The 42,796-nt window shown below is 62.8% G+C and carries 33 protein-coding genes; 15 read left to right on the top strand and 18 right to left on the bottom strand.

The genetic code is table 11. The features are described 5' to 3' along the window. Positions 1 to 457: 457 nt before the first annotated feature. Together EKH80_RS21395 and EKH80_RS21390 are read left to right on the top strand one after the other, a co-directional pair. The gene (locus EKH80_RS21395; protein WP_126686833.1) at positions 458 to 2,383 is read left to right on the top strand and encodes a glycosyltransferase family protein; all 1,926 of its coding nucleotides are present in this window, start codon (positions 458 to 460) and stop codon (positions 2,381 to 2,383) included. Between the two features lie 25 nt (positions 2,384 to 2,408). Next, entirely contained in the window at positions 2,409 to 3,233 is an 825-nt protein-coding gene (locus EKH80_RS21390) for a CHAD domain-containing protein (protein WP_126686832.1), read from the top strand. Between the two features lie 10 nt (positions 3,234 to 3,243). On the opposite strand, the gene EKH80_RS21385 is transcribed toward EKH80_RS21390, so the two are convergent. Continuing rightward, entirely contained in the window at positions 3,244 to 3,741 is a 498-nt protein-coding gene (locus tag EKH80_RS21385; RefSeq protein WP_230473869.1) for a universal stress protein, read from the bottom strand. Between the two features lie 163 nt (positions 3,742 to 3,904). Here EKH80_RS21385 and EKH80_RS21380 point away from each other — a divergent pair, with 163 nt between their 5' ends. After that, positions 3,905 to 4,735, top strand: a complete 831-nt coding sequence (locus EKH80_RS21380) for an NAD-dependent protein deacetylase (RefSeq protein ID WP_126686831.1) — start codon at positions 3,905 to 3,907, stop codon at positions 4,733 to 4,735. Between the two features lie 77 nt (positions 4,736 to 4,812). Here EKH80_RS21380 and tadA read toward each other — a convergent pair whose 3' ends face one another. The 15 genes from tadA to ndk form a co-directional block, all read right to left on the bottom strand. Then, on the bottom strand, positions 4,813 to 5,307 hold the full coding sequence (tadA, locus tag EKH80_RS21375; protein WP_126686830.1) for a tRNA adenosine(34) deaminase TadA: 495 nt from the start codon (positions 5,305 to 5,307) through the stop codon (positions 4,813 to 4,815). A 75-nt stretch (positions 5,308 to 5,382) separates the two neighbouring features. Continuing rightward, a complete protein-coding gene (locus EKH80_RS21370; protein WP_126686829.1) occupies positions 5,383 to 5,778 on the bottom strand; it encodes a type II toxin-antitoxin system VapC family toxin in 396 nt (131 codons plus the stop codon). Beyond that, entirely contained in the window at positions 5,775 to 6,020 is a 246-nt protein-coding gene (locus tag EKH80_RS21365) for an AbrB/MazE/SpoVT family DNA-binding domain-containing protein (protein ID WP_126686828.1), read from the bottom strand. Before EKH80_RS21365 ends, EKH80_RS21370 begins: the two co-directional genes overlap by 4 nt. 83 nt (positions 6,021 to 6,103) lie before the next feature. Beyond that, the gene (locus tag EKH80_RS21360) at positions 6,104 to 6,886 is read right to left on the bottom strand and encodes a DUF899 domain-containing protein (RefSeq protein WP_230473868.1); all 783 of its coding nucleotides are present in this window, start codon (positions 6,884 to 6,886) and stop codon (positions 6,104 to 6,106) included. Positions 6,887 to 7,072: 186 nt separating this feature from the next. Continuing rightward, positions 7,073 to 8,653: a glutamine-hydrolyzing GMP synthase gene (gene guaA / locus EKH80_RS21355; RefSeq protein ID WP_126686827.1), complete on the bottom strand. Its 1,581-nt coding sequence runs from the start codon at positions 8,651 to 8,653 to the stop codon at positions 7,073 to 7,075. 168 nt (positions 8,654 to 8,821) lie between these two features. Beyond that, complete coding sequence (gene guaB, locus EKH80_RS21350; protein ID WP_126686826.1) at positions 8,822 to 10,279, bottom strand: IMP dehydrogenase; 1,458 nt, start codon at positions 10,277 to 10,279, stop codon at positions 8,822 to 8,824. A gap of 248 nt (positions 10,280 to 10,527) precedes the next feature. Continuing rightward, entirely contained in the window at positions 10,528 to 11,382 is an 855-nt protein-coding gene (folD, locus tag EKH80_RS21345) for a bifunctional methylenetetrahydrofolate dehydrogenase/methenyltetrahydrofolate cyclohydrolase FolD (RefSeq protein ID WP_126686825.1), read from the bottom strand. Positions 11,383 to 11,451: 69 nt separating this feature from the next. Further along, the gene (moeB, locus tag EKH80_RS21340; protein WP_126686824.1) at positions 11,452 to 12,615 is read right to left on the bottom strand and encodes a molybdopterin-synthase adenylyltransferase MoeB; all 1,164 of its coding nucleotides are present in this window, start codon (positions 12,613 to 12,615) and stop codon (positions 11,452 to 11,454) included. Between the two features lie 123 nt (positions 12,616 to 12,738). Beyond that, complete coding sequence (gene der / locus EKH80_RS21335) at positions 12,739 to 14,136, bottom strand: ribosome biogenesis GTPase Der (RefSeq protein WP_126686823.1); 1,398 nt, start codon at positions 14,134 to 14,136, stop codon at positions 12,739 to 12,741. Between the two features lie 18 nt (positions 14,137 to 14,154). After that, positions 14,155 to 15,354, bottom strand: a complete 1,200-nt coding sequence (bamB, locus tag EKH80_RS21330; RefSeq protein WP_126686822.1) for an outer membrane protein assembly factor BamB — start codon at positions 15,352 to 15,354, stop codon at positions 14,155 to 14,157. After that, positions 15,351 to 16,001 (bottom strand): YfgM family protein, encoded by a 651-nt coding sequence (locus EKH80_RS21325; RefSeq protein ID WP_126686821.1) that lies wholly within the window; start codon positions 15,999 to 16,001, stop codon positions 15,351 to 15,353. Before EKH80_RS21325 ends, bamB begins: the two co-directional genes overlap by 4 nt. A gap of 176 nt (positions 16,002 to 16,177) precedes the next feature. Next, positions 16,178 to 17,152, bottom strand: coding sequence for a helix-turn-helix domain-containing protein (locus EKH80_RS21320; RefSeq protein WP_126686820.1), 975 nt, complete (start codon positions 17,150 to 17,152; stop codon positions 16,178 to 16,180). 71 nt (positions 17,153 to 17,223) lie between these two features. After that, positions 17,224 to 18,018, bottom strand: coding sequence for a type IV pilus biogenesis/stability protein PilW (pilW, locus tag EKH80_RS21315; protein WP_126686819.1), 795 nt, complete (start codon positions 18,016 to 18,018; stop codon positions 17,224 to 17,226). Next, positions 18,008 to 19,126: a dual-specificity RNA methyltransferase RlmN gene (rlmN, locus tag EKH80_RS21310; protein ID WP_126686818.1), complete on the bottom strand. Its 1,119-nt coding sequence runs from the start codon at positions 19,124 to 19,126 to the stop codon at positions 18,008 to 18,010. Before rlmN ends, pilW begins: the two co-directional genes overlap by 11 nt. A gap of 14 nt (positions 19,127 to 19,140) precedes the next feature. Next, the gene (gene ndk / locus EKH80_RS21305) at positions 19,141 to 19,566 is read right to left on the bottom strand and encodes a nucleoside-diphosphate kinase (RefSeq protein WP_126686817.1); all 426 of its coding nucleotides are present in this window, start codon (positions 19,564 to 19,566) and stop codon (positions 19,141 to 19,143) included. A gap of 233 nt (positions 19,567 to 19,799) precedes the next feature. On the opposite strand from ndk, the gene EKH80_RS21300 reads away from it, so the two are divergent. The 6 genes from EKH80_RS21300 (at position 19,800) to EKH80_RS21275 (ending at position 28,189) form a co-directional block, all read left to right on the top strand. Continuing rightward, positions 19,800 to 20,414: a TetR/AcrR family transcriptional regulator gene (locus EKH80_RS21300; protein WP_126686816.1), complete on the top strand. Its 615-nt coding sequence runs from the start codon at positions 19,800 to 19,802 to the stop codon at positions 20,412 to 20,414. Positions 20,415 to 20,497: 83 nt separating this feature from the next. Continuing rightward, positions 20,498 to 22,885, top strand: coding sequence for a 3-hydroxyacyl-CoA dehydrogenase/enoyl-CoA hydratase family protein (locus EKH80_RS21295; RefSeq protein ID WP_126686815.1), 2,388 nt, complete (start codon positions 20,498 to 20,500; stop codon positions 22,883 to 22,885). A 78-nt stretch (positions 22,886 to 22,963) separates the two neighbouring features. Continuing rightward, the gene (locus EKH80_RS21290; RefSeq protein WP_126686814.1) at positions 22,964 to 24,169 is read left to right on the top strand and encodes an acetyl-CoA C-acyltransferase; all 1,206 of its coding nucleotides are present in this window, start codon (positions 22,964 to 22,966) and stop codon (positions 24,167 to 24,169) included. Between the two features lie 359 nt (positions 24,170 to 24,528). Further along, complete coding sequence (locus EKH80_RS21285) at positions 24,529 to 25,971, top strand: MDR family MFS transporter (protein WP_425481169.1); 1,443 nt, start codon at positions 24,529 to 24,531, stop codon at positions 25,969 to 25,971. Positions 25,972 to 26,059: 88 nt separating this feature from the next. Continuing rightward, a complete protein-coding gene (locus EKH80_RS21280; protein ID WP_126686813.1) occupies positions 26,060 to 26,761 on the top strand; it encodes a pirin family protein in 702 nt (233 codons plus the stop codon). A gap of 429 nt (positions 26,762 to 27,190) precedes the next feature. After that, complete coding sequence (locus EKH80_RS21275; RefSeq protein ID WP_126686836.1) at positions 27,191 to 28,189, top strand: NAD(P)H-quinone oxidoreductase; 999 nt, start codon at positions 27,191 to 27,193, stop codon at positions 28,187 to 28,189. 153 nt (positions 28,190 to 28,342) lie between these two features. On the opposite strand, the gene epmA is transcribed toward EKH80_RS21275, so the two are convergent. Both epmA and ligA read right to left on the bottom strand, forming a co-directional pair. Further along, entirely contained in the window at positions 28,343 to 29,317 is a 975-nt protein-coding gene (epmA, locus tag EKH80_RS21270) for an EF-P lysine aminoacylase EpmA (RefSeq protein ID WP_126686835.1), read from the bottom strand. 5 nt (positions 29,318 to 29,322) lie between these two features. Continuing rightward, entirely contained in the window at positions 29,323 to 31,710 is a 2,388-nt protein-coding gene (gene ligA / locus EKH80_RS21265) for an NAD-dependent DNA ligase LigA (RefSeq protein WP_126686834.1), read from the bottom strand. A gap of 160 nt (positions 31,711 to 31,870) precedes the next feature. Between ligA and EKH80_RS21260 the strand changes: the two genes are divergently transcribed. The 6 genes from EKH80_RS21260 to EKH80_RS21235 all read left to right on the top strand — a co-directional run bounded on the left by EKH80_RS21260 (position 31,871) and on the right by EKH80_RS21235 (position 42,514). Further along, positions 31,871 to 33,316 (top strand): MFS transporter, encoded by a 1,446-nt coding sequence (locus tag EKH80_RS21260; protein WP_126686812.1) that lies wholly within the window; start codon positions 31,871 to 31,873, stop codon positions 33,314 to 33,316. A gap of 164 nt (positions 33,317 to 33,480) precedes the next feature. Beyond that, positions 33,481 to 34,683, top strand: a complete 1,203-nt coding sequence (locus EKH80_RS21255) for a cation:proton antiporter (protein WP_126686811.1) — start codon at positions 33,481 to 33,483, stop codon at positions 34,681 to 34,683. Between the two features lie 330 nt (positions 34,684 to 35,013). Then, positions 35,014 to 36,615 carry a PAS domain S-box protein gene (locus EKH80_RS21250; protein WP_158628915.1) on the top strand — a complete coding sequence of 534 codons (1,602 nt, stop codon included), beginning with the start codon at positions 35,014 to 35,016 and terminating at the stop codon, positions 36,613 to 36,615. A 236-nt stretch (positions 36,616 to 36,851) separates the two neighbouring features. Beyond that, positions 36,852 to 38,720: a PAS domain S-box protein gene (locus tag EKH80_RS21245; RefSeq protein WP_126686809.1), complete on the top strand. Its 1,869-nt coding sequence runs from the start codon at positions 36,852 to 36,854 to the stop codon at positions 38,718 to 38,720. A 22-nt stretch (positions 38,721 to 38,742) separates the two neighbouring features. After that, positions 38,743 to 39,144, top strand: coding sequence for a response regulator (locus EKH80_RS21240; protein ID WP_126686808.1), 402 nt, complete (start codon positions 38,743 to 38,745; stop codon positions 39,142 to 39,144). A 13-nt stretch (positions 39,145 to 39,157) separates the two neighbouring features. Next, on the top strand, positions 39,158 to 42,514 hold the full coding sequence (locus EKH80_RS21235; protein ID WP_126686807.1) for an EAL domain-containing protein: 3,357 nt from the start codon (positions 39,158 to 39,160) through the stop codon (positions 42,512 to 42,514). The last annotated feature ends 282 nt before the right edge of the window (positions 42,515 to 42,796 follow it).

The following is a 42,796-nucleotide window of genomic DNA, read 5'->3' as shown; positions in this document are numbered from 1 at the left end:
CGCAGACCTGGCTGCCGGCTTACTCCGATCCCGCCCCTTGCCGGAGCGGGATCTACGAAACCCTACTGAGACTCGACGCTAATCAAGTGCTTGGCAGGGGAGGGTTGGGGTGGGGTTGTACGAGCTTGCCGTCGCGTTTGAGCTTGCCGCGAGGTTGCTTCACCCCACCCCAACCCTCCCCTACTACACGTAGGGGAGGGAGCAGATACCTGCCAGCTGAGACATAGCTAATCAGATCACCAGCCGAACCGACCAAGGCTTCTTGCTCAAGAAACGCCCACTCCAGGAATTTATGCCAAAATCCGGAGCCAGCATCGGCGTGCGATAGCCTTGCCGCCGAACAGGGGATCCACCCAGGACACCTTTGCGTCGCCGCGTCGGCGGGGGCGTCGTCCTGCGTGTTTTCCATTCGGCGGAATTCCGCTATCACCTTTTGGATTGATGTAGGAGCGAGTGCGTGAATCAAGGGTTGCGGGCGCCGGCGCGGTGGCAGGCTTTTGTCTATGGATGGATCGCGTTGATCGCTTGTGCAGGGGCTTTTGTAGGGCTTTCCGCCAGTGGCCTATGGATCGACGAGCTATTTACGGTCCATGTGGTCCATCAAGATGGCGGCTACGGTGAAGTGTTTCGGCGCGCGCTGACTGATGCGCATCCCCCGTTTTACTACTTCTTCCTGTATGCCTGGACGCACCTGGCCGGACTGTCGGAGACGGCATTGCGCTTGCCGAGCGCCGTATTGGCCGTCGCATCCCTTGTCATCTTCGCGCTGGGTACGCGGCGCGTGCTGAGCCACACCGCCATCGCGTTCGCATGCGCGGTGGCAGGAGTGTCCGCGTTCTGGTTCGAGCAGTCGCAGAACGCGCGCAGCTACGGGCTTTGCCTGGTACTTTCCAGCAGCCTGTTGTCGATCGCCCTCGCCTTTCGCCGCCGGGTGGAAGCCCGTGCGGATTTTCCTTACGCGCACTGGATGGCGCTGAGCCTGCTGGGCCTGATCGCCAGCCTCACGCATGCCTATCTGCTGCTGGCAACGGGCATGCTGCTGCTGTTTCTTTTGCTCAGCCTGCCTTCCTGGCGTATTCGTGGCGCACTGGTGGCGACTGGGCTGGTAATACTCGCGTTCAATGTCGCGTACTACCGGATGATGGTCCACTCGACCCAGTTGGATCTGGACAGTTCCTGGTTCAGCAACAGCGCCAGCTTCTTCGGACAGCAGATTCGCGATGCGTTGCATGGCTTGATGCAGCGGCAAGTGATTGCCGTAACCGGGTTGCTGGTGCTGTTCGGTATCCGGCAAAAAGTGCTGGGCAATGCGTATTTCGCCTACGACGAACGAGACACGCGATGGGCAGTCAGGCTGGCCGCCTTCGTGTTGATCGGCATCACTGTTTGCGGCATCGGTGTATCGGTGGCTGTCGCTCCCTCGCTATCGGACCGCAACCTGCTTACCTGCGTGCCGTTCGCATGGTTGCTGATGGGCCGCCTTTATGACGCTGCCGGCCCCCGTGGCTACACGCGCAGCAGCGTGATCGTCGCCGTGCTCGCCATGTTGATGGTGGGCAGCTATCTGTGTCGGCTGCCGGGACGTGCGTTGCCTCAGCGTGAAAGCTGGCGGGCGTCGGCACAATACATTGCGCGTCTGCCCGGCTGCAGCGGCCAGCTGGTGCCGGCGATCCTTCCGTACCATTTCGGCGCCTCGCCGTATTTCCGCGCGCTCGCCGAGCAGGACTTCTTCGGCTATTACATGCCGCCTGGCACGCCGATCCGCGCCTACATGCCGGCGGAGTTGGCCGCGCGTCATCCGGTGCAAGAGCTGCCGTCGCTGCTCGCCTCGCGCGCAGCCAACGCCGAAAGCGGCGGCTGCAGTCTGCTTGCATGGGGCGTGCACGATATCGATGAGCCATCGGCCTTGAAGATTGCACTGGATCTCGCGCGTCAGCCGGGCGTCGCGCCACGGCGGGTACTGTTGCAGCAATTCATCGACTATCACCCAAGATATCTGCGCTGGAATGCGGTGCCGGAGGCTTTTGTCTACGTTGCGATCCCACCGGCCGCAGCTGGTACCCAGGTTGCGCAACCACAAGCGCCGGAAGTTCAGCTGGACAAGGGCAACGCCGCGTCAGTCGGCGATCGCGTCGTGGTGCAGTACCTGAACACGTATACCAATCCGACCCAGCCGGTATATCAGGTCGACGTCTACGCCATCCAGAGCTGGAACAAGCACCAGGCGGTGCATCAGGACTTCCTGGCCGTCCATCGCTTGACATGCGATGCACGCGTCTCCAAGTCCAATTGGGGTGTCTGGCCTGATCCGGCTTATCCAGGCTGCAGCACCCTGCCGCCGCCGACTTCGGCCAGGAACATCAACGAGATGATCGCCCCTTAAGCGAAATTCCCGGAGCCTGTCTGGGATGATGAACAAGACCAAGCGCGACGGCCTGCCGGCCTTGGGACCCTCCTTGGAGCTGCTCGCAGCCCGAGAGTGCCGTTCGCTGCTGCGCGCGCTGGCCGTGCGCAAACGACGACAAGAAGGCATTCACCAGGCGCGCAAATCGTGCCGTCGCCTGCGCAGCCTGCTGCCCTTGCTGCCACCCGGGCAACCGACCGGTGCCGTGAACCGGCGCCTGCGAGAGCTGGCGCATGGCCTTGCTCCATTGCGCGATGCGCACATCGCCGCACACACGGCGAAACTGCTGGCTACTGCGCATGAAACCTGGATCACGCCCGAGGTGATCCACGCGCTCGAACACCGGTGCGAGCAAATACTCGACGACGCGCTCAAGCAAGATCCCCAATGGCGGCAACGGCGAGCCGATGCGCAACGAATCATCACATCGATCCATGCGCTTGCCTGGGCCGACATTCGCCCTGCCCTGGCAATGAAAACCTTGAAACGCAGCCAACGGCGCGTGAAAAAGGCGCATGGCAAAGCGCTTGCTTCGCGCGTACCCGATGCCTTGCATCGTTGGCGGCGGCGCGCGCGCAAGCTTCGCTATCAGCTGGAATTCGTCCGCAAGGCGCGTCGCATGGCAGGGATGAAGAAACGCCGCACCCAAAGCTATGGTGCCCGGGCCAGGCAGCTATCGGCGTTGACCGATCAACTGGGCTGGCGCCAGGATTTTCAGATTTTCCTCGGTGCCATCGAACAGCTTCCGGACTCCACCGACGTACGAGCGTTACGCCGGCAGTTGCCCAACAAGTCGGCAAGCTGGTCACAAGCCGAGCCACATACGTAGCTGCGTAGTCTCAATGGCACACCAACACTGGGATGTCGCAGCATCCCAGCACCCGGTTCGTTTCGCTGCCCAGCAGCATACGGTCGAACGTGGCATAGCCATGCGTACTCATCACGATGAGATCACAATGTTGCTTTTTGGCCGCACCAACGATGGCCACATAGGGGCGACGATCGAAAGCATAGCCACCGTGGCAGGCCACTCCGGCCTTATTCGCCATTTCCTCGATTTCGGCCAGGCGGTGCTGCGCGCGCACCACCGCCCGCTCGACATGTGAATCTTCCGTGTGCTGAATGACGTCAGATAAATAGGCGACCGTGGCAAGCGGTGCCAAGACGTGAAAAGCGTAAATACGGGCACCCAGCGAACGCGCTAGTCCGATGCCAAGTTCTGCCGCGTGCATGGCGTAATCGGAACCATCGGTAGGAACCAGGATATGCGAGAACATGATGCCTCCTCTGGAGCGCAACGCCGCCGAACGCATCGCTTTCTTCATGACGTCGGCCATGGCTGCCACTGGCGCGTCGCGTGCCTGGCCCGACTTGAGATGAGTTTACACCCGGCAAACCAGGGCGCATGGAATATGCGCCGCGGACGCCGCGCGGTTTTCGCTTGAGTTAATGCTGCCGGCGCCCCATCTGAAGGCGGGTCCCGACCCTATTGAGGCAAACATGACGTCGGCGCAAACGCAGTCCCAGGAAAAGAACGAAGGCTTGCAGCACTTCGTCGCCCGGCATCGCCGCCTGTTCGTGCTGACCGGCGCCGGCTGCAGTACGGATTCGGGCATTCCGGACTATCGCGACATTGAAGGCGGCTGGAAGCGTGCCCAGCCGGTGACGTATCAGGCGTTCATGGGTGAAGCGCTGACGCGCCAACGCTATTGGGCGCGTAGCCTGATCGGCTGGCGGCGCTTCGGCAAAGCCTTGCCCAACCTGACCCACCATGCACTGGCCCGCCTTGAGCAACGCGACAAGCTCACCCTGCTGCTGACGCAGAACGTGGATGGCCTGCATCAGCAGGCAGGCAATCAGGCGGTCGTGGACCTGCACGGACGGCTGGATATGGTGCGCTGCATGGGGTGCGAGCGCCGATCGCCGCGCCATGAGCTGCAGCAAGCTCTGCTGACGCTCAATCCGGCCTGGGCCCCCCTCGATGCCGGCGACGCGCCGGACGGTGATGCGGACCTGGATGGCCATGACTTCAACACCTTCAACGTGCCGTTCTGTGAAGACTGCGGCGGCATCCTCAAACCAGACGTGGTGTTCTTCGGCGAAAACGTACCGCGCGATCGCGTGGCGAGGGCGATGCAGGCGCTGGAAGCCGCCGACGCCATGCTGGTGGTGGGTTCATCACTGATGGTGTTTTCCGGCTACCGCTTCGCCCATGCCGCCGCCAAGGCCGGCAAGCCGATTGCCGCGGTCAACCTGGGGCGCACTCGCGCCGATCCGCTGCTGAGCCTGAAAGTGGAACGCCCTTGCGCCGATGCCCTCGCGTTTCTGTAGGCTGGGATGACCATCCCAGCATTGCCAGCTGCACGAAGCTGGGATTGTCATCCCAGCCTACGAAACTACGAAACGCTTCAGCGGCGCGCGCGGAAGAAGTCGCGTAACAGCGCCGCCGACTCTTCCGCCAGCAAGCCGCCCTGTACTTCGATCCGATGGTTGTGGCGATCGGAAATCAACGTATCGAACACGCTGCCGGCCGCGCCGGTCTTGGGATCGGTGGTGCCGTACACCACCCGCCCCACGCGCGCATGCACCAGCGCCATCGAGCACATGGCACAAGGCTCCAGCGTCACATACAGAGTGGCGCCGACGATGCGGTAATTCGCCAATTTTTCCCCGGCCGCGCGCAAAGCCATGATTTCCGCGTGAGCGGTGGGATCGTGCAGGGTGATGTTGCGGTTCCAGCCCAGGCCGACGATCTGCCCGTCCTGCACCAGCACGGCGCCCACCGGCACTTCGTTTTCGGCGTCGCGAGCATGCGCGGCTAGCTGCAAGGCGCGCCGCATATAGGCTTGATCCTCGGCGCTGAATTCAGGCAAATGGGGATTGCTGTTCGACTCGTCAGCCATTTCAGTGATTTATATGGTTTGCTTTAGGCACGCTAGACGAGCTAGACCTACCTGCTCGATCGGCACAAATATGGCTTACTTGATCAGTCGCATGCCGGTTGATTTGGCCGCTTTGGTGTCAAACGTAGCGGTGTATTCGCAGTGCGCTTCGTGACATGCTCGTTCGATCAAACAGTCGGCGAAATCCGCAGAAGAGCTCACGTAGAGTCGTAACGCCTTCCACACCGTCTCTGCTGCTTCTACAACCACTTCCTTAGTGCGAAGCAGTGTCTCGATCACCCGCGCGATCTCGACACGCTCGACGCGGTAAGCACGACCAAGCACCCAGATGACCTCAACAAGCGCCACCTGCGAAACGTAACCAGGACGCTCGGGCGTCAATGATTCGATAAGTGCGCCTGCTTTCCTGGCCTGCACGGGGTCGTCCTGCGCGAAATATCGCACCAGCACATTCGTGTCGAGACCGATCATCGAGCCGAGCCCCCTTGCTCGGCAATCGCCGCATTCATCTCCTCGATAGTCACCGGCTTGGCGGGCTTGCGGATGATGCCCTTGAGAGCAGTGACCGAGCGCGTAGCAGGTACCACCTCATACCGACCCGTTTCCTCATTCAGAACGAATTCGATCCGGTCTCCGGTCGCAAGTCCAAGATGGTCTCGCACATCCACGGGGATCGTAACCTGCCCCTTCGATGTTATGGTGGCGGAAGCCATGTTCACCTCCTTACTCTCTCATTCCTTACTTTGAGGTAAGGAAGTACGAAATGCAAGACAGGGAACGCCGCCTGCAAATGGGGTCAATCCAGATTATCGCGTTTGCGGAACGCGGCTTCTCCGGCCTCGGAAACCTCGACCCACTTCTTGTCGGGCTCGGCACCGGCAACATAACCGTCGTGCCAATTCCACCATTTGTAAGGCGGTGTCTGAGGGTAGCCTTCAGGCGAATCCTCCCAGGTTTCCTGGCGGCCGAGCGGGGTGAGGTCCAGATAGCTCCAGAGCGTCCCCATCGCTTCGTCGCCGCGGTTGTTGATGAAGTAAGTGCGAAATACTTTGCCGCCGTCGCAGATGAATACATTGTGGCCGTGCCATTGATCCACGCCGAAATCCGCATCGAAACTGTCGGTGATGGTGTACCAGGGCAGCTCCCAGCCCATCCGCGCTTTCAGTCGGGCAATATCAGGCTGCGGTGCACGGGAGGCATAAGCCAGTGTGGTGTCGCGCGCGTTCAAGTGTGAGAGATGCGCGACTTGGTCGGCGCCCAGCGAGCAGCCGCGGCAGGCATGGTCGGGCCAGCCATGCACGCCTGGCTCATAAAAAGCGCGATAGAGGATTAGCTGCCGGCGGCCTTCGAACAGGTCCAGCAGGCTGACTTTGCCCTTACGTCCTTCGAAGGAATAGGCCTTCTCCACGGCCGTCCACGGCATGCGCCGCCGCTCGGCAGCGAGCTTGTCGCGCGCGCGGGTAAAGGCTTTTTCCTTTACCAGCATCTCCTGGCGCGCAGCCTCCCAGGCCTCGGGCGAGACGACTGGCGGCGTCTTCATGGTGTCAGGGATCTCGCTCTTTGCCGACGATGCGCTCATGACCCTCTCCGCTGGCTGATCGTGAGGCGATAGTGCCTGCGGTCGCGCGAACAGCGGGAGTGACACGTGTGACGGGATTGTTGTCCCGTGGCTCATAGAAGGCCTGGAATGGAGCGCTGGGTTCAGCCGGCTCCCACTCAGCCCCCAGTGCAACAAAAGCGCCTTGCGGCGCCCTTGCGGTTCAACTCACTCCCACTCGATCGTCGCCGGCGGCTTGCCGCTTATGTCATAAACCACACGAGAAACCCCGCGTAGCTCATTGATAATGCGATTGGAAACCGTACCGAGAAAATCGTAAGGCAAGTGCGCCCAATGGGCGGTCATGAAGTCGATGGTTTCCACCGCACGCAGCGCGATCACCCATTCGTAGGCGCGAGCGTCGCCCACCACGCCCACCGACTTCACCGGCAGGAACACGGCGAAGGCCTGGCTGACCTGGTCGTAGAGATCGGCCTTGCGCAGTTCCTCGATGAAGATCGCATCGGCGCGGGCCAACAGTTCGGCGTATTCAGGTTTCACCTCGCCCAGGATACGCACGCCCAGGCCCGGTCCCGGGAACGGATGGCGATAGACCATTTCGCGCGGCAGGCCGAGTTCCACGCCGATGCGACGCACTTCGTCCTTGAACAGTTCGCGCAACGGCTCGACCAGCTTGAGCTTCATATGTTCGGGCAAGCCGCCTACGTTGTGGTGGCTCTTGATCACATGCGCCTTGCCGGTCTTGCTGCCGGCCGACTCGATCACGTCGGGATAGATGGTGCCCTGCGCCAGCCACTTCACCTGGCCGTTGCCGGCGGCGGTGACCTTGGTCGATTCCTCGTCGAAGATCTCCACGAACAGGCGGCCGATGATCTTGCGCTTGGCTTCCGGATCGGCCACGCCTTCCAACGCCTTGAAGTAGCGTTCGGCAGCGTTGACGCGAATGACCTTCACGCCCATGTGCTGAGCCATGGTGGCCATCACCTGGTCGCCTTCCTGCCAGCGCAGCAAACCGGTATCGACGAACACGCAGGTGAGCTGCTCGCCGATCGCGCGATGCAGTAGCGCAGCCACCACGGAAGAATCCACGCCGCCCGACAAACCGAGCAGCACGTGGTCCGTGCCGACTTGTTCGCGTACGCGGGTGATTTGGTCATCGATGATCTGCGCAGCGGTCCACAACATCTGGCAACCGCAGATCTCGCTGACGAAGCGCTTGAGCAGCGCCGTGCCCTGCTTGGTGTGCGTTACCTCCGGATGGAATTGCACGCCGTACCAGCGCTTGGCTTCATTCGACATCGCGGCGACCGGAATACGGTCGGTCACAGCGGTGACGGTGAAGCCGGGGGGCGCCTTGGCGACGTGATCGCCGTGGCTCATCCACACGTCCAGCGCCTGGAAGGAGTCGTGATCGCTGAGTCCGGCCAGCAACGAGTCTGGGGAAACCACCTCTACGCGAGCGTGCCCGAATTCGCGCGCATCGGCCGCTTCCGTGGCGCCGCCCAGTTGCGCGGCCAGGGTCTGCATGCCGTAGCAGATGCCGAGGATCGGCAGGCCCGAATCGAACACTTCCTGCGGCGCCTTGGGCGCGCCATGCACGGTGGTGGATTCCGGTCCACCGGAAAGAATGATGCCCTTGGCGCCAAACGCGGCGATCTCGGCCGGGTCATGGTCCCATGCCCAGATCTCGCAATAGACACCGATTTCGCGGATGCGCCGCGCAATGAGCTGCGTGTACTGGGCGCCGAAATCGAGGATGAGGATTTTGTCGCTGTGGATGTTGGTCATGGCAGCGCGATCGGGAAATCAGGGGGAAGGCGAAAGTGCTTCACCGTCATCCCGGCGCAAGCCGGGATCCAGTGCCAACAACACGTGCAAAGCACTCAAAACAGATTTTGTGTGCTACGCACGCGTACGAGACTGGATTCCGGCCTTCGCCGGAATGACGCGGGGCGATCACGAATTCAGCCGGTAATTCGGCGCTTCCTTCGTGATCTGGATATCGTGCGGATGCGCTTCGGTCACGCCGGCCGAGGTGACTTTCACGAACTGCGCCTTGTTGCGCACATCGTCGATCGTGGCGGCACCGAGATAGCCCATCGAAGCGCGCAGGCCACCGATAAGCTGGTGAATGATGTTGCGCAGCGGACCGCGATACGGCACGCGGCCTTCGATGCCTTCCGGCACGAGCTTGTCGGCGTCCGCTTCTTCCTGGAAGTAGCGGTCCTTGGAGCCCAGCGCCATCGCGCCCAGCGAACCCATGCCGCGATAGCTCTTGTACGAACGGCCCTGGAACAGTTCCACTTCGCCCGGCGATTCCTCGGTGCCGGCGAACATGGAACCGAGCATCACGGTGGACGCACCGGCGGCGAGCGCCTTCGGAATGTCGCCCGAATAGCGGATGCCACCGTCGGCGATCAGCGGGATGCTGTCCTTCAACGCAGTGGCCACCATGTCGATCGCAGTGATCTGCGGCACACCTACACCGGCCACGACACGCGTGGTGCAGATCGAGCCCGGGCCAACGCCCACTTTCACCGCATCGACACCTGCATCACGCAACGCCAGCGCCGCTTCGCCGGTGACGATGTTGCCGGCGATCAACTGCACCTGCGGGAAATGTTTCTTCACCCAGGCAGCGCGCTCGATCACGCCTTGCGAATGGCCGTGCGCGGTATCCACCACGATCACGTCCACACCGGCTTCCACCAGCGCTTCGACACGCTGCTCGGTATCGCCGCCAACACCGACTGCCGCGCCAACGAGCAGGCGCTCGTGCGCGTCCTTGGCGGCGTTAGGATTGTCGCGGGCCTTCTGGATGTCCTTCACAGTGATCAGGCCGCGCAGCTGGTAGGCCTCGTTCACCACCAGCACTTTTTCGATGCGGTGCTTGTGCAGCAGTTGCAGCACTTCGTCCTGGCTGGCGCCTTCGCGCACGGTGACCAGCTTGTCGTGGCGGGTCATGATGTTGCGCACCGGATCGTCGTGCTTGCGTTCGAAGCGCAGGTCGCGGCTGGTGACGATGCCGACCAGTTGCTCCCCTTCCACCACCGGCACGCCGGAAATGTTGTAGGCGCGGGTGAGCTTGAGGACGTCGCGGATCGAGGTGTGCGGCGTTACGGTGATGGGGCTGCGAATGACGCCAGCTTCAAACTTTTTGACCAGGCGCACTTCGGCGGCCTGCTGTTCGGCGCTCATGTTCTTGTGGATGATGCCGATGCCGCCGTTCTGGGCCATGGTGATGGCGAGCCGCGCTTCGGTGACCGTGTCCATCGCGGCCGACACGATCGGGATGTTCAGCCGAAGATTCCGCGTGAGGCGCGTGGAGGTGTCCACATCGCGCGGCAAGACTTGGGAATGGGCCGGGACGAGGTAGACGTCGTCGTAAGTGAGGGCCTCGGCGAGGATGCGCATGGAAAAGTCCCGCTGCAAAGAGAGGATTATACGCAGGAGCCGGGCTCGGCGCGAGTTTTGCTTTGGTTTTCGCGCTGAACGCGTTGTATCCACTTATGCGAAATGCGGCTCCCTCCCCTGCAGAGGCAGGGGAGGGTTGGGGTGGGGTTGTTGGAGCTTGCCGCGATGCTTGAATTCATCGCGAGGTTGCTTCACCCCACCCCAACCCTCCCCTACTACACGTAGGGGAGGGAGCAGTTTTCGGCTAGTCAGGGATCGCGAGCTTCGGCAGCTTCCAGGGTGTTTTCCATCAGCGTAGCGACGGTCATGGGCCCCACGCCTCCGGGCACCGGCGTAATCCAGCTGGCGCGTTGCGCCGCCGGCTCGAACTCCACGTCACCGACCAGGCGCCCGTCGTCCAGGCGATTGATGCCTACATCCACCACCACCGCACCCGGCTTGACCCATTCGCCGCTCACCAGGCCCGGCTTGCCGACCGCCACCACCAGGATGTCGGCCTGGCGCACGTAGGTTTCCAGATCGCGGGTGAAGCGGTGACAGCAGGTGGTGGTGCAACCGGCGATTAGCAGCTCCAGCGCCAACGGACGGCCAACATGATTGGAAACGCCGACCACCACCGCATGCTGGCCGCGCACCGGACGATCCGTATGGCCAAGCAGGGTCATCACGCCTCGCGGCGTACACGGGCGCAAGCCGAAACGGCGCAACGCAAGACGACCTACGTTGACGGCCTGGAAACCATCCACATCCTTGTCCGGATCGATGCGATCGACCAGCGCATCTTCATCGATGTGGTCCGGCAACGGCGATTGCACCAGGATGCCGTGGACGTCCGGATCGGCATTGAGCCGATCGATCAGTGCAAACAGCTCGTCCTGGGTGGCGCTGGCCGGCAGGTCGTAGTCAAAGGAACGGAAACCGATCTGGTGGCAAGCCTTGCGCTTGTTGCGCACGTAGACGGAAGAAGCGGCATCGTTGCCGACCAGCACCACCGCCAGGCCAGGCTCCAGCTTGCCCTGCGCCTTGCGTTCGCCGACGCGTTTGGCGATGCGCTCCAGCAGTTCCTGCGCGATGCGTTTGCCGTCGAGTATGCGTGCGCTCATGAGAGGTCCTGGCTGGCGAAGGCGGGCATTATCGCCGAATGGCCGCGAATTGGCGCCAGGCGCGGAAATTCAGCTGGCCGCGCAGAACCGCTCGATATCCGCGTAGCCGTGAAACTCCGCCTGCGCCCCGCAGCCCGGACATGCCGGATCGCGCGGCAAGCGAGTTTCGCGAAAACGCATGCGCAGCGCATCGAACGAGAGCAGCCGGCCGACCAGCGGCTCACCGATGCCAAGAATCAGCTTTAACGCCTCCGTCGCCTGCAATAGGCCAACGATGCCCGGCAGCACGCCCAGCACGCCGGCTTCAGAGCAATTGGGTGCGTCGGCAGCATCCGGCGGCTCGGGAAACAGGCAGCGGTAGCAAGGCGAATCGCTGCGGCGCGGGTCGAACACACCGACCTGGCCGGTGAATCGCTCCACCGCGCCGTACACCATCGGCATGTTCAAGCGCCGGGTGGCGGCGGCGAGCAGATAACGCGCGGGGAAATTGTCGGCGCCATCGACCACCAGATCATGCCCGCGCAGCAATTGCTCCACGTTGTCCGCGCGCAGGCGCTCGTTGCGCAGCTCGATGTTTACGCGCGGATTGAGCGCGTTCAGCGTCATGCGCGCCGATTCGGTCTTGGCCATGCCCACGCGCGCATCGGCGTGGATGACCTGGCGATGCAGGTTGGAGCGTTCGACGCGATCGTCGTCGATCAGCGTGAGCCGCCCCACTCCCGCGGCGGCAAGATAAAGCGCCGCGGGTGCGCCGAGACCGCCAGCTCCCAGCAGGACGACGCTGGCCTGGCCGAGCCTGGCCTGGCCGGCCTCGCCTACCTGCGGCAAGCGGAGCTGGCGCGCGTAGCGTTCCGCGGAATCCGTATCGAGCAGCGCGACGCTGATCGGCAAGCCTTCGCTTTTCCAGCGCTCGAAGCCGCCGGCGATCGAAGCCACGTTGCGATACCCCATCCTTTGCAGGGCTTCGGCGGCGAACAGGGAACGCATGCCACTGCCGCACAGCGTGAGGATTTCCCGCTCACGGCGGGGCTCCTGGCTTTCTATGCGCAGTTCGAGGAAGCCACGCGACAGGGCCAACGCTCCCACGGGGGAGCCGCTTGCGCGTTCGTTGTCTTCGCGTACGTCGATCAGCAAGGCACCTTGCGCCTGTTTGCGCAGGGCTTCGGCGGGCGCAAGCTCGGGGACGCGTTGGCGCAGGTCGGCGAGCCAGGATTCGCGGTCGAGGGGATTCATGGCGATAGTTTAGCCCCTAATCTAGACCAGCCAGGATCGACTCTATCCCTCGCGCAGACCCTCGTAGGCTGGGATGAAATCCCAGCTTTCGTGCCGATGGCAATGCTGGGATTTCATCCCAGCCTACTTGCGCTTCTTCATCTCGCGAATCATGCGCTGCCGCTTGCGCTGCTGCGCCTCGGTCAGCACGTTCTTCCTGCCGGCAAAGGGATTCTCGCCGTCACGGAAATCGATGCGGACGGGAGTGCCCTCCAGCTTGTAGCGCTGCCGGAAGAAGTTTTCCAGGTAACGGCGATACGCCGGCGCAATATGCTTGGTGCGGCTGCCGTGGATCACGATGGTGGGCGGATTGTTGCCGCCCGGGTGCGCAAAGCGAAGCTTCGGCGCATGCCCGCGCACCAGCGGCGGCTGGTAGCTTTCGTAGGCACGCTCCAGCGTACGGGTAAGATCCGAAGACGAGAGCTCGCGCGTGGCGGAAGTATGCGCCCGTACGACTGCGCGCATCAGCTCGCGCAAGCCCGAACCGTGCAGCGCCGAGATGAAGACCTGCTTGGCCCAATCGACAAAGCCAAGCCGGCGCTCCAACGCGCGCACGCATTGCTCTCGCGCATAGCTATCCATGTCGTCCCACTTGTTGACGGCAATCACCAGCGCCCGGCCCTCGTCGAGCACGTGGCCGATCAAGGTGAGATCCTGGTCGGCGAGGTTTTCGCGGGCATCGATCATTACCACCACCACCTGGGCGGCGGCCATCGATTGCAGCGTCTTGATGACGCTGAATTTCTCCACCGCTTCCTCGACTTTCGACTTGCGCCTGACGCCGGCCGTATCGATCAGCGTGTAGCGCTTGCCGTCGCGCTCCAACGGCACGCGGATCGGGTCGCGCGTGGTGCCGGCGACGTCGGAAACGATCAGCCGGTTTTCGCCCAGCAGGCGATTGATCAAGGTCGACTTGCCGGCATTGGGGCGGCCGACGATCGCAACGCGAATGCTGCCTTCATCTTCCGGCGCCAGTTCCTCGTGCGCGTCTTGCGGCAGCAGCGGCAGCGCAGCGGCGACCAATTCCTCCGTGCCGCGGTTGTGCGCGGCTGACAAAGGCAGCGTCTGGGCGATGCCGAATACGGCAAATTCCGCCAACGCATCCTGCACATCCAGGCCGTCGGTCTTGTTGACCGCGGCGATCACCGGTTTGCCGCTGCGGCGCAGCTCATCGAGGATGCTGCGGTCCTGCGGCAGCAGGCCGTCGCGCGCATCGACCACGAACACCAGCACTTGCGCCTCGCTGATGGCAAGGCGCACCTGTTGCGCGGTGAGGGCGTCGAGGCCTTCTTCAACCCCGGACAGGCCGCCGGTGTCGACTACTACGAAGGGGCGCGAACCAGTACGGCAAACGCCGTAGTGGCGGTCGCGGGTAACGCCCGGCATGTCGGCCACCAGGGCGTCGCGGCTGCGCGTCAGCGCATTGAACAGGGTCGACTTACCGACGTTGGGACGACCGACCAGGGCGATGACGGGCAGCACGAAACATCGTTCCAGTGATTACTTCGCGACGACGCGATAGGCGGCGATATGGCCCAGCACGTCTTCGACGTACACCAGGTCACCCGCCACCACCGGTTCTGCGCGAATGGCTTTCTTGGAAAGGCGCTCGCGCCCGGCCAGCGCGCCGTCGCCCGTTTGCAGCCAGTGCACATAGCCTTCGATATCGCCGACGACGATGTAGTTGCCCTGCACTGCCGGCGAGCTCAACCAGCGGTACTTGAGATCGTCGTTCTTCCACATGTCGGCGCCGCTGCTCTTGTCGAACGCCCACACTTGCGAATCGGTGTTCACGCCGAACAGGCTGTTGCCGGTCAGCGCCATCGACGTATAGGTCGAGAACGGACGCGCCCACAGCGGACGGCCACTGGGGCCATCCACGGCGGTGAGATTGCCGTGGTAGGCGGCGGAGTAAAGCGTGCTGCCATCCAGCACGACACCACCGTCCGCGTCGGTCATGCGGTCGATATCGGTCCGGCCTTCACCCGTCGCCAGCTTCTGTTCCCAGAGCTTTTCGCCGTTGTCCTGGCGCAGCGCGATCAGCTTGCCGTCGTCGCTGCCAAAGAACACCACGCCATTGGTGACCATCAGCGGACCGTTGCCGCGCAGGCTGAGCAGCGGCACGCTGCCCTGGTCGTTGACCCAGCGGCGATCGCCGGTGTTGCCGTCCAGACCGTACACGCGACCATCCTGCGTGCGCACAACCACGAGCGCGCCGCTGACGGCCGGCGAATCGATCACTTCCGAAGGCAGCGCGGTCACCCAGCGCTGGCTGCCGTCCTTGGCGCTCAGGCCATAGACGTGGCCATCGAGCGTGCCGATGACGAGCAGATCGCCGCCGACGGCCGGACCGCCAGCATAGAACGCGTCCTTGCGCTTCTTGTCGCCCCAGCCGAACCAGCCATGGGTGCGGCTCTTCTGTTTCCACAAATTCTTGCCGCTGTTGGCGTCATACGCGGCGACCTCGCCATCGGTGCTGGCGGCATACAACACGCCCGCAACCACCGCCGGCTGCATGCGCAGGCCGCTCATGCCCGAGCCATGGCCAACGCGCTCTTTCCACACCCGCGTGACCTGCACCGTCGGCTTGAAATCCTTGATCAGTGGGGTGGGCGGCTGGATGTTTTCCTTCTTGAAGGAATGACAGCCGGCGAGCGCCACCAGCGAACCGGTCACTACGATCAGCCAAAAACGTTTCATGCACCCTGCTTCCCGGCCGTGGCCAGATCGTCGATTTTCATTTGCACTTCACTGTCCTTCGATGCTTGCGGCCCCATGGCGCTCACCGCGGCCTGATAGGCCTTCAGGGCGTCGTCGCGCCGTCCCAGCTTGACCAGCGCGTCGCCGCGTAGTTCCTGGCTTTCAATTGCGTAGCTGTTGGCCGGCATGCGATCCAGCGCATTCACGGCTTCCTGGGCATTGCCCTTGCCCAGTTGCACATGCGCGATGCGCAGTTCCACCAACGCCTTCAGCTCCGGGCTGGGGGCGTGCTGTTCGGCCCAGGCGAGCGAATCGAGCGCCTTGTCGAGCTGCTTGTCTTCCACTTGGCGGCGTGCACGGTCGCTTACAGCGAACAAGGCGTAAGGCGTGTCGGAGTAATCCTTCATCAGCTGCTGGATGACCACATCGACGGCGTTGGTATTGCCCGAATCGAGCACGCCTTGCAGCTGCTGGTACAGGCCGGAGGCCTGCATTTGATGGGCGACCTGGTGGTTGCGCCATTGCTGGTAGCCGAAAATGGCAATCAGGCCGATGACGACACCCACAGCGATCGACAGGCCATTCTGCCGCAGCCATTTTTGTACGCGTTCGCTCTGTTCGTAGTCGTCGTAAGCATTGAATGCCATGCAATCACCGTATCGCGAGTAACGCCGGATGGCGTTGGGGAGGCGTCCTGGAGCCGCTGCTATGGGACAGCAGCGGCATTGCCCACCCAGGCGGGTGGGCAATGCACAAGCATAACCGATCGTAGGGGGGTGAAGGCTACCGAACCGTAGGGGTGCGCCGCCCCTGCGGCTTACGCTCAAGCTCCCGCAGGCGTAGCCTTGCCGTTCTGGACGTCGAGGCGGAAGTGCGCGATGTTGGCGTGACGATAGGCGTCCAGCGGCATCGACTGGCCATCGACGCTTACTTGCGCACCGTTCGCATTGCCGATGCGCACGTCCAGCAGTTGGTCGCTGTGATAGGTCTTGCTGGTGCCGGCCGGCAACAGACCATATTCCAGCCGCGTGCCGTCTTTACCGAGCACTTCCACCCAGCTTGCGTTGGCCAGATTCAGCGTCAGGCTATGCGCACCGCTGCCGATGGCCGCTGCGGGCACATTGCCGGCCGCGGGAGTCGCGATGGTCGCCGTATCGTTATCGAGATTTGGCATCGGCACCATGGAGGCCAGCAGCGGCTGCTGCGCAGCAGCCGGACTCGGCGCGGAAGCGGTTACGGATGGTGCAGCGGCAGGTGTCTGGGCGATGGCCGCGGTGCCGGCGACGGCTTTGGCTGCACTACCGGCAGAAGCCGGCACGGTCGGCGACGGCGCATCCTGCTGGGCCACTGGTGTGGCATCCAGCGGCGCCAGACGTCCCATGTCGTGCGTGAGCGTGCCGCGCATGCCCAACCATACCGTGGGCACGGCGATCACCAGCGTCAACACAACATAGGTGGCCGCCTTCGCGTATTGATCCAGCAGGTAGCGCGAATGCGGAACACCACCGGTCGACACCAGTTTCGGCTGGGCCGGCCTGAGCTGGGTGATGGCTCGCTCGATCTCGCTCTCGTCGATGTCGAGATAACGGCCGTATTTGCGCAGATAGCCGCCGAGGTAAACCTGATAGTCGATGCCGCTGTAGTCGCTGCCTTCGAGCTGGCGCACTACGCGCACCGGCAAATGCAGGGCGTGACCACAGGTTTCCAGGTCCAGACCGCGCGCTTCGCGCACCGCGCGCAGGCGTGAACCAAAACCGGGCGCTTCGTTGAAGCGAAATTCGGCAGCGCTCTGTTCCATGTTCGCTGCGGTCGTGGCGGACGTTTCGGAGAAGGTCTCCTCATGCGATGCCGGATGGGACTGCTCGGAAATCATGGGTGCACGGATGGATTGAGGGCCTGCGCCTGTTCCGAATCCGGGAACTGGCTTAACAGCCGTTTGCTGTAGTTCTGGGCCGCGTCCCTGTTACCCAAGTGAGATTCGATGTCGTAGCCGAGCTTCAGCGAATCGGCATTGAACTGCCCCATCGCGTCGAGGCGCTGCAGGAAGGCGCTGGCGTTGAAGTAGTCCTGATTGAGGTACAGCACGTGGGCGAGCTGCAGCAACGCGCTGGCGTTGTTCGGATTGACCTTGATCGCCTTGCGCAGATTGGCCTCCGCGCTGACGCGATCGCCCATTTGCAGCTGACAAATGCCCTGATTGGCCAGGGCCGTGTCCGGCGTCTTGTAGAACGGATCAGCCAGGGCCTTGCTGAAATAAGGCATGGCCTCCTGTCCCTTGCCAATGCGGCACAGGAACTGACCCAGGTTGTTGTTGGTATCGCCCTGGCTGGGCTGCAACTCCACGGCCCGGCGGTAATGCATCTCCGCATTGGGCATATCGTCGATGCGTTCGTAGATATACGCCATCACCGTGTGCGCAGGCACGTAGCTGGGGTCTTCCTGCACGGCGATCTTGATCTTTTCCAGCGCGCCCTGGAGATTGCCGATCTCGATGTAATGCTGGGCCAGGCTCGTATGCACGTTCGCAGCGCTCTGGGCCTTCTGCGCCTTGGTCTGCTCGGGCAGCGGAGGCTCGGGCGGTGGATTGGGCGCCGTCATCGAGCGGTGGCAACCGGCCAGCAATAGACCCAAGCCCATACCGAGCAAGACGCGATCACGCCGCATGCGCTGTACCCTCGTCCAAACGCTTGAGGAATTCGGCCTGGCGACGCGTGCGATCCAGGACCTGCCCTTTGAGCTGGCCGCAAGCGGCGTCGATGTCGTCGCCACGCGTGCGCCTCAGCATGGTAAGTATGTTCGCGTTGAGCAGCTGGGTCTGGAAGGCGCGGATGGTTTCCGGCTCCGAGCGCTCGAAGCGCGTACCCGGGAACGGATTGAACGGAATCAGATTGACCTTGCAGGTCGGCAGCTTGCGCATCAGCTTGATCAGCTGGCGTGCATGCTCGGGTTGATCGTTGACGCCCTTCATCAGCGTGTATTCGAACGTGATGGAAGTGCGCGGCTTGCGCGCGATCCAGCGCTCGCACGACGCCATCAGTTCGGCGATCGGGAAGCGCTTGTTGAGCGGCACCAGTTCGGTGCGCAACTCATCATTGGCGGCATGCAGCGATACCGCCAGCGACACATCGATGCTTTCGGAAAGCTTGTCGATCATCGGCACCAGGCCGGCGGTCGACAGGGTGACGCGCTTGGCGGCAAGGCCGAAGCCAAGGTCATCGCGCATCAGGCTCATCGCCTTCACGACGTTGTCGAAGTTCAGCAGCGGCTCGCCCATGCCCATCATCACCACGTTGGTGATGCGGCGGTTCTGGTGCGTGACGTTGCCCAGGTACTTCGCAGCCACCCACATCTGGCCGATGATCTCGGCGGTGGCGAGGTTGCGATTGAAGCCCTGCGTAGCGGTGGAACAGAACTGACAGTTCAGGCCACAACCCACCTGCGAAGACACGCACAGGGTGCCGCGGGTGGGTTCGGGGATGTAGACCGCTTCCACGGCGTTGCCGCCGTCCATCCCCAACAGCCACTTGTGCGTGCCGTCGGCAGCGCCCTTGTCGAACATCGTCTTGGGTGGACCGACGTAGCACGCGGCCTCGAGCTTGGCGCGCAGCGCCTTGCCCACGTCGGTCATGTTTTCGAAGTTGTCTTCCAGGCGATGGTAGATCCATTTCATCACCTGCTCGGCACGATAAGGTTTTTCGCCCAGCTGGGCGAAAAACTCGCGCAGCCCCTGGCGATCGAAATCGAGCAGATTGACTTTTTCCACCTGGTTCACTGTGACGTATTCGGTTAGCGCGGAAGCACTTCGGTTTCCGCAAAGAAGTAAGCGATTTCGGCAGCCGCCGTTTCCGCGGCGTCCGAACCGTGCACGGCATTCGCGTCGATCGAGTCGGCGAAATCGGCGCGGATCGTACCCTTGGCGGCATCCTTCGGGTTGGTTGCGCCCATCAGCTCGCGATTCTTGAGAACGGCGTTGTCACCTTGCAACACCTGGATCATCACCGGACCGGAAATCATGAATTCCACCAGTGCACCGAAGAAGGGACGCTCGCGATGCACCGCGTAGAAGCCTTCAGCTTCCTTGCGCGAAAGATGCTTCATTTTGGCGGCAACGACCTTCAGGTCGGCCTTTTCGAAGCGTGCATAGATTTCACCGATGACATTCTTGGCGACGGCATCGGGTTTGATGATGGAAAGGGTGCGCTCCAGCGCCATGCGGTCTGCTCCGGGTTATGCGGACTGATTGAAGGGCGGCCTGACGGGACTTACGTCAGAAGGAAAGATAGACCCAAATCCGCATGGGAATGCGGATTTAGCTCACGAAAGTTTGACAGATTCTAGCCCATAAGCAACCGTCTTTGAGCGTCATGCAAACGACCGTTTGACGTCTCCGGGCGCCCGCGCGTATCCTCAAACGATCGTTTGAACCATTCGACAGGCGTGTGCCCGTGAATAGCTCCGCTTCTACGAAGGAACGCATCCTGACCGCGGCCGAGGCCTTGTTCGCCCAGCGTGGGTTCGAAGGCGCCTCGCTCCGCCAGCTGACCGCGGCCGCGGGCGTGAACCTGGCCGCCGTGAACTACCACTTCGGCTCCAAGGATCATCTCGTCGAGCAGGTTTTCAAGCGCCGCCTGGATCAGCTCAACGCCCGCCGGCTGGCCGCCCTCAAGCACTTTGCCGGACTGCAGGAGACGACGCTGGAGGACGTGCTGTCGGCCTTTATTCGCCCTGCCCTGGACCTTTCCCATGACGGCGGCGGCGGCCTGTTCATGCGTGTGCTGGCCCGCGCCTTTGCCGAGCACGACGACGACCTGCGCAAGTTCCTGTCGGACAACTACGGCCATGTGATGCGGCAATTCACCGCCGAGTTTGCCCGCCTGCTGCCCGGCTTGAGCAAGGAAGAGCTGTACTGGCGCATCGACCTGGTGACCGGTGCCCTGACCCATGCCATGTCGGGCTTCGGCATCATCCAGCGCAAGAACGATGTCAGCGAGATCACCCATCGCGAGCAGACCGCCGAGCACCTGATCCGCTTTGCCGCCGCTGGCTTGCGCGCACCCTGATATCCCCCGTCATCGGGAGGTCATGCGCCTCCCTTACTGAAGCTTTCAATGACCTGCTACGCACTCGTACCACGGAGAAGCCAATGACCGCTCCATCTATAACGAAGTCCGCGCTACGCATCCGCAAGGCCGCGGTGCTCGGCGCCGGCGTCATGGGCGCGCAGATCGCCGCGCATCTGACCAACGCCGACGTCGAAACCGTGCTGTTCGACCTGCCGGCCAAAGACGGCCCCAAGAGCGGCATTGCAATCAAGGCGATCGAGAACCTGAAGAAGCTCTCGCCCGCCCCGCTGGCCGACGGCAACCGCGCGGCCGCGATCATTCCGGCCAACTACGAGCAGGACCTCGACCAGTTAAAGGACGTGGACCTGGTGATCGAGGCGATCGCCGAACGGATGGACTGGAAGCTGGACCTGTACAAGAAGATCGCCCCGTTCGTTTCGCCCAACGCGATACTGGCCAGCAATACCTCCGGCCTGTCCATCAACGGCCTGGCCGAGGCGCTGCCGGAAGAGCTGCGGCATCGCTTCACCGGCGTGCATTTCTTCAATCCGCCGCGCTACATGCACCTGGTCGAGCTGATTCCGACCCGGCTCACCGACGCCAGCGTGCTCGAAGGCCTGGAAGCCTTTCTGACCACCACGGTCGGCAAGGGTGTGGTGTATGCGAAGGACACGCCGAACTTCATCGGCAACCGCATCGGCGTGTTTTCGATGCTGGCCACCATGCACCACACCGAGCAGTTCAAGCTCGGCTTCGATACGGTCGATGCACTGACCGGCCCGGCCATCGGCCGCCCCAAGAGCGCCACCTACCGCACCGCCGATGTGGTGGGCCTGGACACCATGGCGCACGTGATCAAGACCATGGCCGATACCCTGGCCAATGATCCCTGGCACGAATACTTCAAGGCGCCCGTGTGGCTGAGCGGCCTGATCGAACAGGGTGCGCTGGGCCAGAAGACCGGTGCCGGTTTCTACCGCAAGGCCGGCAAGGACATCGTGGTGCTGGATGTCGCCAAGCGCGACTATCGTGCATCCGAGCAGAAGGCTTCCGACGAAGTGTCGGCCATCCTCGCCATCAAGGACCCGGCCGAGAAGTTCGGCAAGCTGCGCGCCTCCGGCGACCCGCAGGCACGGTTCCTGTGGGCCACCTTCCGTGACCTGTTCCACTACACCGCCTATCACCTGGCCGATATCGCCGATACCGCGCGCGACGTCGACTTCGCCATCCGCTGGGGTTACGGCTGGAAACTGGGGCCCTTCGAAACCTGGCAGGCGGCCGGCTGGCAGCAGGTCGCCCAGTGGATCCAGCAGGACATCGACGCCGGCAAGGCGATGAGCAAGGCTCCGCTGCCGAAGTGGGTGACGGACGGCCGCAACGGCGTGCACGGCAAGAGCGGCTCCTACTCGGCGGCCGCCAACACCGACAAGCCGCGTTCGCAGCATCCGGTCTACCGTCGCCAGCTGTTCCCCGATGCGATTCTGGGTGAAAAGTTCGAACAGGGCATCACCCTGTGGGAAAACGACGGCGTTCGCCTGTGGAGCCTGGGCGAGGACAACGTCGGCATCATCTCGTTCAAGACCAAGATGAACACGGTCAACGACCAGGTGCTCGACGGCATCCAGCAGGCGATCGGCATTGCCGAGGAAAAACTCAAGGCAGTGGTGATCTGGCAGGCCAGCGAGCCGTTTTCCGCGGGTGCCGACCTGAAGGGCGCGCTGGGCCTGCTGCAAGGCGGCAAGCTCAAGGAGTTCGACGCCATGGTCGCCAACTTCCAGCGCACCAGCATGCGCATCAAGCACGCGCTGGTACCGGTGGTCTCCGCCGTGCGCGGGCTGTGCCTGGGCGGCGGCTGCGAATTCCAGATGCACTCGGCACGCACGGTGGCGGCGCTGGAGAGCTACATCGGCCTGGTCGAGGCCGGCGTCGGCCTGCTGCCCGCCGGCGGCGGCCTGCACGAGCTGGCCATCCGCGCGGCGCAGAGCAGCCCCAACGATCCGTTCGAAGCGTTGAAGAAGGTGTTCGAGACGGTGGCGATGGCGAAGGTCTCCGGCAGCGCGCTGGAAGCCCGGCAGCTCGGCCTGTTGCGTGACAGCGACGTGGTGGTGTTCAACACGTATGAGTTGCTGTACGTCGCCAAGCAGGTGGCCAGCTCGCTCGCCGAAAGCGGCTGGCGCCCGCCGCTGTACGCCCGCAACGTCCCGGTGGCCGGCGACGTCGGCACCGCCACATTCAAGGCCTCGCTGGCCAATCTGCAGGCCGGATACTTCGCGTCTGAGCACGACGTCGCGATCGCTACGCGCATTGCGGACACGCTGTGTGGCGGCGCGATCGAGCGCGGCTCGCTGGTGGACGAGGCATGGCTGCTGGATCTGGAGCGCAAGCACTTCGTGGAGCTGGCGCAGACCGAAAAGACCCAGGCGCGCATTGCCCACACCATGACCACCGGCAAACCGCTGCGCAACTAACGCTCGCCGTTACTTCACCGATAGATCCAATACCAACCGGCGTCGCAGCGATTCGCGCGACGCCATGGAGCAGACACCATGAGCAAGCAAGTGCAAGACGCCTACATCGTCGCCGCCACCCGCACGCCGGTCGGCAAGGCGCCGCGCGGCGTATTCCGCAACACCCGTCCCGACGACATGCTGGCCCACGTGATCCGCGCCGTGCTGGCGCAGGCGCCGGGCATCGATCCGCATCGCATCGGCGACGTGATCATCGGCTGCGCCATGCCGGAAGCCGAGCAAGGCATGAACGTGGCGCGCATCGGCCTGCTGCTGGCCGGCCTGCCGGATACCGTCCCGGGCGTTACCGTCAACCGCTTCTGCTCGTCCGGCCTGCAGGCCGTGGCGATGGCCGCCGATCGCATCCGCCTTGGCGAAGAAGACCTGATGATCGCCGGCGGCACCGAGAGCATGAGCATGGTGCCGATGATGGGCCACAAGGTGGCGATGAATCCGTCTATCTTCGACAACGAGCACGTGGGCATTGCGTACGGCATGGGCATTACCGCCGAGAATGTCGCCAAGCAGTGGAAAGTCTCCCGCGAAGCCCAGGATGCCTTCGCCGCGCAAAGTCACGATCGTGCCCTGGCCGCGATCAAGGCCGGCGAGTTCAAGGACGAAATCACTGCGTTCCAGCTCGACGATCGCTATCCCGACCTCGCCACGCGTGGCATCAAGACCGATCGCCGCGTGATCGACACCGATGAGGGTCCCCGTGCCGGCAGCACCCCGGACGTGCTGGGCAAGCTGAAGACCGTGTTCCGCAATGGCCAGTTCGGCGGCTCGGTCACGGCCGGCAACTCCTCGCAAACCTCCGACGGCGCAGGCGCCGTGCTGCTGGCCAGCGAACAGGCGATCAAGGACTACGGCCTCACGCCCCTCGCCCGCTTCGTGGGCTATTCGGTGGCCGGCGTGCGCCCTGACATCATGGGCATCGGCCCGAAGGAAGCGATTCCGAAGGCGCTCAAGCAGACCGGCATTCGGCAGGACCAACTGGACTGGATCGAACTGAACGAAGCCTTTGCCGCCCAGGCCCTGGCCGTGATCGGCGATCTGGGCCTGGACCCGGCTAAGGTGAACCCGCTCGGCGGCGCCATCGCGCTGGGCCATCCGCTCGGTGCCACCGGCGCAGTGCGCACCGCAACACTGGTGCACGGCTTGCGCCGCCGCAAGCAGAAGTACGGCATGGTGACGATGTGCATCGGCACCGGCATGGGTGCGGCGGGCGTGTTTGAGGCGCTCTAAGCCCCTGTTTGTAGAGACCGCGTAGGCTGGGATGGCAATCCCAGCATCCGTAACCGGCAAGGGAAGCTGGGATTGCCATCCCAGCCTACGCGCTTGCCGCCGTATTCGAATTCACCGCAAGGTTGCTTCACCCCACCCCGGCCCTCCTCCCCGACTAAAGCATTCGAGGACAGGCTCTACTACACGTAAGAGAGGGAGGAGTTTGCAGCCAGTGCGAAGCCATCACGCTTGTCCTCCCCGCCCGCCCAGCGAATAATGCGACACGTTGCGGCGCACACCCCGATGCGCCCACGTCCCGGGCGCTTCCGACAGCCTTGTCACCAGGCCTAGGCCCACTGCGCTCGCTGCAGGAACCGAAAGTGAGCGCGTTGCGTGAGGAAAAGCTGGACCTGCCGGCCACCACCCAGCCGGTGTATCCCGATTACCGCATCATTTCACTGATCGTCGGCTGCGCGATCTTCCTTGAGCAGGTGGACGGCACGGTGCTCGCCACCGCCCTGCCCACCATGGCGCGCGACTTTGCTGTTTCCGCACCGGCCATGAGCGTGGCCGTCACCAGCTATCTGCTCGCGCTGGCGATCCTCATTCCAGTCAGTGGCGCGATTGCCGACCGCTTCGGTATCAAGCGCGTGTTCAACAGCTCGATGGTGGTGTTCATCGTAGGCTCGGTGCTGTGCTCGCTCACCCACAGCCTGCCGATGATGGTGGCGGCGCGGCTACTGCAAGGCACCGGTGGCGCGATGATGGCTCCGGTGGGGCGCCTGGTGATCCTGCGCACGGTGGAACGCAAGCACCTGGTGTCGTCGATGATGTGGACGCTGATTCCTGCCGTGCTCGGCACCATGGCCGGACCGCCGCTGGGCGGCTTCATCGTCGAATACCTCGACTGGCGCTGGATCTTCTACATCAACGTGCCGATCGGCGCGCTGGGTTACTGGCTGGTACGGCGCTACATTCCGGTGGTGGCCTGCACGATACGGCCGGCTCCGTTCGACTGGCTGGGTTTTGCGCTTTGCAGCGTCGGTCTGGGCTGCCTGCTGTTCGGCCTGGAGCTGTTTGGCCAGAACACCAGCGCGCGCAACGGCGTGACGCTCGTGACAGTCGGTGCGGCCGCGTGCCTGGCTTATGTGCGCCATGCCAGGCGCCGCGAGCATCCGGCGGTAGACCTCACCCTGCTGCGCATCGACTCGTTCCGGCTGTCGGTGATTTCCGGGGCACTGATGCGCATCACCCAGGGCGCCCAACCCTTCCTGCTGCCGCTGATGCTGCAGATCGGCCTCGGTTTCTCCGCATTGCGCAGCGGCCAGCTGATCCTGGCCATTTCCCTCGGCGCGCTGCTTGCCCGTGCGCTCACCACTCGCCTGTTGCGCTGGATCGGTTTTCGCCGCGTGATGGTCTACAACGGTGTGCTGGCAGGCTTGAGCTACGCCGTGTGCGCGTTGTTCCGGGCCGATTGGCCGTTCTGGCTGATGTTCGGCCTGCTGGTGTGCTGCGGTGTCATCATGTCGGTACAGTTCACCGCCTACAACACCATCGCGTACGAAGCGGTGCCGACTGATCGCATGAGCGCGGCCAACAGCTTCTACTCCACCCTGCAGCAGCTGATGCTCTCGATCGGCGTGTGCTGCGGCGCGCTGATTCTCAAGCTGGCCATGACGGCGAGCCACAACAGCGAACCCAGCCGACTGAATTTCTCGGTGGCGTTCCTGGTCGTGACCCTGATCTCACTGAGCTCCACCCATTGGCATCGTGCTTTCGCACCCGACGCCGGGCACGAAATGAGCGGGCACCGCCATCGCTGAAGCGGGACACACTGTTTCCCTGGCGATTGTTCTGCATCGCGGTGGCCGGCCGTATCTTACGCGGCATTCCAAATCACTGAGGTGTCCCATGATCGAACGGCGTCCATTCAATAGCCTTGGCGGTGCCGATCACGGCTGGCTCAAGGCCAAGCACCATTTCTCGTTTGCCAGCTACGACGACGCCAAGCGCATGGGCTGGGGCGCGCTGCGCGTGTGGAACGATGACAGCATTGCCGCGCAAACCGGCTTTCCGCCGCATCCGCATGCGGACATGGAAATCATCACCTATGTGCGCGAAGGCGCGATCACCCACCAGGACAACCTGGGCAACAAGGGCCGCACCGTAGCCGGCAACGTGCAGGTGATGAGCGCCGGCAGCGGCATCCGGCACAGCGAATACAACCTGGAGCCGGAAACCACCCGCATCTTCCAGATCTGGATCATCCCGGACGAACGTGGTGGCGCGCCCTCCTGGGGCACCAAGCCCTTCCCGGCCGGCGAACGCTCCGGACGCTTCGTGACCCTGGCCAGTGGCATGCAAGGCGATACGGACGCCCTGCCCTTGCGCACCAACGCCCGTGTACTCGGCGCCACCTTGAAGGCCGGCGAAACCGCCCGCTACACGCTGGACAAACGCCGCTACGCCTATCTTGTGCCGGCCAAGGGATCGGTGGAAATCAATGGCGTGCGCCTCGATCCGCGCGACGGCGCGGCGATCCGCGAAGAAACCACGCTCGAAGTGAAAGCGCTGGAGGACGCCGAGCTGGTGCTGGTGGATGCAAGCGCATGAACATGCGCAGGGTGGCAGGCAATTCCGAAGTGTTCAACCTGCCACCCGGTAACCGTTTGACAGGATTTAGCTGTTTTTGAAACGCCTGAAAAACATATTCGACTTATCCTTATCAAGGTCTGTCATCTTGATATCGGTTATGCAAGCTTACAAAGGCGATCGAAGTACGGCGGCCATTTGTTGCGGTCGATCAATGACTTTAGAAATCCCAATTTTTGTAGTTCTCTTGGTTCTTCTCGCGTTGAGCACTACCTGTTTTGCAGAGATGGAAACATATGGCGAACGCGTCGATTTTTTTTCAACAACAGCACGTGCGCCATTCAATCCATTTTCCGTATATGGCAGAGGCCTTAGGTACTTCATCGATCCATCCGCTGGATCGATGCAAGCCCGTAGTCCCAAGCGTGAGGAGCTGCCCCGATGACATCCATGCAAGCCATCGAGATTCCGCACTTCGGGGGTCCGGAGGTACTGCGACTCGTCGAGCGTCCGCTGCCACAGCCTGGCACCGGCGAAGTGCTGATTAAGGTGGCGGCAGCGGGCGTGAATCGCCCGGATGTGTTCCAGCGGCAAGGTCACTATCCGCCGCCGCGCGGCGCTCCCGACCTGCCTGGGATGGAAGTGGCCGGTGAACTGGTGAATGGCGATTTCAGCGGCAGCAATCCGTTCGGACTCAAACCTGGCGATGCCGTGTGCGCCTTGCTGGCCGGCGGCGGCTACGCGCAATACGCCGTAGCGCCATTGGGCCAGTGCCTGCCGGTGCCGCAAGGTCTAAGCGTGGCCGAAGCCGCGTCGTTGCCGGAAAACTACTTCACCGTGTGGAGCAACGTGTTCGAGCGCGGCCGCCTGGGCTTGCGCGAAGACGGTTCAAAGGAAAGCCTGCTGGTGCAGGGCGGCTCCAGCGGCATCGGCGTAACGGCAATTCAGCTCGCTCACGCTCTGGGCCATCCGGTCTTCGCCACGGCCGGCAACGATGAAAAGTGCCGCGCCTGCGAAGCGCTGGGTGCGCGTGCCATCCATTATCGCAACGAGGATTTCGTCGAACGCGTGCACGCCTGGACCGATGGTCGCGGCGTAGACGTGATCCTCGACATGGTCGCCGGCGACTACTTACCGCGCGAACTGAATGCCTTGGCCGACGACGGCCGGCTGGTGGTGATCGCCACGCTGGGTGGCATGCAAGCCACGCTGGACACCGGCATGCTGATGCGCCGGCGTCTCACCCTCACCGGTTCAACCTTGCGGGCACGCTCGGTAGCCTTCAAAGCGGCCATCGCCAAGAAGCTGCATCAGCATGTGTGGCCGCTGTTTGCGAACCGGCAGCTGCGTCCGGTCATCCATGCCATCTTTCCCGCTCATGAAGCCGCGCATGCACATGCCTTGATGGAAAGCAGCACGCACATCGGGAAAATTCTTTTGCGTTGGTAATTTGCCATGAAGGTCACCTTGCCCTCTTGGCCGTCATTCCCGCGAAAGCGGGAATCCATTCTCAAAGACACATCGGAGCAAGATGGATTCCCGCTTTCGCGGGAATGACGGCCTTTGGAATGACTTTTATCATGGGGCGGCGGCGCGACGGTATTACGCCTTCGAAAACGGAAACGCCAGCACGTCGGCAATCTTGTCAGTGCCCGCCAGGCACATCAGCAAACGTTCGATGCCCATCGCTACGCCGGCACAATCGGGCATGCGCCCCAATACGGCCAACAGCTGTTCGTCGATAGGCATCTCGCGCAGGCCGCGTTCACGCCGGCGGGCGTTGTCGCGCCCGAAACGGGCGCGTTGTTCCGCGGCATCGTTGAGCTCGTGGTAGCCGTTGGCCAGTTCATACGGTCCCAGGTAAAGCTCGAAGCGCTCGGCCAGCGGCGGGTCGCCGGGACGAATGCGCGCCAGTGCACTCTGGCTGGCGGGATAGTCGTGGATCACCGTGATGCGGTCACACGGAAACGCCGGTTGCAGCTTGTGGGTGATAAGCAGGTCTAGCCAGTCGTCGCGGGTGAGACCTTCGGGATGGATGTTGTACTGCGCAAGCGGGGCACGCAGTTCGTCGATGCCGGCGTGCAACGGATCGAGCCCCAGCTCGTCGAGAAACAGCTGCCGGTAGCCTTCGATCAACACCTCGGCGCGACGTCCCACCAGGGCCAGGGCAGCCTCGACCAGGGCAATGGTTTCCTCCATCAGCTGCCGATGGGTCCAGCCGACGCGATACCACTCCAGCATGGTGAACTCGGGATTGTGTCGCTCCCCTGCCTCGCCGTTGCGGAACACGCGGCCGAGCTCGTAGCAATCGCCGACGCCATCGGCCAGCAGCCGCTTCAACGGGTATTCCGGCGAAGTGCGCAACCAGCGGTCGCGCGCACCCGCATCGACATGGCCGTGGAACGGCGCACTGAAGCTTTCAATGTTCGGGTCGGTATTGCCCGCCGCGGACAGGATCGGGGTTTCCACTTCCAAGACACCGCGATCGGCAAAGAAGTCGCGAATCATCGCGTAGAGTTTCGCGCGGCCCTGCAGACGCTGGCGGAAAGGGGTGACGTTGGTGGTGTTGGCGTCCATCGTGCTCATGCCCCGTGCTGCTTGAACAGCGCGAGCAGCCGCGCTTCGTCCCACACCTCAACGCCAAGCTCCTCAGCCTTGTCGAGCTTGGAACCGGCCGCTTCGCCCGCCACCACGAAGTGGGTTTTCTTCGACACGCTGCCGGCCACCTTCGCGCCCAGCGCCTCCAGCTTCTCCTTGGCTTCGTCACGTCCCATGCTAGATAGCGTGCCGGTGAGCACGGCGGTCTGGCCGCTCAACGGCAGGCTTGCCACGCTGGCGTGCTTGGGAATGGCGGCCAATAGGCGATGCATGGCCGCTTCCGCTTCCTGCAAAGCGGCAAGTCGCTGCGGATCGGCAAGGAACTCGTCCAGGCTGGCAGCCGCGTTTTGCGACAAGCCTGCCGTGATCCAGTGTGAAGAGCCGCCGCCATGCAGCTTCGCGATCGAAGGGAAATGCGACGTCAGCAATTGCGCATTGCGCTGACCGATGCCATTGATACCGGCATCTTCCAGCAAGACCGCCAGACCGAGTTTTTGCTGCAGACGTGGCGAAGGATCGGCTTCATCGCCCAGCGTCACGCCAGCTTGCAGCAAGGCATCGACGACCTCGCGATTGCCCTTCTGCCTGAAGAACGCTTCGATCGAGCCAGCCACCTCGGCGCCGATATCCGGCAATTCGCGCAGGATCGCCGCTGGCATGCTGCGCACCCACTCCAGCCGCCCCAGCCAGCTGGCCAGCGTCTTGGCGGTGCTTTCGCCGATGTGCACGATGCCCAGCGCGTACAGAAAGCGAGCCAACGTGGTCCGCTTGCTGGCTTCGATCGCTTCGATCAGGTTGTCGGCCCACTTGGTGGCGATCTTGCCGGCCTTCACGGTTTCCGGCGTAGTGCCGTCCCGCTCGTCGGCGCGACGCTTCATCTCGAGAAAATCTTCGAGCGTGAGCCGGTAAAGATCCACCGGCGTGTGCACGTAGCCAAAATCCACCAGGGCGTCGACAAAGCGCTCGCCGATGCCTTCGATATCCATCGCGCGGCGCGAGGCGAAATGAATCAGCGCTTCCTTGCGTTGCGCGGCACAGACCAGCCCGCCCGAGCAGCGCCATGCGGCCTCCCCTTCCTCCCGCACCAGGGCCGAGCCGCACACCGGGCAATGCGTCGGCATGTGCCACGCGTGCGTCTTGGCCGGACGGCGGTCGGGTATCACGCGCACGACTTCCGGAATCACGTCGCCGGCGCGGCGCACGATCACCGTGTCACCTACGCGCACATCGAGCCGGGCCACCTGGTCGGCGTTATGCAGGGTGGCATTGGTGACCGTAACCCCGGCCACCTGCACCGGCGACAGCCGTGCCACCGGGGTGGCGGCACCGGTGCGGCCGATCTGGATCTCGATCGCTTCGACCGTTGTGCTTTGCTCCTGCGCGGGAAATTTGTGCGCAATCGCCCAGCGCGGCGCTCGCGACACGAAGCCCATTTCACGCTGACCCAAGTAATCGTCCAGTTTGTACACCACGCCGTCGATGTCATAAGGCAGCTGGTCGCGCTTGGCGCCGATGCTTTTGAAATAGGCGATCAAACCATCGAAACCTTTGGCAGTGCCCACCTCTGGTGACACCGGGAAGCCCCACTCGCGCAACTTCTTGAGCGTGTTCGAATGGCTGGACGGCAGCTCCATGCCTTCGACCAGCCCCAGGCCATAGGCGAAGAAGCTCAGCTTGCGCCTGGCGGTGACGGCTGGATCCAGCTGCCGCAACGAACCGGCGGCGCCATTGCGCGGATTGGCGAGCGCGCGTTCGCCATGCTCGCGCGCATGGGCATTGAAGGCTTCGAAATCCTTGCGCAACATGATCACCTCGCCGCGCACTTCCAGCACCTGCGGCCAGTCCTCACCACGCAGGCGCAGCGGGATGGCGCGCACGGTGCGCAGGTTGGCGGTGACGTCTTCGCCGGTTTCGCCGTCGCCGCGCGTAGCGCCCTGCACGAATACGCCGTTTTCATAGCGCAGGCTGATCGCCAGGCCATCCAGTTTCGGCTCCACCGAAAACACCGGATGACTGCGGCCAAGGGTCTGCTCGATGCGGCGTTCGAACTCCGCCACTTCCCGATAACGCTCGCGGTCGTTGCCGCCCTCCTGCTCGAAGGCATTGCTCAACGACAGCATCGGCAAGGCATGGCGTACTTCGGCGAAGCCGCCGCTCGCCCGTGCACCAACTCGCCGCGTGGGCGAATCGGGTGTAGCCAATTGCGGGTGCTCGGCTTCCAGCGCCTGCAGCTCGCGCAGCAGGCGGTCGTACTCGGCGTCCGTGATTTCCGGATCGTCCAGCACGAAGTAGCGATAGTTGGCGTGGTCGATCCGCTTGCGCAGATCCTCGGCACGCTCGGCGGGCAAGGGGGAGGCTGACGGTTGGCTCATGGGTAAAGTGTAACGATTCGGTGTCGTCATTCCCTCTCCCGTAGGTTGGCATGCTAACTACCCACCTTCCCTCCTCAAGACTTGGGGTAGCGGTTTTCCAAGCCTAGGAAGTAGGCGTCCCTTAAGGCAAATAGCTGCCGCAACAGGTATCATAGTGGGCATGCCCTCCCCGTTCGCCGCATCTTCAGCCCCCGCAGCCACGGCGGACGCAGTTGCAGACATCTCCACCCGCCAACACTATGGCGGCCTGATCTGGCTGGTGGCGGCGTCGTTCTTCATGCAGGCGCTGGACTCCACCATCGTCAACACGGCGGTGCCGGCAGTGGCCACGGCATTGCACCAGACGCCGCTGAACATGCGCAGCGCGCTGACCAGCTACGTGCTCACCCTGGCCATTCTCATCCCGGCCACGCCCTGGTTGTGCGATCGCTTCGGCACGCGCAAGGTATTCGGCGCGGCCATCAGCGTGTTCGCGCTGGGCTCCCTGCTCTGCGGCGTCTCGCAGACGCTGCGGGAGCTGGTCTTGGCGCGCGTGCTGCAGGGCATAGGTGGTGCGGCGCTGATGCCGGTGGGCCGCTACGTACTGGCGCGCACCATCGACAAACGCGACTTCGTCCAGGTGATGAGCACGGTTTCCACCTTCGGCCTGCTCGGTTCCGTCCTGGGGCCCTTGCTGGGCGGCGCGCTGGTGGAATACGCCAACTGGCGGCTGATCTTCTTGATCAATGTGCCGGTCGGTATCGTAGGCATGTGGCTCAATCAACGCGAAATGCCGGAATACCGGCTGGATACCGCCAATCGCTTCGATCTGTTCGGCTTCCTGCTGTTTGCCGCTGCTTCTGCGCTGCTGCTGGCCGCTTCCGAGTTTGCCGCTGACGAGACCGTCCGTTGGGGCCAGATGGGCCTGTTCGTGGCGCTCGCCGTTGCATTCGGCACAGCCTACGTATGGCACAGCCGGCGCACGCAGCATCCGGTAGCGGATCTGAGCCTGCTGCGCGTGCCCAGCGTCTGGGTTTCGCTGTCGGGCAACCTGCTGACACGGCTCGGCGTGAGCGGTATGTTCCTGCTGAACGTGCTGTTCCTGCAGGTGGGCTGCGGCTGGTCGCCGATGGCGGCGGGCCTGATCATGGTGCCGCAAGCGCTGGGAGCGATCAGCTTCAAGTGGCTGGTGAACCGAGCGCTGATCCGGCTAGGTTATCGCCGCCTGCTGTTCGGCAATACGTTGGTCGTGGCTGCCCTGCTGGCAATGTTCGCGCTGCTTGGCCCGCACACGCCGATTGCGCTGATCTGCCTGCTTGTTTTCCTCTACGGCGGCTTCATGGGCATGCAGTACACCGTGATGAACACGCTGATCTACGCCGACCTGGACATCAAGTACGCCTCGATGGCCTCGTCGATGCAATCCACCACGCAATATCTGTCGATGAGCTTCGGCATCGCTCTAGCCACCCTCCTGATGCAGACGCTGCTGCACGGGCAGGACAGCATCGCCTACGTGACGGCGTTTCACTGGACGGTGATCGTGATAGCGGTGATCACCGCCGTCGCCAGCAGAGTCTTCGCTCGGCTGGACAAGGCCCCCAACAGGCTGGGACCGCAACCGTAGGCTGGGTTGCGAAACCCAGCATTGCCATGCATGCAACGCGCGACGCTGGGATTGCCTTCCCAGCCTACGTCCAGGTCAAGACTCCACCTACAAGCCTGACGCATGTCTTCCGGCGCTTGAGCAGTTAGCATGAAGCACAGATTCATGCTCGAAGGATTCGGACCTTGCACCACGCCAATGAGATCCTGTTCGCCCTGTTCATTGTGTTCGTCGCGGCACAGGTTGGCGCGGAGTTTGCGCAGCGGCTGAAGCTGCCGGGCGTGGTAGGCGAAATCGCCGCCGGCTGCGTGATCGGACCCTCGGTGCTGGGCTGGATTGCACCCGAGCAAATCGCCACCGGCACGCCGCTGGATGTATTGGCCGAAATCGGCGTAGTGCTGCTGCTGTTCTCGGTCGGCCTTGAAACGCGCCTGGAAGATCTGAAAAAGGTCGGCAAATCCGCCTTCCTGGTCGGCGTGCTCGGCGTGCTGTTGCCGTTCGGCATGGGCGGCTTCTGGGCGCATACTCAGGGGTTCGACTGGGGCAAGTCGCTGTTCCTCGCCGCCGCGTTCGTGGCCACTTCGGCGGGCATCACGGCGCGTGTGCTGCAAGAATTGGGTGTGCTGCAACGCGTGGAAAGCAAGGTAATCCTCGGCGCCGCGGTGATCGACGACATCCTGGCCATGCTGCTGCTGGGCGTGGTGGTCTCGCTGCAGGACGGCCAAGGCTTCGACCCAATGCATCTGTTGGTAGTGCTGGGCAGCGCCGTGGGCTTCATCGCGGTGATCGGCTGGGGCGGCGCACGCGTGATGCGCTGGAACTCTGCCTGGCTGGAAAAACCCTATAGCACGCATTCGCCGCTGCTGATCGTGCTCGCGCTATGCCTGGGCCTGGCCTACGTTTCCACCTTGTTCGGGCTGGCGGCGATCATCGGCGCGTTCCTGGCCGGCATGATCGCTTCGGAAACGCGCCAGCAGCACACGCTGGAACAGCAGATCCAACCGCTGCTCGCCCTGCTCACGCCCTTCTTCTTCGTGCTCACGGGCAGCAAGATCGACCTGCATCAGCTCGCCAATGCCGATGCCTTGGTCGTGTTGCTGGTGGTCACGCTGATCGCCACCGTGTCCAAGCTGCTGGGAGGCTTTCTGGGGGCGCTTTCGCTGGGCCGCATGGGGGCCACCATCGTCGGCTTCGGCATGGTGCCGCGCGGCGAGGTAGGTGTGGTCATCGCCAGCCTTGGACTCGCCGCGGGGGTCTTCAGTGACCGCATGTACGCGATCATTGTCGCGATGTCGCTGCTTACCGCGATGATCACGCCGCCGATCCTGGCCTGGTTATTGAAACGAAATGTCAGCGCAGGCCTGGCCGCACAGCCTCGCGACACCTGACGCAGGCTTGGAAACGAAATAGCAACAAAATTTTGGCGAGTCCTATACCTCTCTACCCTGCTCGCGAGATCATACTGATACGCGGGACGATCGACGCTTTTCTCTGGATATCCAGCCTGTTCGGCATTCCTTCGTCGGGCCTGGATGAGAGGAACGTGCGCGTCCCGGGGGAGATTGCATCCGCACCGGCGCTACCCAGCGAAGCGGCTTTGGGCGCGCTATAGGCCCGATGCACACGAAGGACGTTTGACCCAAGCGTTTCATGAACACGACAGTGGACTAAGCAGCACGCGTCTGAAGAACGGACGCAAGCACGCGAGGGGCATGTTCATGGCATCGACATCGGTCCATCACGATCCTCTCAGCGAACTCGCATCACACGGCGGGCCTCTTGCCAACGGCAGCCGCTACGAGTTGCTGGTGCAATCGGTCGTCGACTACGCGATCTATTTGCTTGATCCTGGCGGGTGGATCGCCAGTTGGAACGCCGGCGCGCAGCGCATCAAGGGGTATGCCGCCGATGAGGTGATCGGCCAACATTTCTCGATGTTTTATACGCCCGAGGATCAGGCAGCGGGCATGCCGCAGCACAATCTCGACATCGCGACGACCGAAGGGCACTTCACTGGCGAAGCTTGCCGGGTGCGCAAGGACGGCACGCGTTTTCGCGCCCTGGTGGCCATGGATGCCATCCATGATGAGCATGGACGCCTGCTCGGGTTCGCCAAAGTCACCCGCGACGTGACCGAACGGGCGCAGTTGCTGGCCGATCTGGAGGAAAGCGAACGGCGTTTTCGCCTGTTTGCGGAAAGCACGCCCGACTACGCCATCTGCATGCTGGACGAGCACGGTCACGTGCGCCACTGGAATGGAGGCGCCGAGCGCCTCAGCGGATACGCGAGCGAAGAGGTCATGGACAGGCCGATCGTGCGGATGCTGCTGTCCGACGAACGCGACGAGGGAAAACTGCACGCGCTGTTCGAGCAAACGCTGTCCATCGGAAAGTACGAGGGCGAGCATGCGATCACGCGCAAGAGCGGCAGCCGATTCCAGGCACAATTGCAGTTGCGCGCCTTGAAGGATCGGGGCGGACGCCTGCATGGGCTTGCCTGCACCGTGCAGGACCTGAGCGAGAAGCGGGCGATGGAACAGGCGCTGGAGCAAACCCGGCAACAACTGTTCCAGGCACACAAACTCGAAGCGCTCGGCCAGCTCACCGGCGGTATCGCCAGCGACTTCAACGGCATTTTGCACTCGCTCGCCGGCGGCCTGGAAATCGCGCGCCTGCAAGCCGCACGCGGCGACACCTCCCAGTTGGGAAAACGGCTGGCCGAAGCCTTGAACCTGGTGCAGCGGGCGACCCAGCTCACCCAGCATTTGATGGCTTTCGCGCGACGCCAGCCCTTGGCGCCGGTTCGCACCGACATGAACGAGTGGATCCACTCCTTGAGCGATCTGCTGCTGCGCACGGTGGGCGCACATATCCGGATCCAGTTCGATCTGGCCAAGGCAATGCTGCCCATACGCTGTGACCTGAATCAGCTGGAGAGTGCCTTGTTGAACCTGGTGATCAACAGCCGCGATGCGATGCCCGACGGCGGCAAGTTGCTCGTCGCCACTGCACGCGTGCAACGGGACAACAGTTCAGGTGGCGAGTGGGCCAGGTTGACGGTGAAAGATAACGGCGTCGGTATGTCCGGCGAGATGGCAGGACGGGCCTTCGAGCCGTTCTTCACCACCAAACCGCTGGGGCAAGGGGCAGGCCTGGGGCTATCGATGGTGCACGGCTTCGTCCGCCAGTCCAACGGCACGATAGCCTTGCATTCCAAGGTCGGCGAAGGCACCGAAGTGGAAATTTGTCTGCCGATCGCCGAGGCGGCTGAAGCGATTGGACTTGGGGTGTCCGAAAAGGATCGGCCATCTCCGGGGTAAGCGCGTCTTGGCAAGCAGCGTGCTTGTTTCCAATAGTTTTACAAATAATCGGCGTCATCATCACAAATTTACCCCTCTATAGGCATGGTGCTTGCGTAAATCCGTAAGACGAGAGTATCAATGCCTCCATCTGATCGGCAGCGTGTAGGTCACACCGGGCTGGGGCTGCACCACTCACTTCAATCACGCGCAACGATCCTTTCGTGTAATCGCACAAAGCCTGTCAGGGGGTGGCGATGAAGAATGCTGATATCAGCGACATCCTGGCCTGGGAAAATCCCGATGCCTTGGTGTTGACTGACAAGGAGGACGGCATTCTCCATTGGAGCAGCGCGGCCGAATCCCTGTTCGGTTACGCGGCAGCGGAGGCGCTTGGCCATCGTTTCCACGAACTGGTCGTACCGGAGGGAGGGGATGCGCCGGAACAAGGCTTCAGTGCACGGGTGACCCAGGGCAACACGGTCACCTATCGCGCACTGCGCAAACACAAGGACGGTTCCCTGGTTTTCGTGCTTGCTTCGGAACGGCCGGTACGCGGCGAATTCGGCGCAGGCCTGCTGCGTACCGAACGGGATATTTCGCAATGGCAGGCACGGCGGCTGACCCAATACGTGCAGACGCGCTACGGCGAATTTCTCGAATCCATACGGGAGGGCGTTCTTCTGGTGACCGTAGCCGGGAGGATCGTCTTGGCCAACCACCACGCGGCCTTTCAGTTCGGCTACCACCGCGACGAGTTGAGCGGCATGCGCATGGACGACTTGCTGCCCAAACGTCACCACGGCGTGCACCACGATCTGAGCGGCCAGTTCTTCGGCCGTGCCCGTGGCCTTCCCGTCCACGATATCGAATTGCACGGCATGCGCAGGGACGGCCTGGAGTTTCCGATCGAAGTCAGTCTGAGCCCCGTGCAAACCGATGACGGTAACCTGATCATGACCGCGGTCCGTGACATCAGCGATCGCATGAAGGCCGAGCGCAAGTTCCGCGGACTGCTGGAATCGGCCCCCGATGCGATGGTGATCGTGAACCAGGAAGGCCGCATCGAGTTGGTCAACTCACAAGCGGAGGCTTTGTTCGGCTACCGGCGCGATGCCCTGCTGGGGCAGCCGGTGGAAATGCTGATTCCCGAGCGCTTTCGCGCCGATCACCCGACCAAACGCCAGGGTTATGTGCAACATCCGCGGCCACGGATGCTCAACGGCGCCCCGCATTTGTACGGCCGGCGCAGCAACGGCAGCGAATTCCCGGTGGAAATCAGCCTGTCCCCGATCGATACCGAAGAAGGTATTCTAATCTCCAGCGCCATCCGTGATATCAGCGAGCGACGCCATTTCGAGGAAATGCTGCAGGAAACGAATCTGCAGCTGCGCACCGCTTCGGAAGCCAAGGATCGTTTCCTGGCCGGCATGTCGCACGAATTGCGCACGCCGCTCAATGCCATCATCGGCTATACCGGTACGCTGCTGATGCGCATGCCCGGGCCGATCAACGAGGAACAGGGGCAGCAGCTGCGCACCATTTCCGGCAGCGCAAAGCATCTGTTGTCGCTGATCAACGATCTGCTGGACCTGGCCAAGGTCGAATCGGGCAAGGTGGCCTTGCACATGGTGACCTTGCCCTGCCACGAACTGATCGACGAAGTCGTGTCGGTGCTGCGCCCGCTGGCGGAAAAGAAACGGATCGTGCTGGAGAAGCACATGCCGCAGGAACACCTGCTGGCGCATACCGATCGCCGCTCGCTGGCCCAGATCGTGATCAACCTCGGCAACAATGCGATCAAGTTCACCGAATCCGGCGGCACGGTGGCACTGAAGCTCACTCGTGTGATGCAGGACGGCAGGCCTTGCTGCGAAATCGCCGTGAGCGATACCGGGCGGGGCATCAAGCCCGAGGAACAGGCCGCCCTGTTCAAGGCCTTCTCGCAACTGGAAAGCACACGCCCGCATGAGGGCACCGGCCTTGGGCTTTATCTGTCCAAGCGACTTGCCTCCATGCTGGGCGCAAGCCTGCGATTCGAAAGCCAATACGGGCGTGGCAGCACGTTTTCATTGGCGATACCGGAACACACTGCCGAAGCGCCTGCTCCGGTATCCACTTATTGACTCAACCCAAAGGCATACCTTTATGGCCTGCGTGCTGGTGATCGAAGACAACAAGGATAACCGTGAGCTGATGGTCTATCTGCTCAAATACTTCGGCCATAGGACGCTCGCCGCGCCGGATGGCGAGGCGGGTATCGATGCCGTAGCCCATGGACAAGATCGCCCCGACTTGATCGTATGCGACATCCATATGCCCAAGATGGATGGCTATGAAGTGGCGGAGCAGTTGAAGGGGAATCCCGAGTACCGCGAAATTCCGTTGGTGGCGGTGACCTCGTCGGCGATGGTCGGCGATGGCGAAAGAATTCTCAGCTACGGTTTCGACGGCTACATGACCAAGCCGATCGACCCGGCAACGTTCGTCAAGCAACTGGAGGAATACATGCCCCAGGACTTCGAATTGGCTGCCGCCCCTCCCTCCTGAGCACGGCACGCTCATGGCGACCATTCTCATCGTCGATGATCGCGCGCTCAATCGCCGCTTTCTCACGACCTTGCTCGGCTATGCCGGTCACGAGACGATCGAGGCCGAGGACGGCATCATCGCCTTGACCATGGCCCAGGTCCGGCGCCCGGACCTGATGATCACCGATGTGCTGATGCCGAACATGGACGGCGTCATGCTCACCGAAATGTTGCGCACGACTGCCGGGCTGGAGCACGTGCCGGTCATCTTCTACACCGCCACCTATCGGCTTGAAGATGCCCACGAGATGGCCTCTACATTGGGTGTGCAACGCATCTTGTCCAAGCCTTGCGAACCCCAGGCGATCCTGGACACGGTGACGGAAGTATTGCGCGAAGCGGGGATCGCCCCTCCCACACCGCCCTCTTCCGTATCCGCGGAGTTGGCGAACGCGATGCAGTCACCCGGCGACATCGGCCCCTTGCAGGACAGCTTGCGCGAGGTCACCGAGCGGGGCCTGGCGATGACGGAGCAGCACGCATCGGCCGAAAAGCTCAAGCTCGCGTTCACAGACATCCAGACCCTGAGCCTGCGCATGTCGGCGCTGCTGGAACTGAGCCTGGAACTGGGCAGTGAACACAACCCGGCCGGCCTGATCGAATTATGCTGCCGCGCCACGCAGGATATTCTCGGCACGCGCCAGACCATGATCACGATTGCCGAGGAAGGTAAACCGCTGCGTCAGGCCACGCGCGGGCTGGACGAATGGGAGTGCGCGCACTTTGCCGAAATGAACTGGGAATCGCCGCCGCCGGCGTTCGCCGAGGCACGAGCATCAGGCAAGGCGGTGCTGATACGCGGCAACGCACGTGCGCAGTTGGGTGCACTGGCCGAGCACAGCACGATCCGTTCGGCCATGCTGGTGCCCCTGCGCACCTCCGGCAGTGACTCCGGCTGGATCTATGTGGCCGACAAGCTCGGCGGTGCGTTCGACCACAACGACGAGCAATTCGGCAGCGCGCTGGCTGCGGCCTTTGCCAACGCTTATGACAACTTGGACTTGCTTGAGCAGGTGCGCCAGGATGCCGAATCCCTGAGGCGTGAGATCAGCGAGCGCGCCAAGGCCGAGCGAGCACGCCGCGAAAGCGATAAACGCTTCTTCGATCTGTTTCGCGCCCATCCCCTCCCGATGTGGGTGCAAGACGGCGAGACGGCACAGTTCAAGGCCGTCAACGCCGCGGCGGTGGCGCATTACGGCTATAGCGAAGCCGAATTCCTCGTCATGACGGTGGAAGACCTGCAGGCGCCCTCACCCGCCACCCTGCCGCGGCGGTTCTGGCCGCATGGCGTGGACGAGTCGGACGTGTGGCAGCACTGCAAGAAGGACGGCGGCCTGATCGATGTGGAGATCAGCTCGCATACGCTTTCCTTCGATGGCAGCGACTGCCGTTTCGTGGTGGCCCAGGACATCACGGCACGCTTGCAAACTGAGGAACGCAACGCGCGCCTCAGCCGCATCAGTGCCGTATTGTCGGATATCAATTCGGCCATTGTGCGCATCCGCGATCGGCACAGCCTGCTGCAGGAGGCTTGCCGCGTTGCGGTCGACAGCGGGACGTTCCGCGCCGCCTGGATCGGCGAGATCGGTCCGAACAGCCTGGATGGCGTAGTGGTGGCCTGGCATGGCGCGGTCGAGAGTTACATCGACAGCATCCGGCTGACCGCGCAGTTGAATACCCCTTACAGCTCGCGCCCCGCCAATGTGGCGCTGCGTGAAAACCGGGCCGTGGTGTTCAACGACATCGGCGAATCTTCCCTGCCGGACGTGCTGAAAGAGGAATACCGCTCGCACGGCTTTCGCGCCGTGGCGGCTTTTCCCCTGGTGACCGAGGGGCGCTCCACAGCGGTGCTGACTCTGTTCGCCGACCAGGCCGGCTTCTTCGACGACGAAGAACTGGAGCTGCTGATGCGCCTGGCCGGAGACGTTTCCTTCGGCCTGCAATTCATCGAACGCGAGCGGCAATTGCGCTATCTGGCGCTATACGACTCGTTGACCGACCTGCCCAACCGCCGCCTGCTGCTGGAACGACTGACCCAGTTCATCCATGCGGCCGAACATCAACAATTGGTGGTGGCGGTGTTCGCGGTGGACCTCGACCACTTCCGCCAGATCAACGATGCCTTCGGCCGGCACGTGGGCGATGAACTGCTGCGCCAGGTCAGTGCGCGCTGGGACGCCGCCTTGATCGAGCCCTATTGCCTGGCCCGGCTGGACTCCGACTCCTTTGCGATCGCGGTAGGCGACCTGCCCGGCCATGCGGATGGCACCACCATCGTTCGCGATCGCCTGGAACTCCCCCTGGCCGAACCCCTGGACATCGGCGGCCATGCGCTGCGAATCGGTTTTCGCACGGGCATTGCCCTGTATCCCGACGATGGCAACAGTGCGGAGCAATTGCTCAACAACGCCGAAAGCGCAATGAAGCAGGCCTTGTTGAGCGGCGAACGGCATTTCTATTTCGATCCGGCGACCCAGGCGCGCATGGCCGAAAAGCTGGCCCTGGAAAACGATTTGCGCCAGGCGGTGGAAGCGCAGCAGTTCGTGCTGTATTTCCAGCCGCGGGTGGATCTTGCACGCGGACGCATCGTGGGCGCAGAGGCCTTGATCCGCTGGCACCATCCCGAGAAGGGGCTGGTTCCTCCGGCGCAATTCATTCCGCTGGCCGAGGAAACCGGCTTGATCCTGCCGATCGGCGACTGGGTGATCCGCACTGTCTGCCAGCAGGTGGCGCAATGGCAGCGCACTGAACGGCACGTGGTGCCGATCTCGCTGAATTTGTCCGCCGCGCAGTTCAAGGGCGGACGGGTACTGGACACCCTGCACCAGGCCATTGCGCAGCATGCGGTCAAGGCCAAGCTGATCGAGCTGGAGCTGACCGAGTCGCTGCTGATGCACGATCCCCAGGCTGCCATCAGTATCCTGAGCGCTTTCCGCAGCATGGGCGTCAGGCTGTCACTGGACGATTTCGGCACCGGCTATTCGTCGCTGGCCTACCTCAGCCGCTTCCCGTTCGACTTCCTCAAAATCGATCGCGCGTTCGTCGCCGGCGTGCCTGACAACGTCGAAGACGGCGCGATCGCCAAAGTGATCATTGCCTTGGCCAAGCAGCTCAATTTGCGCACCGTGGCCGAAGGTGTCGAGACCGAAGAACAGCTGAGCTTCCTGCATCACCTTGGCTGCGATGAAATGCAGGGCTACCTGTTCAGCAAGCCGGTGCCGGTGGAACAGTTCGAACAGATGCTGCGCGAGCATGTGCGCTTGTCGCTGCCGACCTATCCGGCCGGCAAGCACTCACCACAAAGGGGACGCAGCACTTTTTCGACCTGAGTGCGCTTAAACCACGCAGGCGATCCACTTGTCCAACCTGGTTTTGCTGTACAAACCAACAGGGCAAGCTCTCCTACCGTCAGGCCGTCGCTTTGCCTTGGGATTCCTTCAGGCGGTGGATCACCCTTCTGCCCTTGGACGGGCTGGTTTTCCGCTTGCGAGATAACCAGAGATCTTTCACTTGCTTGTAATGACCCAGTGATTTTCTGCTCAGGTGTAATCTTCACTTAGGAGACACCGATGAGCACGACGATGGACGAAGAGATTAAACGCTGGACAGCA

It is taken from the genome of Dyella choica, assembly GCF_003977665.1.
GTDB classification, from domain to species: domain Bacteria; phylum Pseudomonadota; class Gammaproteobacteria; order Xanthomonadales; family Rhodanobacteraceae; genus Dyella_B; species Dyella_B choica.
Note: the sequence above shows the minus strand (reverse complement) of the source record. Positions and strands in the feature narration are given on the sequence as shown.

What these genes read in the sequence shown, in the direction of transcription:
- EKH80_RS21390 (WP_126686832.1), top strand. Translation starts at nt 2,409, where the DNA reads ATGATGAACAAGACCAAGCGCGACGGCCTGCCGGCCTTGGGACCCTCC.
- EKH80_RS21385 (WP_230473869.1), bottom strand. Translation starts at nt 3,741, where the DNA reads ATGGCCGACGTCATGAAGAAAGCGATGCGTTCGGCGGCGTTGCGCTCC.
- EKH80_RS21380 (WP_126686831.1), top strand. Translation starts at nt 3,905, where the DNA reads ATGACGTCGGCGCAAACGCAGTCCCAGGAAAAGAACGAAGGCTTGCAG.
- tadA (WP_126686830.1), bottom strand. Translation starts at nt 5,307, where the DNA reads ATGGCTGACGAGTCGAACAGCAATCCCCATTTGCCTGAATTCAGCGCC.
- EKH80_RS21370 (WP_126686829.1), bottom strand. Translation starts at nt 5,778, where the DNA reads ATGATCGGTCTCGACACGAATGTGCTGGTGCGATATTTCGCGCAGGAC.
- EKH80_RS21365 (WP_126686828.1), bottom strand. Translation starts at nt 6,020, where the DNA reads ATGGCTTCCGCCACCATAACATCGAAGGGGCAGGTTACGATCCCCGTG.
- EKH80_RS21360 (WP_230473868.1), bottom strand. Translation starts at nt 6,886, where the DNA reads ATGAGCGCATCGTCGGCAAAGAGCGAGATCCCTGACACCATGAAGACG.
- guaA (WP_126686827.1), bottom strand. Translation starts at nt 8,653, where the DNA reads ATGACCAACATCCACAGCGACAAAATCCTCATCCTCGATTTCGGCGCC.
- guaB (WP_126686826.1), bottom strand. Translation starts at nt 10,279, where the DNA reads ATGCGCATCCTCGCCGAGGCCCTCACTTACGACGACGTCTACCTCGTC.
- folD (WP_126686825.1), bottom strand. Translation starts at nt 11,382, where the DNA reads ATGAGCGCACGCATACTCGACGGCAAACGCATCGCGCAGGAACTGCTG.
- moeB (WP_126686824.1), bottom strand. Translation starts at nt 12,615, where the DNA reads ATGAATCCCCTCGACCGCGAATCCTGGCTCGCCGACCTGCGCCAACGC.
- bamB (WP_126686822.1), bottom strand. Translation starts at nt 15,354, where the DNA reads ATGAAACGTTTTTGGCTGATCGTAGTGACCGGTTCGCTGGTGGCGCTC.
- EKH80_RS21325 (WP_126686821.1), bottom strand. Translation starts at nt 16,001, where the DNA reads ATGGCATTCAATGCTTACGACGACTACGAACAGAGCGAACGCGTACAA.
- EKH80_RS21320 (WP_126686820.1), bottom strand. Translation starts at nt 17,152, where the DNA reads ATGGAACAGAGCGCTGCCGAATTTCGCTTCAACGAAGCGCCCGGTTTT.
- pilW (WP_126686819.1), bottom strand. Translation starts at nt 18,018, where the DNA reads ATGCGGCGTGATCGCGTCTTGCTCGGTATGGGCTTGGGTCTATTGCTG.
- ndk (WP_126686817.1), bottom strand. Translation starts at nt 19,566, where the DNA reads ATGGCGCTGGAGCGCACCCTTTCCATCATCAAACCCGATGCCGTCGCC.
- EKH80_RS21295 (WP_126686815.1), top strand. Translation starts at nt 20,498, where the DNA reads ATGACCGCTCCATCTATAACGAAGTCCGCGCTACGCATCCGCAAGGCC.
- EKH80_RS21290 (WP_126686814.1), top strand. Translation starts at nt 22,964, where the DNA reads ATGAGCAAGCAAGTGCAAGACGCCTACATCGTCGCCGCCACCCGCACG.
- EKH80_RS21280 (WP_126686813.1), top strand. Translation starts at nt 26,060, where the DNA reads ATGATCGAACGGCGTCCATTCAATAGCCTTGGCGGTGCCGATCACGGC.
- EKH80_RS21275 (WP_126686836.1), top strand. Translation starts at nt 27,191, where the DNA reads ATGCAAGCCATCGAGATTCCGCACTTCGGGGGTCCGGAGGTACTGCGA.
- epmA (WP_126686835.1), bottom strand. Translation starts at nt 29,317, where the DNA reads ATGGACGCCAACACCACCAACGTCACCCCTTTCCGCCAGCGTCTGCAG.
- ligA (WP_126686834.1), bottom strand. Translation starts at nt 31,710, where the DNA reads ATGAGCCAACCGTCAGCCTCCCCCTTGCCCGCCGAGCGTGCCGAGGAT.
- EKH80_RS21260 (WP_126686812.1), top strand. Translation starts at nt 31,871, where the DNA reads ATGCCCTCCCCGTTCGCCGCATCTTCAGCCCCCGCAGCCACGGCGGAC.
- EKH80_RS21250 (WP_158628915.1), top strand. Translation starts at nt 35,014, where the DNA reads ATGGCATCGACATCGGTCCATCACGATCCTCTCAGCGAACTCGCATCA.
- EKH80_RS21245 (WP_126686809.1), top strand. Translation starts at nt 36,852, where the DNA reads ATGAAGAATGCTGATATCAGCGACATCCTGGCCTGGGAAAATCCCGAT.
- EKH80_RS21240 (WP_126686808.1), top strand. Translation starts at nt 38,743, where the DNA reads ATGGCCTGCGTGCTGGTGATCGAAGACAACAAGGATAACCGTGAGCTG.
- EKH80_RS21235 (WP_126686807.1), top strand. Translation starts at nt 39,158, where the DNA reads ATGGCGACCATTCTCATCGTCGATGATCGCGCGCTCAATCGCCGCTTT.